Below are 56,119 nucleotides of genomic sequence, written 5' to 3'. Positions count from 1 at the left end.
CCACTTCGCTCGAAAACGCTTTAGTAGGAGGGGCGATCCGGAACCAGTCCATCCGATGCAAGGTCGCCGAAGCGGGTGACGCTGGCCTCGAAGTGCAATTCGACCGTGCCGGTCGGGCCGTGGCGCTGCTTGCCGATGATGACTTCGGCCTTGCCGAGCGCTCGCTCCATTTCAAGTTGCCAGGTCGCGTGCTCCGCGGTGCCGGGTCGCGGCTCCTTGTTGGCGAGATAATATTCCTCGCGGTACACGAACATCACGACGTCGGCGTCCTGCTCGATCGAACCGGATTCACGCAAATCCGAGAGCTGCGGCCGCTTGTCCTCGCGATTTTCGACCTGACGCGAGAGCTGCGACAGCGCGATGATCGGGACGTTCAATTCCTTGGCCAGCGCCTTCAAATTGGTGGTGATCTCGGTGATTTCCTGCACGCGGTTTTCGTTGCCGCGCTTGTTGGAGCCCTGCAACAGCTGAATGTAGTCGATCACGATCAGATCGAGGCCTTTCTGGCGCTTGAGGCGACGGGCGCGCGCGGTCAGCTGCGAGATCGAGAGACCGCCGGTTTCGTCGACATAAAAGGGCAGCGACTGCAGCTCGATCGAGCAGTCGCGGATCTTCTCGAAGTCCAGTTCGCTGATGCCGCCGCGGCGGATCGAGCTCGAGGGGATGCCGGTGCGTTCGGCCAGAATACGGGTGGCGAGCTGCTCGCCGCTCATTTCGCAGGAGAAGAAGCCGACCGAGCCGCCGTTGATCGCCTTGGTAGTGCCGTCCGCCTGCACCTCGCCCTGATAAGCCCTGGCGATGTTGTAGGCGATGTTGGTGGCGAGCGAGGTCTTGCCCATGCCGGGTCGGCCGGCGAGGATGATGAGGTCGGAGGACTGCAATCCGCCCATCTTGGTGTCGAGGTCGCGCAGGCCGGTCGAGATTCCCGACAATTTGCCGTCGCGCTGGAACGCTTTCGCCGCCATGTCGACGGCAACCGTGAGTGCCTGCGAGAAGCGCTGGAAGCCGCCGTCATAGCGGCCGGTCTCGGCAAGGCCATAGAGCTGGCGTTCGGCGTCCTCGATCTGCGCGCGCGGGGCAAAATCGACCGGGGCATCGAAGGCGACATTGACGATGTCCTCGCCGATTTTTATCAGGTCGCGGCGCAGGCTGAGGTCGTAGACGGTACGGCCGTAGTCCTGCGCGTTGATGATGGTGGTGGCTTCGGCGGCAAGGCGGGCGAGGTATTGGCTGACCGTCATGCCGCCGATGTCGGTATCCGCCGGCAGGAAGGTCTTCAGCGTCACCGGGGTTGCCACCTTGCCCATCTTGATCAGCGAGCTTGCGGTCTCGTAGATCGTCTGGTGCAGCGGCTCGAAGAAGTGTTTCCCCTCCAGGAAGTCGGAGACCCGGTAGAAGGCGTCATTGTTGACCAGTATCGCGCCCAGAAGGCTCTGTTCCGCTTCGATGTTGTGCGGCGCACTGCGAAAGGCCGGTGTTCCGGCGTCGGGTGCAAGCTTGTGGACGTTCGAATCAATCAAGGCCATGGACGAGCTTATTCTTCTGATTTCGTCGTTACTGAGATTTTCAGATTTGGATTTTCGGAGTTGGGCCGGGGATCAAGCGCCAGCCCGGCACGAAGCGAAAGGACGGATGTGCCTTATGCACGATTCACACAACGCGTTGTACGAATCGCGCAAGCCCCGATGCATTCCGCTTGACGGGGTTTGGTCCAAAACCGGCCGGACCGCGGCCAATCAGCAACGTTGATCGAAAATGTGCGACGCGCCCTGAACCTTTTCGCGCGCTGGGCCCACAGAAAGGCGAGGGGGCGGTTCGCGCCGCGTCCTCAGACCAGGATGAGGAATGCGAGTGCGATCAACGCGGCGGCAACGCCGGTTGCGATCAAGACGTAATCGGTCGCGATATCGCGCTGTGGATCCAACATCGACTGGTGCGTTTCTGGGGCCATTCCGGACCACTACGACAGACCGGACGTGGCCTCTGTGAAGCAGATCACACCGGCCGCATTTTCTTTGCGGCAGGCGCTCGGGAACTCCCGGATGACTTCTGGGTTGATCCCGCTCAGGTGAGATACGGTGACAATGGCTCGAGAGTTTCAGACATCGCAGTTTCAGGTCGCCCGGGCGGACAGCCTCGACCGGCGCTGGCTGTCGACGCTGATCGGCGCCATGGAGCAGGCCGGCCGTCCGGACCTCCGGAACGTTCCCTGCGATCCCCAGGTGATATCTGCCGTGACGGCGCATCTGGCGCAGCCGGCAACGGCCTTCGCCCATTGCGGCTCAGCTTACAGCCTCCGGAACTAGACTGCTTTCGAGCGAATCCGCCGGATCTACTCGCCGGCGAGTTGCAGTCGCGGCTGGGCAGCCTTCTGTTCCCTGACGCGCAGCCTTGCTTCCTCGTGCATGATGTAGTCACGGGTCATCGGCACAACGCCCTGGCGTTTGGTGAGTTGGAGTTGGAAGTTCATCAAGTTCTGCACCCGGAACGACATTTCCGACCCAGCCAGGTAGAATTCCCACATCCGGGCAAAGCGCTCATCATAGAGTCGGACGGCCTCCTCGCGCCGTGCCATGAACCGCTCGCGCCATGCCTTCAGCGTCTCGGCATAGTGGAGCCGCAGGATCTCCATGTCGCAGACCAGAAGGCCAGCCTGCTCGATCGCGGGCATGACTTCCGAGAGCGCCGGAATATAGCCGCCGGGGAAGATGTATTTCCGGATCCAGGGGCTGGTGACGTCGGGCCCTGTCGAGCGGCCGATCGAATGCAGCATCATGACACCGTCGTCGCTCAGGAGTTCGGCGCAGCGCTTGAAGAAGGTTTCGTAGAAGGCGACCCCGACATGCTCGAACATGCCGACCGAGACGATGCGGTCGAACGGGCCGGGGGTGTCGCGGTAGTCCTGCAGCAGGAAGCGCGCCGACTGTCCCAGATTCCGCTCGGCCGCGCGCGCGTTGGAAATCTGCAATTGCTCGGTCGACAGCGTGACGCCGGTGACGTCAGCCCCGGTCATCTCGGCGAGATAGATTCCAAGCCCGCCCCAGCCGGAGCCGATGTCGAGGATGCGGTCGCCGGGCCGAACCAGGAGTTTGGCGGCGAGGTGACGCTTCTTGGCGAGTTGGGCATCGTCCAGCGTCGCGTCGGGTCTCTCGAAATAGGCGCAGCTGTATTGCTTGTCGGCGTCGAGGAAAAGCGAGTAGAGGCGGCCGTCGAGATCGTAGTGACGGGCGACATTGTCCCTGGATTTGCCGCGCAGATTGAGCTGCTGGGCGCGCCGTCCGAGGAAGCGCAGCCAGGCTTGCAGCCGGGCAAAGTTCGGCAGCATTTTTGCCTGACCCATCAGGATCGCCAGCGCATCCGCGATGGTGCCTTGCTCCATCACGAACGTGCCGTCCATGAAGGCTTCGCCGAGATAGAGCTCGGGATCGAGCAGGATGCGCCTTTCGGCCGAATTGGTCAGGAAACGAGCAGCAACCGGAGTGCCGCTGCCGTCGCCGCAGGTGAATTTCATCCCGCTGGCGGTCGTGAACGTAACCGAACCGCGGCGGATGAATCGCCCCAGAAAATATCGCAACAATCGGTCCATCGAAGCACCAACGGAACGGCAAGCTGCTTGCGCCTGACACCCCTGGAATTGTTCCTTCCAGCGTGTCCCCGTCAGAAAGATAGTCGGCGTTTTCGATTGCACTATTGCGTTGTCGTCAAAGCCGATATTCCGAAATGTGACAATCACGTGGATGCGTCATAGATGCGCTTCCATTCGCATGATAATCGGCTAAAAGGTGGCCGCCGCCGCCCGTCCATGATGCGGGGCGGTATTTTTCCTGATTCTGGAGACCAAGGAATGTCGAGCCGAGCCCTCAGCCTGGCCACGGTGATGCTTCTGATTGGCTGCCTGTCGGCAGGATCGGCGCACGCGCAAAACCTCGAGGCCGGCAAGAGCCCCTCCCAGATTTTTTCGAACACGTGCACGGCCTGTCACAAGAGCCCGCGCGGCCTGCTGAAAACGGTGCCGGCCTCGTCGCTGCCGGGCTTCCTGCGCCAGCACTATACGACGTCGAGCGACATGGCCGGCGTGCTGTCGTCCTATCTGATCTCGAATGGTGCGAACGATCAGCGCTACCAGGCCAAGGATCAGCCCAAAGGAACGAAGGGCGCCGGGAAGGATGCCGGGCAGGACGCCAAGCAATCGGCTTCGCCAGAGCAGGCCGAGCGCCCGGGCCGTCGGCAGCATCCGGCTGCGGTGCCACAGGAGGCGGCCAAGCCTGACGCGGACGGGCTGACGCAGCAGGGCGAGGCCCACCCTGGCCACAAGGGCAAGCGCCTCGCGCGTCCGAGCGAGCCTGTGGAGGGCGCCAAGCCGGCCGATGGTCAAACGCCGGAAGCCGCAGGCGAGGGCAAGCCATCGCGCCACAAGCTCGGCCGGCGCGGCAAGCCGGTCGAAGAGAAGCCCGACGATGCGGCCAAGGATGCGGCCAAGGGCGAAACACCGAAGGACGATTCCAAGGCCCAGACTGTGAAGGGCGAGGACAAGGGCGAAGCCGAGAAGCCGACGGGCGCCAAATCTTCATCTGACAAGTCTTCATCTGACAAATCCGATAGCGCCAAGGTGGATGCGCCCAAGGAAGGCGTCGGCAGCGAGCCGGCCCCGCTGCGGTCGGATCCAGTTCCTCCCGTCACGCCGGCTCCTCCGGCCGCAACCGCGGCTCCTGCTGCGTCGTCGTCGCCGGCTCCCGCTGCCGCGCCTCAGCCGGCTGCGGCCGCGTCCCCCGTGCCGGCGCCAGCGCCGCCTCCGGTGACGGCCGCCGCGCCACCCCCATCGCCTGCCGCCACGCCGGCCGGGCCGCCGGAACCCCCGATCTCAAGGTAATCAGCCAATGCCGAGCCATCAGGGCCAACGCTTGACGTCGACTAGAGTAAAACTCTAGAGTAATGATCTAAGCGGGAGACGAGCCGAGTGATGAGCCGGGTGACCACAGCGCGCGAGGATCTGTTGGCGGCGGGGCTCGCGGTGTTCGACCAGGATGGATTCGAAGGGGCGACGGTTGCCGCGATCCGAACCCGGGCACGCGCCTCCAACGGCAGCTTCTTCCATTTCTTTGCGTCGAAGAAGGAACTCGCCGGAACCCTGTTCCTCGAAATCCTGCAGAGCTACCACGCCGCGATCGTGTCGTCGGTCGACGCGAGATGCGGCGCGCGCGAGGGTGTTGCGCGCCTGATCCACGCTCATCTCGAATGGGTCGTGACCTTCAGGCGCGAGGCGCGCTTCCTGTTCGAGATTTCGCGCAGCGAATGGAGCGATGAGGTGCGCGGCGCCCAGCGCGCCGAGAATTCGCGGCTTGCCGAAGGGATCGAGCGCTGGCGTGCACCGCTGCTGGCGCGCGGCGAGTTGCTGCCGATGAGCGCGATCCTGTTTTTCAGTCAGATCATCGGGCCGGCGCAGATATTCTGCCGCGCCTATCTGTCGGGCCGCGACCGCAGCGATCCGCGCGACCAGGTCGAGACGCTGATTGCCTGCGCGATCCGCGCGGTGGTGTCGCCGGGTGCACAGGGACAAGCAGGAGAGGTGTCATGACTGAAACAGATCCGGACTTTGCGCCGATCGCGACACGGATTCGCAACAATGTCGGTCGGCAGGGCTTCATGGGCCATGTCGGCGCGGAATTGGCGGAGTTGTCGCGCGGCGCCTGTACGCTCGCGGTCGATCGGCGGCCCGAGCTGTTGCAGCAGCACGGGCTGTTTCACGGCGGGGTGACGGCGTTTCTCGTCGACAACGCCACCACGATCGCGGCCGCGACGTCGCGCGGGCAGCCGGCGCTGACCGCCGAGTTCAAGCTGAATTTGTTGTCGCCGGCCTCAGGCGATCGCCTGATCTGCCGCGCGCGGGTGATCAAGCCGGGACGCCAGGTTGCGGTCGTCGCGGCCGACGTGTTCTGCGTGATCGACGGTAAGGAAAAGCACACCGCGACCGCATTGGCATCGATCGCGATGCTGGACGAGGAGGCGGCGGCACGAATCCAAAGCCCGGCCTGATCAGGCCGGGCTTCAGTCGGTCGAACGATGGTGACGCGCTTACTTGTCTTCTTCGGCGGCCGGGGCCGGCTCGGCGTCGTCGTGCTGGGCTTCCGGATCGAAGAATTCGCCGGCGGCGGCGAGCGCCTCGGCGGCGGCGTCCTGGTCTTCCCGGCGGGTCGAGATGTCCTCGCCGCGCTTGATGCGCTCGGCTTCGTCGGCAGAGCGGGCAACCGTCACGGAGATGCTGGTCTCGACTTCGGGGTGGACGGCGATCGTCACCTTCTGCTTGCCGATCACCTTGATCGGCGAGTCCAGCCAGACCTGCGCACGCGAAACCGTGACGCCGTCAGCGGCGAGCGCGTCGGCAATGTCGCGGACCGAGACCGAGCCGAACAGCTGGCCGGATTCGGAGGCCTGGCGGATGATGACGATTTCGCGGCCATTGATCTTCTCGGCGACCTTGCTGGCTTCACCCTTGGCCTGGATGTTGTTGGCCTCGAGCTCGGCCTTCATGCCGTCGTACTTGGCGCGGTTTGCCTCGGTGGCGCGCAGCGCCTTGCCGCGCTTCAGCAAGAAGTTGCGGGCGAACCCGTCCTTGACGCGCACGACTTCGCCCATCTGGCCAAGCTTGGCAACGCGTTCCAGCAGAATGACTTCCATTTTCGTTCTCCTTTAGATGTTAAGTATTGGATTGAGTGGTTGGATCGAAACTCAGGATGCGGGCAGCGGCGGCGGTCTGCTGCGCAAATAGCGCTGCCGCACTCCGAACAGGGCGTCGGTGATGCCCAGCGCGACCACCGCGACGATGGGCCAGGCGAACACAACGACGACGACATAGGTGCCGGCCAGCCAGAAGCTGCGGCTGGTGAGCGACAGTGTCAGCGTGTGCAGCACGGCGAAGCCGACGAGCGCATAGGCGATCACCAGCGCGGTCGTGACGATCTGGGCCAGGATGGCGATCGTGCCGCCGGCGAAACAGAGGCCGAGCGCCACCAGCAGCGCGACCAGCGTCATCGGTGGCAGCACGGTGCTGCGGAGTTCGGGCCACGGCCGATGCAGCCGCCCCGAGGTCTGCGTGACCTTACCCGCGAGCCACAGATTCAGCGTCAGCGTCACCATCGCGACGAGGGTCGCGGCGAGCGGCGCGAAGATCACCAGCCAATCGACGAGCCGTTCGATGTCGCCGCTGGGCTGCTCGTCGGCCGCGGTGGCTACAGTAAAGACCCTGAGGAGGCCGTGCCGCAGCGTGGCGGTGATCGTCTCGGCATCCGAGCCGAGTGTCAGCAGTGCGCCGGTCGTGGTGAGGATGGCAAAAGCTGCGACCCACAGCAGGACGCGGCCGACCGGATACCATTCGATGTGGGGCGGAGCCGGTTCGACGGCCTCGCCAGCCGTTGCGCCGGCGACTGGGCGCCCGAGCAGCGCGAGATGGCCGAGCCACCAGCCGGGCAGCGCGACCATCATGGCAAAGGCGATGCAATAGGGAAGTCCGAAGATCGCGCCGAGGCCGGCCGCCGCCGCGATGCCGCCGATAGTGGCGGCAAGCGGTCCCCAGCCGAGCGCCGCCACCATCAGCGGCAGCGGAGCGAGATAGAACAGCAGCAACGAGATCAGCGCGCCCGATATGAGCGAGGCGAACATCAGCGCCGACGCAGCGCCGGCCGCAATGGCTATCAGGACTATCGCGATCATCAGCTGTCCCGCTCCTTTCGAGCGGTTAGAGGTACTCTCTCGAGAACCCCAACCATCGGCGACCGGACGACCCGGAAGCCTTAAGAAGAGTGGCGGCCGGCGGCGTGTGCCGCCGGCCGTCAAGGATTAGCGAATGACGTAGGGCAAGAGGCCGAGGAAACGCGAGCGCTTGATGGCGCGGGCGAGTTCACGCTGCTTCTTGGCGGAGACGGCCGTGATGCGGCTCGGCACGATCTTGCCGCGCTCCGAGACGTAACGCATCAGGAGCTTGGAGTCCTTGTAGTCGATCTTCGGCGCATTCGCGCCGGTGAACGGGCAGGACTTGCGACGACGGAAAAATGGGCGACGGGCGCCAGCTTCAGCCATGATTCTTACTCCTCGGTCGCTGCTGGTTCTTCATCGCGCGGACGGCGCGGGCCACGATCGCCGCGGAAACCGCCGCCATCGCGATCACGATCACCACGGAAACCACCTTCGCGGTCGCCGCGGAAACCACCGCCGCGATCATCGCGCTCGCGGTCACGGTCGGCCTTGCGCATCATCGCCGACGGGCCTTCCTCGTGCTCTTCGACGCGCACGGTGAGATAGCGGATGACGTCTTCGCTGATCCGCTCCTGACGCTCGATCTCGGTGACGACAGCCGACGGTGCGTCGATGTTCATCAGCACGAAATGCGCCTTGCGGTTCTTGTTCATGCGGTAGGTGAGGGAGCGCACGCCCCAATTCTCGGTCTTGGTGACCTTGCCGCCGCCCTGTTCGACGATTCCCGTCATCTGGGCCGTCAGTTCTTCCACCTGCTGGGTGCTCGCGTCCTGACGCGCGAGGAAAACATGCTCGTAGAGAGCCATGGGTGTCCTTTCCTGTGTTGGCGCGGAGCCCAGCGACAAGCCCTTCGAGACCTTCGGAAAGGACTCGATGTTGCTCAGAAGGCGGAAGCACGGGACGACGGGCCGACTGGCCCTATCACATCAAAATCAACAGGTGATTTGCTGAGACCGTCCGTTCAGCTCCCGGCCGGGACCCCACGGATGGCGCGGTTTATACGGATTTTGAGCGGGATGGCAAGCATTCTCGGCCTGCCTCGGGACTTCAATTTGCCCGGCAGCCAGTACCGGAGGCGCTTCGTAGGCCGGAAGAGCCGCCAGTTCCAGGTTGATTTCCTTGTTTGTATGCCATACAAATAAACTCGAGGATACGATCATGGATCCTGATGTGCGCGGCCAAATGCCCGATCCGAAGCACACCGCGCGCGCCACGCGGTCGGCGGGGCGCAAGATGCGCTCGCTGCTGCTTGATGGTGCCAGCCGGCTGTTCAGAGAGCGCGGGCTCTCCGGGACGTCGATCTCGGATATCGCCGCTGCCGCGGACGCCTTTCCGAGCCAGATCACCTATTACTTCCGCACCAAGGAGGCGCTGTTCGTCGAAGCCGCCTGCCGCGACATGCTCTATGTGGCGCGCGCAGCCGAGCAGGCTGCGCTGCAGGCCACCACGCCGCGCGATTACACCCGCGCGCTGGTGGAGACCGTGACCGCGACCGATTCGGTCGCCTTCTTCGCGGAGGCGTTGACGATGACCCGGCGCCGGCAGGACCTGGCGCCGCTGGTCGAACGCACCATCGAGCGGCTGCACGGCGAGGGGTCGCGGGCCTATGCTGGCCAGATCGAGCGCCATGGCTGGCGCTCGCTGCGCGACCCCGACGCGACCTCGCGCCGGTTCTGGGCGGTGGCGATCGGCGTGATGGTCGAAGGCTACGCCATGGGCCGATCGCCGGACCAACTCGCCGGCGAGCTGCTGCGGGTGCTCGGCGAGCAGGTGGCCGCAACATCTGCAACGGCGATATCAGCAAATGACGGGCCGCGCCTGCGCCTGGTCGGCGAAAACGGCGCTGCAACCTCATCGGACGGGGAGACTGCATCATGACCGCGCTTCGCATGCGTGCCCGCGATTTCCTGACCGAGGATGAGCTGATTGCGGTCCGGCAGCGCACGACATGGAAGGGCGCAGCGCTGATCGCGCATGCATGGGCGCTGATCCTGGCTGCGATCGCGCTCGTCGCATGGTGGCCCAATCCGCTAACCTATCTGCTTGCCGTCGCGGTCATCGGCTCGCGCCAGCTTGGCCTGGCGATCCTGATGCATGATGGTGCGCATGGCTGTCTCTCGGCGGACGAGAAGACCAATTTGACGCTGAGCCAATGGTTCTGCGCCTATCCGATCTTTGCCGAAACCCGCGGCTATCGCCGCTATCACCTGCAACATCACGCCCGGACGCAGCAGGAGGATGATCCCGATCTCGTGCTGTCGGCGCCGTTCCCAATCACGCGGCCAAGCTACCGCCGCAAGTTCTTCCGCGATATCACCGGACAGACCGGCTACCAGCAGCGCAAGGCGCAACTGCTCAACGCGATCGGGCCGAACGAATGGCCGTTGTCGCGGCGCGCCGCGCATTTCTGGGAAAAGCTCGGCCCGCAATGCGTCATCAATGCGGTGCTGTTCGCAGGCCTCGCCGCGGCCGGCGTGTGGTGGGCCTATCCGCTGTTGTGGCTGGTGCCGCTACTGACCTGGATGATGGTGATCACGCGCATCCGTAACATCGCTGAACATGCTGTGGTGCCCGACAGCTCCGACCCCTTGCGCAATACCCGCACCACGCGCGCCAATGTCCTCGAGCGCCTGTTCATCGCGCCCTACTATGTGAACTATCATCTCGAGCATCATCTGCTGTTCTACGTGCCCTGTTACAACCTGCCGCGCGTCCACCGTATCCTGAGCGAGAGCCGCTATGCCGAACGGATGGAGGTGCAGCCGGGCTACGCTGCCGTGCTGCGGCTTGCGACCGGCAGGCCCGACCACGAGGATCGCCCGGGGCAATTGGTCAACAGCGCGCGCCGGGCGCAGGCCGGTGCCAAGGTTAACGCCGACCAGAATGCCGGCGGGTTCTAGCTCGACCGCGGTCGGGCATCCCCAGGGTTCCGCCGGCGCGGCTTGACATGGCGGCCGTCATCAGTGTCTTACGGCCCCGTCCAGGGCGTTATTCGGACCCGCCGAGGCTCCTTTCGCCACGCGGACACCGTAGCGACAAACGCGTAGCGTTTGCGCGAAGATCACGCTCAACAAGGTAGGGAGCGCCGATGACGGCAGCATTTACGTTTCCCGGGCAGGGCTCGCAGGCAGTCGGCATGGGCAAGGCCCTGGCCGAGGCCTTTCCGGTGGCCAGGGCGGTGTTCGACGAGGTCGATTCCGCGCTCGGCGAGAAGCTGACCGCGACCATCTGGGATGGTCCGGCCGAGACGCTGCAACTGACTGAAAATGCGCAGCCAGCCCTGATGGCGGTCTCGATCGCTACCTTGCGCGTGCTTGAAAGCGAAGCCGGTTTCTCGCTCGGCCGTGACGCGGCCTTCGTCGCCGGGCACTCGCTTGGCGAGTATTCGGCGCTGGCGGCAGCCGGCAGCCTGACCGTCAGCGACACCGCGCGGCTGTTGCGTACCCGCGGCCTGGCCATGCAGAAGGCCGTGCCGGTCGGTGCCGGTGCGATGGCCGCATTGCTCGGCCTCGATTACGAGACCGCTGTTGCGGTCGCCAGCGAGGCCGCCCAGGGGCAGGTCTGCCAGGCCGCCAACGACAATGGCGGCGGGCAGGTCGTGGTGTCCGGCGACAAGGCGGCCGTTGACCGCGCTGTGGAGATCGCCAAGACCAAGGGCGCCAAACGCGCAATGCTGTTGCCGGTATCGGCACCTTTCCACTGCAAGCTGATGCAGCCGGCGGCGGATGCGATGGCGCAGGCGCTGGCCGGCGTCGCCATCAGGGCGCCCGCGGCGCCGCTCGTCTCCAACGTGCTGGCCTCCGCCATCACGGATCCCGACGAGATTCGCCGCCGCCTGATCGAGCAGGTCACGGGCACCGTGCGCTGGCGCGAGTCGGTAGCCTATATGGCAGGCCAGGGCGTCACACGGTTCTTCGAGATCGGCGCCGGCAAGGTGCTGAGCGGGCTGGTCAAGCGCATCACGGACGGCGCGGTCGGCGTGTCCGTCAGCGGTCCCAACGATATTGCGGCGGCCAAGGACGCATTGGCAGCTTCGGCGTAAACAGCCGCGAGAGGAGATTTTGATGTTCGATTTGACCGGCAAGACCGCGCTCGTCACGGGTGCAACCGGCGGCATCGGCGGCGCGATCGCCCAGGCGCTGCACGCGCAGGGCGCAACGGTTGCGATTTCAGGGACGCGCCGCGAGGTGCTGGATGGCTTTGCCGCCAAGCTTGGCGAGCGCGTTCACGTGCTGCCCTGCAATCTCTCCAGCAAGGACGACGTCGAGGCCCTGGTACCCGCGGCGGAAAAGGCAATGGGACAGGTCGACATCCTGATCGCCAACGCCGGCATCACCCGCGACAACCTGTTCGTGCAACTGCGCGACGAGGACTGGGACGATGTCATCGCGGTCAACCTGACCGCGACCTTCCGCCTCGCGCGCGCCGCGACCAAACTGATGATGCGCAAGCGCTTCGGCCGGATCATTGCCATCACCTCGATCGTCGGCGTCACCGGCAATCCGGGGCAGGGCAATTACACCGCCTCGAAGGCCGGGCTCATCGGCCTGATCAAGACGCTGGGTGCCGAATATGCCAAGCGTGGCGTGACTGCCAACTGCATCGCGCCGGGTTTCATCAAGACGCCGATGACGGACGCGCTCAATGACAAGCAGCGCGAGACCATCCTTGCGAAAGTTCCTGCGGCGCGGCTCGGAACGCCCGAGGACATCGCTGCCGCGGCAGTCTATCTGGCTTCGAACGAGGCCGCCTACGTCACCGGACAGACGATTCACGTCAATGGTGGGATGGCTATGATTTGAGCTGCTTACTGGCTCTCGCAATGCGGCGAAAGGCCGTTTTCGGGAGCCGGTTCAGGCGTGTAGTCAAGGCTGGGGAAGTATGATAGCTGAACCCCCCACGGATGGGCAAAGAACGCCATTGCAGGATTTTGAAACCCTGTATATTGGCGTGGCGACGCCTGCCGTTCGCCGGGGCTTAGTCGGCTACGACCGGGCCGAATCAAACTATGCGCGATTGAGTAATCGAGACGACCACGATGGCTCGTATCGTCTTGGGGTCGGGTCCAATGGAACAACGAGGTTGAACGATGAGTGAGATTGGCGAGCGGGTTAAGAAGATTGTGGTCGAACATCTCGGTGTCGAACCGGAAAAGGTGGTCGATGCCGCCAGTTTCATCGATGACCTCGGCGCCGACAGTCTCGACACGGTCGAGCTCGTGATGGCCTTCGAAGAAGAATTCGGCTGCGAAATCCCGGACGATGCCGCGGAAACGATTCTGACCGTCGGCGACGCGACGAAGTTTCTTGAGAAAAACGCGAAGAGCTGACGCCTTTCGCGAGGTTGACGGAGCCGGACGGACCGTTGTCGAACGGTCCCCCGGTTTCTTACTGTTGGCCGCCCGTTTTGGGCCGGAGAGACTGAGATGAGGCGAGTTGTCGTCACGGGGCTGGGCATGGTTACACCGCTCGGCTGCGGCGTTGACGCAACTTGGGCGCGCATTCTCGCCGGACAAAGCGGTGCGACGAAGATCGATACCTTCGAGGTGTCCGATCTGCCGAGCAAGATCGCCTGTTCGGTGCCGCGCGGCGATGGGTCCGACGGCACCTTCAATCCCGATCAGTGGATGGAGCCGAAGGACCAGCGCAAGGTCGACGACTTCATCATCTTTGCAATGTGCGCGGCCAAGCAGGCGCTCGACGATGCCAACTGGCATCCCGAGACCGAAGACGACAAATGCGCGAGCGGCACGATGATCGGCTCCGGCATCGGCGGCCTCTCGGGCATCGCCGAGACTGCGATCATTCTGAAGGAGCGCGGACCGCGCAAGGTCTCGCCGTTCTTCATTCCCGGCCGCCTGATCAACCTGGCATCGGGTTATGTCTCGATTGCGCACGGCCTCAAGGGACCCAATCATTCGGTCGTCACCGCGTGCTCGACCGGTGCGCATGCCATCGGCGACGGCGCGCGGCTGATCGCGCTCGGCGATGCCGACGTGATGGTGGCTGGTGGCGCCGAGTCGCCGATCAGCCGCATCGGCATTGCCGGATTCTGCGCGGCGCGCGCACTTTCCACCGGCTTCAACGAGACGCCGGAAAAGGCATCGCGTCCGTACGACAAGGACCGCGACGGTTTTGTCATGGGCGAGGGCGCCGGCGTCGTGGTGCTGGAAGAGTATGAGCACGCGAAGAGCCGCGGCGCGAAGATCTACGCCGAAGTGACTGGCTACGGTCTTTCGGGCGACGCCTACCACATCACCTCGCCGTCTCCGGATGGCAATGGCGGCTTCCGCAGCATGAGCATGGCGTTGAAGCGCGCGGGCCTTACGGCATCCGATCTCGACTATATCAACGCCCACGGCACCTCGACGCAGGTCGGCGACGAGATCGAACTCGGCGCGGTCGAACGCCTGCTCGGCAATGCGGCCTCGAAGGTCTCGATGTCGTCGACCAAATCTGCGACCGGACATCTGCTCGGTGCGGCCGGCGCGATCGAGGCGATCTTCGCGATTCTTGCGATTCGCGATAATGTCGTGCCGCCGACCATCAACCTCGACAACCCGTCGGTCCAAACGGCGATCGATCTCGTGCCGCACGCGTCGCGCAAGCGCGAGGTCAATGTGGCATTGTCCAATTCGTTCGGTTTCGGAGGCACCAACGCCTCCGTGATCTTGCAGCGCGTAGCGAATTAATGGTTGTTTTGAACTAGTCCACCGTTTTGCCGTATTCCGCGGTGACTCCTGATAGCGGGCGTATGCTATTGGCTGGGCAGGGGTTTGTCCGGCCACGATTGAACCGGCAGGATTTGGTTTGCATCGATGAGTGAGAGGCCGCCCATTTCACCGAGGAGTCCGCGCGCCGCGTTGGAGCCTGAGCAGGTTCCGCCGCCGCCGAAGCGCTCTGAGCGCGCCCGCAATCCGTTCGTGATCGTCGGCAACGCCATCTTCACCCTCCTGATCATCCTGATGATCGGCGCCGGAACGACGTACTACTACGGCAAGCAGACCCTGGAATCGCCCGGGCCGCTGCAGGAAGACAAGGTCGTCAACATCCCCGCCCGCGCCGGCAAGCGCGACATCGCCGATGTGCTCCAGCGCGAAGGCGTCATCAACGTCAATCCCTGGATATTCATCGGCAGCGTGTATGCGCTGAAGGCAAGCTCCGACCTCAAGCCCGGCGAGTATTCGTTCCAGAAGAATGCGAGCCTGCGCGACGTCATCGCCACCATCGTCGAGGGCAAGGTGGTGCAGCACGCCATCACCGTTCCGGAAGGTCTGACCTCCGAGCAGATCCTGTCGCGGCTCTCCGACAACGACATCTTCACCGGCTCGGTGCGCGAAATTCCGCGTGAGGGAACGCTGTTGCCGGAGACCTACAAGTTCCCGCGCGGCACCACGCGGGACCAGGTGATCCAGCGTATGCAGCAGGCGCAAAAGCGCGTGCTCGCCGAAATCTGGGATCGCCGTAATGCCGACACGCCGCTGAAGTCGCCGGACCAGCTCGTGACGCTGGCCTCGATCGTCGAGAAGGAGACCGGCCGTGCCGACGAGCGCAGCCGCGTCGCCGCGGTCTTCGTCAACCGCATGCGGCAGAAGATGAAGCTGCAATCCGACCCGACGATCATCTATGGGCTGGTCGGCGGCAAGGGAACGCTGGGCCGCCCGATCAAGCGCAGTGAGATCACCCAGCCGTCGCCCTACAACACCTATGTGATCGACGGCCTGCCGCCCGGACCGATCGCCAATCCCGGCCGCGCTTCGCTGGAGGCGACCGCCAACCCCGCGCGCACGCGCGACCTGTTCTTCGTTGCTGACGGGACCGGCGGTCACGCCTTTACCGAAACCTACGACCAGCACGCCAAGAACGTCGCCAAGCTGCGCACGATGGAAAAGCAGATCCAGAACGACACCGTCGAGCCCGCGGATGATCAGCCGCCGGCCGCCGCCACGGCGCCCGCGTCAGCCGATACCAGTCCCACGGCGACCACGCCGGCGAAGCCCACCAATCAGAAAAAGCCCCCGCGTGGCGGTCGTCAGGGCGCTGCCCAGCAGACCAATGTGCCGCCCGTGGTGCAGCGCTAGAGCCCCGTTCCGATAGAATCGGAACGGAGCTCTAGATTCTTGTTCTGACGCGTTTTCCCAGCGCGAACCGGTACCCACTTCGCTCGAAAACGCTCTAACCTCTGATTTCCCGTGAGTGGAACGTAATTCCACTTTCACGGAATCCGTTTTAAGGTCGCTGGGGCGGCGAGCGAGTCCCGAAGGCTCCAGGCGGGCCATATCCTTCTGTTGGAGAGTTAACGCGATGGCGCTATCGAGCATGACAGGCTTTGCCCGGAGCCATGGCGCGAGCGGCCCCTATACGTTCGAGTGGGAGCTGAAGTCGGTCAACGCCAAAGGCTTTGACCTGCGGCTACGGCTGCCGCCAGGATGGGACGAGCTGGAGGCCTTGGCCAAGAAGCGCGCCGGCGAGGTGCTGTCGCGGGGCACGGTCTACGCCAATCTCAGCGTCAAGCGCGCCGGCGCGGCGCAAACCATCCGCATCAACGAGGACGTGCTGGCCGCCGTGGTTGACGTCGCCGGCCTGCTTGCGCAACGGATCGACGCGGTGGCGCCGAGCATCGATGGCCTGCTCGGCATCAAGGGCGTCATCGAAATGGTCGAACCCGAAGGCAGCGAGGAAGAGGACAAGGCGGCCCGCGACGCGGCCGCGACGGCCTTCGAAACGGCGCTCGGCGATCTCGTCGAGATGCGCAACCGCGAGGGCACAGCCCTCGGCCAAATCCTGATCCAGCGGATGGACGAGATCGAACGGCTCGCCAAGCGCGCCGAGGCCGCCCCCGGCCGCAAGCCCGAAGCGATCAAGGCGCGGCTTGCCGAACAGATCGCAACGCTGCTGGAAACCTCAGATCGCTTCGATGCCGACCGGCTCAGCCAGGAGGCAATCCTGATCGCCACCAAGGCGGATATTCGCGAGGAACTCGACCGCATCGCCTCGCATATCGCCCAGGCGCGCGACATGATCGGCAAGGGCGGCCCGGTTGGGCGGCGGCTCGACTTCCTCTCGCAGGAGTTCAATCGCGAGGTCAACACCTGCTGCTCGAAATCGAACGATATCGAGCTGACCAATACCGGCCTCGAGATGAAGAACGTGGTCGAGCAATTCCGCGAGCAGGTCCAGAATCTGGAGTGAGCGATGACGGCGCAGGGTTTTGACGGCGTTGAGCGGCGCGGACTGATGTTCGTCCTGTCGTCGCCCTCGGGCGCCGGCAAGACGACGCTGTCGCGCATGCTGATCGACCGCATGCCGGGGCTGAAGATGTCGGTGTCGGCGACCACGCGGCCAAAGCGGCCCGGCGAGGTCGACGGCCGCGACTATTTCTTCGTCGACAAGGCGAAGTTCGAGACGATGGCCAAGCAGGGCGAGCTGCTGGAATGGGCCACCGTGTTCGACAACCGCTACGGCACGCCGCGGCTGCCGGTCGAAACTGCGCTGTCAGCCGGCCAGGACGTGCTGTTCGATATCGACTGGCAGGGCACCCAGCAATTGCGCGAGAAGGCCCGCGCGGACGTGGTCAGCGTCTTCATCCTGCCGCCGTCCGCTTCCGATCTCGAAAAGCGGCTGCACACCCGTGCGCAGGATTCCGAGGAGGTCATCCGCGGGCGGATGGACCGCGCCACCCATGAGCTGAGCCACTGGGCCGAATATGACTACATCGTCGTCAACCATGATGTCGACGCCGCCTTTGCGGAAGTGCAGTCGATCCTGCAGGCCGAGCGGCTGAAGCGCGAGCGGCGCACCGGCCTTACCGAATTCGTGCGCGGCCTGCAGCGCCAGCTCGAGAAATAGCCGCCTCAGTTCGTCGCGGTGCGTGCGAGCCGCTTTAGCATTTCCGCGATCTGCCGATCGCTGTCCTCGGACGGCTCGGGATCACGCACCGGTTCCCGACGCCGGATTGGCGGTTCGGCACGGCGCGGTGGTACATCGGACAGCCGAATCGGACGCTCCCGGCGCTGAGAGATCGGCGGTGCGCGCTCGCTGCTGAGCGAATCCCACGGCGCACGCCACTCGTCGCGGATCTCATAGGGCGGTGAGCGTCTGCGCGTCTGCCGGAACACGAGCGCGCTGACCAGGCCCGCCAGCGCCAGCGCACCCACCATGACGATCAGCAGCATCTGAGTGGAGGAGGACTGCTTCTCTGCGGGAGCCTCCACCGCGACGGGCGCGGCCGGCGCCGCTTGGGGCCTCGCATCGGCTTGCGTGGCGGCAGGCGGCGGAGCGTTGGCCGCTAGCCTTGTGCCGTTCGACCCGCTCATGCTCGACGCATCGAACCAGCGCGCCGTCACCGGCGACGATGGCGCGGTCGCCTCGGGGGGCGTGGCGGCCGCGCTGGCATCGGGGGCGGGATTGCCTGCGTCGCTGACGTCGGTGGTTACTGCCGGCGCGACGGTGGCGGGCGGAGAGACGACTTCGGCATGTGCGTCGGCGACCGACTTGCGCATCGCAGGCTGCGGTTGCGCTTGTGGTGGGATGGCGTCCACTGCCGCTGCGTCGGGCGCAGTCTGTTGCTGCGCGGTTGCGGCTTTGGCGGCCTTGTTCCTGGCTTCACCGAGATACCAGCACTGCTTCTTGGTCGTGCGGTCGAGGTGGTAGAACCAGTGGCTTCCTGTCGGCGCGGTTCCCTTCGGGCCGGACAGGCAACTGTCCGCCGGCTTGATATCGGCCGTCTTGGTATCGGGCGTCTTGATATCCACCGTCTTGGCGGCGTTCTCCGCAACGGCCGTAAAATTGGCGCCGGCTAGGAGGCTCGCGACGAGCGCCGCGGTAAATTTTGCTGAACCATTTGACATACGCGTCCCCGGTAATTTCTTTACACAAGCGCTGGCGATCCCAATCTCGGTAAAGAGTTGGGTCGCAATGCGCCGCAAATCCGGAACGGGTAGGGCTTAATTGGGGCTCGCGGCGCGCCGCAATTGCGGCACGAAGGCGGCCAAGGGTTCCCGAGCTGCGGCGCTCGAAAACGCTCTAATTGCTTTCGATCACATCACTGAACAGCACGTAGCGCTCGCCGTTGAAGCGGACCAGCCGCATCTGCTTGATCGGCCGCAGGTCGGTCGGAGAGGTCCGCAGCCCAATACCCGGCAGCAGCAGCGGCAGCTCCATGTCGAGATGGGAGGCCTGCTTCATGACGTTCTCGCGCGTCAGGTCGTTGCCGCACTGCTTGAGGATCTGCACCACCGCGTAGCCGATATTGTAGCCGTAGGGCGCATAGTAGTCGCTCTTGTCCACGCGCGGATTGTACTTGTCCATCCAGATGTTCCAGGCCTTCATGGCCGGATCGTCGTTCCACTGCGGATCTGCGGGGTCTTTCTGGTACGCCGCCGAGATCACGCCCTTGGCCGCCTCAAACCCCGCCGGACGGATCGCGCCCGCGATCGAGGAGCCGACGCTGGAGAGGAACTCCTGTGGATGCCAGTCGATGTCATAGGCCTTGCGGATCGCCTGCGCGGCGAATTTCGGCACCGAGGCGATGAACAGCACATTGGCGCCGGAGGCTTTCAGCGACACGATCTGCGAATCCACCGTGGGATCGCTGGTGTTGTAGACCTGCTGCGACACGATCATCGTCGCAGCCTTGTCGCCGAGCCCGCGCTTGAGTCCCATCACATAGTCGCGGCCGAGATCGTCGTTCTGCGCGAGGATGCCGATCTTCGCGTCTGGCTGCGTCGACAGGATGTACCTGGCGTAGATCTCGCCTTCGGACGCGTAATGCGGCGTCCAGCTCATCGTCCACGGGTAGTGCTCGGGATCGTTGAAGATGGTGGCGCCCGATCCAACGAACAGATGCGGCACCTGTTTCTGGTTGATGTATTTGAGCACCGCCATGTTGGTCGATGTGCCGACCGGGTTGACAAGGAACAGCACCTCGTCGCTCTCGATCAGGCGGCGGATCTGCTCGACCGTCTTGGGCGGGCTGTAGGCGTCGTCGAGGCTGAAGAAGTTGATCTTGCGGCCGTTGACGCCACCCTGATCGTTGATCATCGCGAAATAGGCGGTGATCGAGATGGCGCCCGCTGCATAGGCCGACGCCGAGCCGCTATAGGGTGTTGTGGTCCCGATCTTGATTTGCGTGTCGGTGACGCCGGGCCCGTAATGCGTTTGCGCAAGGGCCGGCGTCGCGGCAAGGGCAAGCGCGAGCGCGGCCCATGCCGTGATCGTCGAACGTTTCCTCCTCATGCACGTCCTCCCCAGTTGTTTGGGTGAGGCCGGCGGGACGTCCACTAAAGCGCAATTGTGCTTTAGTTCTTCAACACAATACGTCCCACGACTTTACCGGCCCGCAACTCATCGATCCATGTCTGGACATAGGCCATCGGCTCTTCCTTCATCGGCGTCGGCTTGATCTTGCCGGCACGGGCGAGCGCCATCAACTCCTGGCCCTCGGCCAGCGTCCCCACCATGAAGCCTTCGATGGTCATGCGCTTGTAGACCCATTGCACCATCGGCAGGCTGAAATTGCCGCCCATGAGGCCGGACACCACGATCTTGCCGCCACGCGCCACCGTCGACACCGCGAACGCCATCGACTTCTCGTTGCCCGCGAAGTCGACGACGCCGTCAAAGCCGCCATCGCTTTCTTTCAGCATGCGCTTGATCACGTCCGGCTCCGCCGGATCGTAGGCGACTGCCGCGCCGTTCTTCAGCGCGGTCTCGCGCGCGGCGGGGCTGAGATCCGCCACCGCGATATTCTGCTTGAACATCGCCTGCGCGAACGACAGGCCCATCATGCCGACGCCGCCGAGGCCGATCAGCAGCAGGTTGCGCTGGCGTGGACGATCCACCAGCCGCTTCAACGCGCCGTAGGCGGTGACGCCCGAGCACATCAACGTCGCGGCCTGGTTGACCGGCAAGGAATCGTAGTCGAGCAGGTATTTTGCGTCGGGCACCAGCACGTGGGTCGCAAAGCCGCCGTCGATGGAGACACCGAGGAAGCGCTGCTTGGCGCAAAGATTCTCGTCGCCGTTGAGACAGTCGCGGCATTGACCGCAGCCGATCCAGGGAAACACGGCCTTCTTGGTTCCGATCAGATCCTTCGGCACGTCGGGGCCGACGTCGTCGACGACGCCGGCGATCTCATGGCCGAGCGTGAAGGGCAGGGCCATGCCGCGGGTGGTGTCGAGTTTCTTGCCGCCGCCGAGATCGGCGTAACCGTCCTGGATGTGGAGATCGGAATGACAGAGACCGCAGCGCTCGATGCGGACCAGGACTTCGCGTCCCTGCGGCTTCGGCGTGTCGATGATGGTTTCGCACAATGGCGCATCGAACTTGACGAGGGATTGGCGAACCATGCGCGCCATTACGTTTTCTCCTGATGGTCTATTTTATGGATCGTATATCGGCCAATTCCCGTGCCATGGCAACAAAGCCTGCAACTGGAACGGTTTCAGCGCGCCGCGTGGCGTCGACATGGGCGGCGGCCGCGAGCCGCTCGGGATCGACGGACAGCGATTTCAGGCTCTGGCGCAGCATCTTGCGGCGCTGCCCGAAGGCGGCGGCCGCCACCTGCTCGAGCATGCGACGGTTGCACGGCTCGGGCGCTGCGCGCGGTATCAATCGTACCACCGAGGACGTGACCTTCGGCTGCGGCACGAACGCCGCCGGCGAGATGTCGAACAGGATCTTGGTCTCGGCGCGCCAGTTGGCGAGCACCGCAAGCCGGCCATAGGCCTCGTCGTCCTCATGGGCGACGATGCGCTCGGCGACCTCGCGTTGAAACATCAGCACCATCGTGTCGTACCAGGGTGGCCAGGGTTCGATCGACAGCCAGTCGACCAGCAGGTGGGTCGCGATGTTGTAGGGCAGGTTGGCGACGATCTTGGCCTTGCCGCCATCAAGGTAGGGACGCGGATCAAAGCGCTGCGCGTCGCCATGCACGATCTCGATGCGGCCGGGATAGCGCTTGACGACATAGTCGAGCGCGGCAGTCGCGCGTTCATCGCGCTCGATTGCGATGACACGCTTGGCGCCGAGCGCGAGCAGCGCGCGGGTCAATCCGCCCGGGCCGGGCCCGATCTCGATCACCGTGGAGTCCTCGAGCGGGCCGGCGGCGCGCGCGATCCGTGCGGTGAGATTGAGATCGAGCAGAAAATTCTGGCCGAGCGACTTGCGCGCCGACAGTGAATGATCGCGAATGATGTCGCGCAGCGGCGGCAGGTCGTCGATCGCGCTCATCTAATGCATGATCCGGAAAAGTGGATACCGGTTTTCGTTCGCGACAAACGCGGAACGCGTTTGCGCGGAGATCATGCTCAAACAAAAGGATGAAGTCATGATGCGATTCCTTCTAATCGCATCATGGTTGTGCCGCGGCCATCCGGGCGGCGAGCCGCAGCGCGGCGATCAGGCTCGACGGATTGGCCTTGCCGGTGCCGGCGATGTCGAACGCAGTGCCGTGATCGGGCGAGGTCCGAATGAACGGCAGTCCCAGCGTGACATTGACCGCGTCCTCGAATGCGACGGTCTTGATCGGGATCAGCGCCTGATCGTGATACATGCAGATCGCGCAGTCATAGGTCTTGCGCGCGGCTTCGTGGAACATGGTGTCGGCCGGCAGCGGGCCTCTGGCGGCAATCCCTTCACTGCGCAGGATCTCGACTGCCGGTGCGACGATCTCGACGTCTTCCAATCCAAGCGTGCCGTCTTCGCCGGCATGCGGGTTGAGGCCCGATACGGCAAGGCGCGGCGCCGCGAGGCCGAACCGCGCTTTCATGTCCGAGACCACGATGCGCGCCGTCGACACGATCAGGTCGGTCGACAGTTGCGCCAGCGCCTCGCGGATCGAAAGGTGTATCGTCACCGGGACGACGGCGAGCTTCGGCGACCACAACATCATGACCGGCTGCGGCACGCGTGCGCCGTTGGCGGCGAGTTCGGCCAGGAATTCGGTGTGGCCGGGATGGCGGAAGCCGGCGCGATAGAGCACGCTCTTGGCGATCGGATTGGTGACGACGGCGCTGGCCTTGCCCGACCTGACATCGGCGACCGCCTGACGGATCGAGGCCATCGCTGCAATGGCACTCGTCTCGTCGGGGACGCCCGGTCGCGCCGTTGCCGGCTGGCCGGTCGCAACGACCGGCAGGGCGCGTGCAAATGTTGTAGTCGCCTCCTCGGCGCTGACGTCGGCAAGCTCGATGGCGATCCCGAGCGCCTTGGCGCGTTCGGCAAGGGATGCGCGATCGCCGAGCAGATAGAACGGCGGGAGATCGAGTTCGCGGCGCCGCAGCCATGTGGCGAGAGTGATGTCGGGTCCGATGCCCGCGGGCTCGCCGGATGTCAGCGCGAGGGGTTTTGCCATGCGTCAATGATAGTCGATTATTTTGCGCCCGGGTATTCGATCATCGCGGCCCTGCGGATTTCCTGCAGGTAGGACTTCGCCTTCGCCTCGTACTTCTCCGCGTACATCTTCTCCCTGATCTCGCGCTTCTTCGGCGTGTCCACGGTGGTTTCCTTCCTTCCGCAGAGTGCGACCATTTCGATTCCCTGCTTGGTGACTTCGGGAGTGGTCAGATGACCGATCGGGGTCTTGTCCAGCATGTCGCGGAGCGGTGGGGGCAGGTCGGCCGAGGTCTTCACGACGATTTCGCGGATCGCCGCGTTGCGCATCGACTTGAAGTAGGAGTTGGCTTCTTCACAGCTCGTGACGCGTTCGCGCAGGGTGTCCGCTTCCTTGCGCCGTGTTTCAAAGTCGGATTGCGGCGCGCCGCGCGGCACGATCAGGACGATCGGCTGCATCCGGTATTCGAAGGCGTTGGTTTCGGTCGTCTCGCCGGTCTGCTGCGCCGCGGCAGCAACGTCCTTTTCGCCGACCTGCAGGCTCTCCTTGAAGCGCCCGCGCACCAGCGCGGTCCAGACCATATCGGCCTTGATACGTTGCTTCAAAGTGTCCGGCCGGATGCCCTTGCCTTCCAGCACCTTGGTGAGCTGATCGCCGTTGAGCCGCATCCGCTGCGCCATCCCGCCATAGGACTGCTCGATGTCGCTGGCCCCGGGATCGACACCGTATTTCTTGGCTTCCTTGATCTTCACCTTCTCGTCGATCAGGTCGTTGAGAATGGCTTGTCGATCCGGGTTCTTGGCGCCCGTCAGGGTGTTCAGCTTGATGCGCTGCTCGATGTCGAGATTGGTGATCGGCTCGCCGTTGACCATGACGGCAATGCTCTGGGCGTGCAGTCGTGCGCCACCGCCCAACAGGAGAGCCAGGGCCAGCAGGGATCTCAGGAGGAGCGAATAGCGGCGAGTTGGCAGGCTAGCGATCGTCATTGTCATATCAGCCGTTTAAACCCATTCAAGCTAGAGCCGCGACGCGCGGCGCTCCAAGGCTGGTTCCACATTACTGGATGCCGGCCGAGCTGCTCGTAGTCGAGGATTGCGCGATGGTCCGCAGGCCGATCTGGAACATGAAGGCGTGGCTGAGGACGGGTGGCGTGGTGCCCGCCTGGTATGTATAGGACGTGACATAGTTGGCGGCCAGCACGAAACAATCGTCCACGTAACCTGCGCCAACGACATACTGGTTGATCTTGTTCGCTTCAAGGTCCCAGCGCGCCGCACCCTGGAGCACCCAGTTCGTCGCCACCTTGACCGATCCGCTGGCAAGAATGCCTTCGCGGCGCGTCAGATATCCAAGTTCAGGCTGCGGCGCATAGTTGCCGTACATCAGGCTGACCGACCAGCGGTCGAAGTTGGCGGTCCCCTGGGCCTCGAACCGGTTGATGTTCCACGTCGCCTCGTCCATGCGCGAGCGCACGCTGAACGTATAGGTCCTGTTGGGCGAATAGGCGACGCTTGCGACATAGTCCGATCGCGCATTCTGCAAGCCGGAGTCGACGCCGGTGTTGGTGACGTCGGTGACCGCGAACGAGTTCAGCCCGAACAGCTGGTAGGACTGTCCGAACATCGTCTTGACGCTGCCGCCGCGATCGAACTGGGTGGTGGCCTGCACGCCGACATTGGCGCGGCTGCCGCCCTCGACGCGGTCGTAGCCGGAGAACTTGTCGATCGAGAACAGGTTGCTGGTATCGAACACCAGGCTTTGCGCGTCCTCGTTCGGAAGCTTGCCGGCGTTGGGCTCGTTGGGCCGGATGATGACCTGCGCGATCGGCTCGATGGTGGTCGTACCCCAAGGCTGCACGTTGATGAAGGGGTAGCGATATTCGAAGCCGACGGTCGGCATCAGGCGAACCGTCTGGGTGTCGCCGACCGGGAGGAAGTTGGACACGCCCGGCTGGTTCGAGATGTCGGCGTTGATCGCGTCGCCGCGAATGCTGACGAACGGCGTCCAGATCTCGCCGAACGGGTCGGTGTACGACTTGCGCCACTGCGCCTCGGCCGTCAGGCGGGTGTAGGTGCCCGGCATCCCGCGCAACAGACACTGCGACGGCAGCCGCGCCATCGGATCGGCGGACGCGGACGTGCACAGGCTGTTGGTGTTGGCGACCGTCGTGATCGGATCGAACACCGCGGTGTCGCGGGTCAGGCTGGTGAAGTTCATCTTGTAGCTGAACTCGCCACCCAGGATCGGGCTGTTGATCACGTTGTTGTAGTCGATGACCGGAGCGATGACCGGAACCTGGCTCTGGTTGCCAGAGAAGCTGAGGTAATAGATCGCACGAGCGTCGAAGAAGCTGCGGTTGCCGACGCCGGTCAGATAGAGCTGCGAGATCGCTTCCGTCGGCAGCGTTATGAACGATCCGAACGGATCCTTGTACGCGGCCAGCCGGTAGTCGGACATGAAGTAGTAATCGGACAGCGCGACACCGTCCCAGCCCCAGACCCACTTGTCGTTCAGCGCGAACTGACCCTTGGTCTCGACGCCGCCGCGGAACTGGCGATCGCCGGGCTGGCCGGCGAAGGCGCCGGGGTCGGTCTGGTCGATGCCGTAGAGGCGGACCTGATAGGAGCCGTTAGACAGGCGCTGGCGGAATTCACCCTGCAGCAGGACGCCCTGCTTTGAGGTGAAGCGGGGATTGAATGTCGCGTCGAAGTCGGGCGCGAGCGCGAAGTAATAGGGGATTTCGACGCCGTAGCCATAGGCCGAGTACGAGGTGACACCCGGCATCAGGAAGCCGCTCTTGCGCTTCACGGTCGGGTCGGGCGTCGAGAAGTAGGGCAGATAGGCCATCGGAACGCCGAAGAACTCGATCTGGGCGTTCTCGAAATAGAGCATCTTCTCGGCTTGGTCATGGATGATGCGCGCGCCCTTGACCTGCCAAAGCGGGGGCTTCTTCGGATCGTCCTTACACGGCGCGCAGGCGGTATAAACGCCGTTGTCGAACACCGTGTAATTGCCGCTGGAGCGATCGGCGCGGGTCGCCGCCATGCGCGTCTGGTCTTCGGTGTCGACGCGCAGCGAATCGACGAAACCATCGCGGTAGTCGTCGCTCAGATCCATGATGTTGGCGTAGGTGATCTTGCCTTCCGCATCGGTCATGCGGATGTTGCCCTCGGCATGAAGGCGCTTGGTCTTCTGGTCGTAGATGACCTTGTCGGCCTCGACGCTGGTGCCGTTGTAGAACATCTGAACGTTGCCGACCGCCGAGATGCGCTGATTGTTGTAGTCGTAATCGACCTCGGTGGCCTGAACGAGCATCTGCCCGTCATTCTTGGCCGGTGGGTGCGACGGCTTCGGCGGACGCGGATTGTAGGTGAAGCTCTGCGCGGCAGCAGGCGTCGGCGCGGCAACACCGAGTGTACCAACGACGATGAACGCAACGAGGAGCGAGGCGCCGAGCGCGGCCACGCGGCTGCGATGACGGCGCAGCACACTGCGCCACCCGAACACAGGCGACCTCAACTGGCGGGCGGCGACGTCGGCCACTACCCGTCCTCCTGATACAGCAAGGCCAAGAATCCGGTGAGGCCGCCCACAACGACAGGCAACCACGCCGCAGCGATGGGGTGCATCAACTCAGCCTTGCTCAAATCTTCAGTTACTTTCGACAGGACGTAGAGCAGAAAGCCTGCACCCACGCCACTCAAAACCATCTTCTGCACGCCGCCCATCCGGAAGAAGCGGAGGCTCACAGAAGCCGCCAACATCACCATCGCAGCCAGCAAAAATGGCTGCGCGATGAGCTTGTGATACTGCAAACGATAGCCGGCGGTCGCGAACCCTGAACTCTCCGACGAACGGATGTAGTTCGGTAGTTGCCAAAAGGACACAGTTTCGGGGGTCGAAAAACTGTTGCGAACCTGAGCCGGGGTGAGGGTGGTGGTCAGGTAGAAAGTGTCCTGGTCAACCGGGGGCTTGTCGAGGGTGTATCGGCGTACTCCCGTGAACATCCAGCGCCCGTCTTCGAGGGTCGCCTCACGCGCCTCGATTCGCTCCTTGAACTGCAGCGCCGTGTCGAATCGGAAGATGGTCAGGCCGGTCAGCCGCACGCCCTGCTGCTCGCTGCGGGCTGCGTTGATGATCGCCTGACCTTCGTCGTTGATCTGGTTCAGCCAAAAGCCCGACGCGTCCTGGACGCCGCCGCCCGGCGCCGAGCCGAACAACTCGGCTTCCATCCGTTTGGAGAGCTCGCGCAGATTCGCGGAAATCGGATTGTAGGCGGTGGTCGCGACGACGCCGAGCGCGATCGCACTGACGAGGGCGGGCGAGATGAATTGCCAGGCCGAGACGCCGGCGGCGCGCGCCACGACGAGCTCCAGCTTGCGCGATAAACCAAGATAGCAGGTCATGGCGCCGATCAGCACGCAAAACGGCATCAGCTTCTCAAGCAGCTGCGGCACGCGGAACAGCGAGGTCTCCGCGATAGTGATCGCAGAGGCGTCGACGAGTCCCGACGTTTTGCGCACCATCTCGATGTAGTCGACCAGCACCAGCAGCACGAAGATGCCCGCGAACACACCTACCGCCGAGACCACGAAGCGGCCGGCGAAGTAGCGCCCGAGCGTATTTGTGACCATGCTCATGCGGTCACCGGTCGTCGGAAGAAGCGCGCAATGCGCTCGTTATTCCTGTTGATCTGCTCCATCAGCGCGGCCGGCGGCTCGACGACCACGCCGCCGACAATCATCCAGATACCGATGCCAATGCCGCTGAACAGCATCAGATACTGGATCAGCGCGGCCAATGGCGACTTCACGGTGATGACCGAGCAGGCGAAGCCCACCATGCGCAGGCCGAACACGGCGAATACCGAGCCGCCGATCGAGAAATTGCGGCTCTGGCGGGTGGTCCGGGGTGCGCCCAGGAACGCGAAGGTGAGGGCTGCGAACGCGAATGGATAGATCGGCGCCATGAAGCGGTCATGCAGCTCGGCGCGGAACTGACCGGATAATTGCTGATAGATCGGATCGTCTTCGCTGGGCCACAGCAATTCCCACATATAGCGCTCGCGGATGCCGAGTGTGACGTCGCGGCCCTGAGAGAATTTCGACATGTCGAAGGCGTAGCGCTGGAACACCACCAGCGCAGGATCGCGCTTGCCGACCTCGAATCGCTCGAGATTGCCGTCCTCGAGCACGAGATACGAGCCGTTCTCGTTCTTCAGCACGGTGCCGTGGTCGGCAACGATGGTGACACGCTCCTGCGGATCGCGGCGATCGTCGACGAAGATGCCGCCGAGCACGCCACCCGGCAGACGCTCGCGGATCCGAATCGTGAGATTCTGATCGAGCTGGGCGAAGCGGCCGGGTTGCAGGATGTTGGTCAGCACGTCGGCGGTGATCTCGGCGTCCCACTGCTTGATTCGCCGCATGCCGTCGGGCGCGAGGTAGGCGCCGATGAAGGCGACCATCGCCGCCACCACGCAGGTGGCGAAGAGGAACGGCCGGAACAGCCGGAACGGCGAGAACCCCGCCGCGTTCATCACGATGATTTCGGAATCGGTCGCGAGCTTGTTCAGCGTGTGCGAGATCGCGATCATCAGCGCGATCGGCGCGATGATCAGGACCAGTGCCGGAATCACGAGGCTGGTGATCCCCAGGAAGGTGAGAATGGTCTGACCCTGGCTCGTCATCAGGTCGATGCCGCGCAACGCCTGCGTAATCCAGATCACGCCGGTGAGGCTGACCAGAACAAGCGCAAACGACGCCAGCGTCGTCTTGAAGATGTACTTGTCGATCGACCCCATTACACCCGCACGACCCCCTCGCGCCCCCAAACGCACGGATTTCGACCAACCCCGACAGACGGGTTCCCCTATGGTCGAGCCGCAGATCAGTCCGGCTTCACTTTCACACTACCATCCCTTTGATCCGTCAACAAAATGGCCGAGCCAAGGCATCCTTTACGTATGGTTAATTATTCCTCCTTGTGGCCTTCCCGCCACGCTGGCGCTTGGCAGCGGCGCGGCAGGCGGGCCATAGTGCGGCCGAGCCCGGTCCGGATCGCTTTCTGACCGCCATTCGCAACACGCATCCCGAGTGCCGCCGGACCGTCCGAGGTCCGGGCAACACCCTGAATTCTGGAGGATTTGCCCATGTCCGACACCGTCAAGGTCGGCTTTGTCCCACTGTCCGCGCCCGTTCGCGGCATTCTGGTCGTGTTTTGCGACGAGCAATTGAAGCTCGGGACGGCGACCCGGAAGGCACTGGGGACTGCCTCCGAGACGATCAAGCGGGCCGCGGCCGCCAATCAGTTCAAGGGCAAAAGCGGCGCCGCGCTGGACATCCTGGCGCCGGACGGAATCAAGGCCGACCGCCTCATCGTGATCGGCGCCGGCAAGCCGTCCGATCTCAAGGAGAAGGATTTTCTCAAATTCGGCGGCGTGACATCAGGCAAGCTCAACGCCGGCAGCCATGCCATGACCATCATCGCCGAATTGCCCGATGCGCCGATGACAGCGGACCAGGCGGCCGCGATCGCGGCCGGTGTCCGGCTGCGCGCCTACAAGTTCGACCGTTACAAGACCAGGAAAAAGGACGGCGAGAACGGCGTCGTACGGGCCGATGTCTCGGTCGCCGTGGCTGATGCCGCGGCTGCGAAAAAGGCCTTTGCGCCCGATGCGCATATCGTCGATGGCGTCAATCTGGCGCGTGAACTCGTCAACGAGCCGCCGAACGTGCTCTATCCCGAGGAGTTCGCACGTCGCGCCAGCCAGCTCCGCAAGCTCGGCGTCAATGTCGAGGTGCTCGACGTCAAGGCGATGACCAAGCTCGGCATGGGCGCGCTGCTCGGCGTCGCGCAAGGATCGGTCCGACCCGGCCGCACCGTGATCATGCGCTGGAACGGCGGCAAGAAGGGCGAGACGCCGGTCGCATTCGTCGGCAAGGGCGTCTGCTTCGACACCGGCGGCATCTCCATCAAGTCGGCGGGCGGCATGGAGGATATGAAGGGTGACATGGGCGGCGCGGCCTGCGTGGTCGGGCTGATGCATGCGCTCGCGGCGCGCAAGGCGCGCGTCAACGTCGTCGGCGCCATCGGCCTCGTCGAGAACATGCCCGACGGCAACGCGCAGCGTCCCGGCGACATCGTCACCTCGATGTCCGGCCAGACCATCGAGATCATCAACACCGACGCCGAAGGACGCCTGGTGCTCGCCGACGTGCTCTGGTACGTCGCCAAGAAGTTCAAGCCGAAATTTATGGTCGATCTCGCAACCCTGACCGGCGCAATCATGGTTGCACTCGGCACCGATCACGCCGGGCTGTTCTCCAACAATGACGAGCTCTCCGAGCGCCTCGCCAAGGTGGGACTGGAGACCGGTGAGAAAGTCTGGCGCATGCCGCTCGGTCCCGAATACGACAAGCAGATCGACTCGCAATTCGCCGACATGAAGAACACCGGCACGCGCAACGGCGGCTCGATCACTGCGGCTCAGTTCCTGCAGCGCTTCGTTGACGGCACGCCGTGGGCCCATCTCGACATCGCGGGCACCGCGATGGGGGCGCCGAAAACCGAGATCAACCAGAGCTGGGGTTCCGGTTATGGCGTCCGCCTGCTCGAACGCCTCGTCTCGGAGTATTATGAATCGAAGAAGTGAGGCGGCTGACCCCGCATGACCGAGGTTCTGTTCTACCATCTGCAGAACATGACGCTGGAAAGCGTGCTGCCGCCGCTGCTCGAGAAGTCGCTCGAGCGCGGCTGGCGCGTGGTCGTGCAATCGACATCGCAGGAGCGCGCCGAGACGCTCGATGCGCATTTATGGACCTACAGCGACGATTCGTTCCTGCCGCACGCGATCTGGCGCGTCGGCGACGCGCAGGACCAGCCGATCATCCTGTCGATCGAGGAGGGGAATCCGAACCGGGCCAATGTCCGGTTCCTGATTGAAAATGCGGCGTTGCCGGCCGACTGCGACAGCTATGAGCGGGTGGTTCTCGTGTTCAATGGCGACGATCCGGATGCGGTCGCCGCGGCGCGGGAGAACTGGGCCGCTTGCAAAGCGCGGGGCTTCGAGGTCACCTACTGGCAGGCCGACGAGCGGGGGCGATGGCAGCGGCGCCAATAGCGATATCAGGCAATTAATGATAATTCGAGGTTTCTTGCGGCGGGCCACGGTCATGCCGCAAAGTGATGTTCGGACAACCCCTTACGCATAAGGGTAGGAGCCTTGTCGATCGTGCGGGACGGAACATTCAGTCGAAAGTCGCTGCTGGCGCTGCTCGTGCTTGCGCCCGGCCTGGCCGGCTGCTCGGGCGCGTCCGACATTTTCTCGCGCGATGCGGATTGGTTTTCGCGTCCGAGCCGGGTGTTCATTCGCAACATCTCGATCGAATCCCCGCCGCTGACACCCGATAAGCCGGTGACCAACGACGACCTCGTCAGTGCCGACGGGGGCTGTCCGGGCATGGCACCACCCCCCGGTGCCACCGATGCGAACGCACTTGCAGATGGCGCCGCGGGTGCGCCAGCGCCCCAGCCGATGGGCGGGACCGTCGCGCTCGGTCATACCGAGTGCGATGTCGTACGCGGCATCGGTGCACCTGACAGCGTGAACATGTCCAGCGGCCCACGTGGCGACCGCGTCGCGGTCGTGACCTGGTCGCGCGGGCCGCGCGCCGGCATTTACACCTTCACCGGCGGTCGGCTGACGTCGGTCGAGCGTGGTCCGGATGCTGCGCCGGAGCCAAAGGTCGCAAAGCCGAGGAAGAAAAAGCCGGCAGCGGCCAAGCCTGCGGCAACCTCAAACGGTTGAGGCGAGAACAGGGCGACGTCACGATTCGCCGCTTCCTCGCCGCTTCCTAATTCGGTGCCTCATCAAATTCGGCGCTGGCCTCCAGCCACTCTTGCTCGGCGCGCTGCAACGCGCTTTCAGCGCCGGCGCGTGCCTTGGTGAGTTGTGCCGCCTGCTTGGGATCGCGCGTGAAGATATCGGGTAGCGCAAGCGCGGTGTCGATCTTGGTGATGATGCCGTTGATGCGCTCGATCTCGGCCTCCGCCTGCGTGATCCGCTGTTTGGGCGAAGCGCGCCTTTCGCTCTTGCTGCGCTCGGGCTTTGCAGCCTCCTTGATACGTTCGCGGGAGGCCGGCCGGCTGCCACTGGCCGACAGGACCATCTTCCGGTAGTCGTCAAGATCGCCGTCATATGCCGTCACGGCCTGGTTGGCGACGATCCAAAGCTGATCGGCGCAGGCCTCGATCAGATAGCGGTCGTGCGAGACCATGATGATGGCGCCGGGAAAATCATTGATGGCCTCCGCCAGCGCGGCGCGGCTGTCGATGTCGAGATGGTTGGTCGGTTCGTCCAGGATGATCATGTTCGGGCCAAAGAAAGTCGCAAGCCCGAGCAGCAGCCGTGCCTTCTCGCCGCCTGAGAGGCTCTGCACCTTGGTGTCTCCGGCTTTTCCGGAAAAGCCGATCGCACCGACCCGGCCGCGGACCTTGCTCTCGGGCGCTTCCGGCATCAGCTTGCGGATATGGTCATAAGGCGAGCCATCGAGATTGAGCTCATCGACCTGATGCTGGGCGAAATAGCCGACCGACAATTTGTCGGCGCGCGTGACCCTGCCCGAGAACGGCGCCAGCTTGCCCGCCAGCAGCTTGACCAGCGTCGACTTGCCGTTGCCGTTGGCACCGAGCAGCGCGATGCGATCGTCGGAATCGATGCGCAGCGTCACGCGATTGAGCACGGGCTTGCTTGCCTCGTAGCCGACCGAGACGTCATCCACCGCGATGATCGGAGGCGACAGCAGTTTCTCGGGCGTCGGGAACGAAATCTCGCGGACGTCCTGCGTCACGAGAGCAGTGACCGGCTTCATCCGCTCCAGCATTTTCACGCGTGACTGGGCCTGCCGCGCCTTTGAGGCCTTGGCCTTGAACCGGTCGACAAAGGCCTGCAGCCGCTTGCGCTCATCGGCCTGCCGCTTGGCATGCTTGGCATCGAGCATGTCGCGTGATGCGCGCTGCTCCTCGAACGAGGAATAGGTGCCCTTGTAGAGCGTCAGTTTGCCGCGATCGAGGTGCAGGATCTGATCGACCGAGGTATCCAGCAGGTCGCGGTCGTGGCTGATGACGATCACCGTGCGCGGATAGTTGGCGAGGTGATTCTCCAGCCACAGCGTGCCTTCGAGATCGAGATAGTTGGTGGGCTCGTCCAACAGCAGCAGATCGGGCGCCGAGAACAGCGTCGCCGCGAGCGCGACGCGCATGCGCCAGCCGCCGGAAAATTCGGCGCAGGGACGCGCCTGGTCGGTCGTCGAGAACCCGAGGCCTGAGAGGATCGCGGCGGCGCGGGCCGGAGCCGAGTGGGCGTCGATGTCGATCAGCCGGGTTTGGATTTCGGCGATCCGGTGCGGATCCTGCGCGCTCTCGGCCTCGCGCAACAAAGCGTCGCGCTCGAGATCGGCCCTCAGCACGACGTTGATCAGGCTCTCGGGACCATCGGGCGCTTCCTGTGCGAGGCTGCCGATCCGCCAGCGCGGCGGGATCGCGATGCTGCCGTTTTCGGTCGGGAGGTCGCCACGGATGGCATGAAACAGCGTCGACTTGCCGACCCCGTTGCGGCCGACAAATCCGACGCGCGCGCCGGGTACGATCTGCACGGAACTGTGATCGATCAGCAGCCTTCCGGCGATCCGGACCGAGATGTCGGTGATGGTGAGCATGCAGCGTTGTCACCGGACCCGCCGCCAAACGCAACCCGTCTAAGTGTAAAATCTGCTCCGAAAGCCTGTCCCGGCGCGCCTCGGGAAATGCATCTTGGGCCCGGTATCGGCCCCAAGGGATCTAACAGCGGAATCTAACGGCGATCCTGCTCGCGTCGGCGCATTTCGTCCACGAGCTGCTGTAGACGTGGTGAAAGCGAAGCCTCCGCGCGCATGTTTTGTTGCAGCCGTTCACCAACGGCATCGCAGATCTGGCGACTCGTCTTGTGATCGATCTGGTCGAAATCGCTGTTGGCCTGGGTGATCGTCATGGCATTTCTCTCGGGCAGGTTTTTGAGCATTTCTCGTGGCGAGTTCCACCTCGCGGCATTTAGTCAATCTGTGACATATCAAGTCGCGAGCCCGAGTTTGGTTTCCGGTTGCGGAGCTATCATGCATCGCCCTGAAGCAGCGGTCGCCGCGTGTAGCGACAGGTTCCGGAGCAAAAAAAAGCCCCGGCGCGATGGCCGGGGCTGTTGAAGTCAGGGGAGGGTCGTCAAATCAGTAGCAGCGGTTGATCAGCCGCCAGCGGGGGCCCCAGGGGGTCGGGACCACGCGCCGCACGTAGCAGCCGCCAGAGCCATATCCGTAGCCGCCGTAATAGGCGGGACCTCCGGCGAAGAAGCGCGGGCCGCCCCAACCGCCGTGCCAGCCACCGTGCCAGCCACCACCACCATGCCAGCCACCCCAGGCAGAGGCGGAGGTCGGGGCAAGCGCTGCTGCACCCAGTGAAATGGCGGCAATCGCAGCAAGCGAGAGTTTGCGTAACATGATCGTCTCCTCGAGGTTTGGGCGCGCATCGAGGCGCCCGCGGTGACATCGTTTCCCGAGACGTCCTGTGCGGCTTGCGGAAGGGGCAGCAAGGCGTCCGATCGATGCAGAGCCAAAGCGGCTGCAGCTGAACGCCAGCGGCACGGCGTTGACAGAATGGGTTCACCTTCGTGAAATCGTCGTAATTTGGCCGGGGCGGGAGCCCGGCCGCTGCCGCTGCCACGCCGGATTCGTCACGAGAACGCGTCAAAACTAATGGCTAACGCGTCACAGGGTCGCTTGCCGTTACTCCATCGCGCCGATATAAGCCCCGGCAACTCCCAACCACCCTTTGCAAGGACGAAATCATGGCGATTGAACGCACCTTTTCGATCATCAAGCCCGATGCCACCGAGCGCAACCTGACCGGTGCGGTCAACGCTGTTATCGAGAAGGCGGGACTGCGGATCGTGGCGCAGAAGCGCATCCGCATGACCCGCGAACAGGCCGAGACCTTCTATGCGGTCCACAAGGCGCGCCCGTTCTTTGGCGAACTGGTCGACTTCATGACCTCGGGCCCGGTCGTGGTCCAGGTGCTCGAAGGTGAGGGCGCCGTCCTCAAGTATCGCGACGCGATGGGTGCGACCGATCCGTCGAAGGCGGCCGAGGGCACGATCCGCAAGCTCTATGCAAAATCGATCGGCGAGAACTCGGCGCATGGTTCGGACGCGGCAGAGACTGCGGCGATCGAGATCGCGCAGTTCTTCTCCGGCAACGAAATCGTCGGCTAACGCACGATCCGGAAGGCGGGCACTGGTCTTCCGAAGGGACCGTGCCCAGATAGACCAGGGGAGCGGCGCGCGATCGCCGCCAGGGGGCGGCCGCTAGGCCGAATAGGATTCGCTGTGGACTGGTTGTGGCAGATCTTCGATCCCGCGCACCTCGGCGTGTTCTTTAGCCAGTTCAAGGACGAGATGGCGACGCCGACCTTCTGGGTCGCCGTCGGCAAGATCATCTGGATCAATGTCCTGCTGTCGGGCGACAACGCGCTCGTGATCGCGCTTGCCTGCCGCGGTCTGGCGCCGCGCCAGCGCCTGTGGGGCATGACCTTCGGCGCGGCCGCAGCGGTGCTGCTGCGCGTCATCTTCACCGGCATCGTCGCCAGCCTGATGGAGCTGCCTTATCTGAAGCTCGTCGGCGGACTGGCGCTGATCGTGATCGCCGCCAAGCTGCTGGTGCCGGAGCAGGAGGACGAAGACAGCGTCGATGCGGCCTCGCATTTGTGGGCGGCGGTGCAGATCGTCGTCGTCGCCGACATCGTGATGAGCCTCGACAACGTGATCGCGGTGGCGGCCGCCGCCAATGGCAGCGTGCCGCTCCTGGTGCTCGGACTTGCGATCAGCGTTCCGCTGATCGTCGCCGGCGCCGCGCTGATCATGGCGCTGCTCAACAAATTGCCGCTTCTGGTCTGGGCCGGTGCCGCGCTGCTCGGTTGGATCGCGGGCGACGTCATCGCGACCGATCCGGCCGTGCATCCGAAGCTCGACGCGCTGTTCGCTGGCCCGCTCGGTGCCAGGCTCGATTCCTGGCTGGCGTCTGCAGGCGTGACACCGCAGTTCGCCCATGGCGGCAGCGGCGGCGAAATGCTGTTCGGCGTGCTCGGCGTCATCGTGGTGCTGATCGCAGGGTCGATCTGGCGCCGCCACGCGCTACGCAAGGCCAAGCACGCTGCGAACGCGGCGTGACCGCGGCCGGTTAGCGCCGCACGATCGAGCCGGCGCGCCCAACCAGCCGCGCTAATTGCTTGAAGCGGCTGCCGACGCGGTCGGCGACGAGATCGACCATCCGGTGCTCGAACACCAGCATCAGCTTGCGGCCCTGGGTCCGGAAATGGGTTGCCGGCAGCACGCCGGTACGGGCCGCCGAGATCAGGTGGGCGACGCGGAACGCGGCGCCGAGCACGCGGGCGCGCTCGTTCATCGCCGGCGTCACCAGCGCGCGGATCTGCAGCGGCGGCTCGTTTCCCTCGCTCAGTCCCGCGTAGCGATAGAACACCGAGAGCGCGACGAAGGCGCGGCCCTGGTGCGTGATCGAACCGAAATTTCCGTTCATGATCAGGCTGAGGGTTTCCTCGCCGCGGTGATCGGGATGCACCCGCCAGCCGATGTCGGACAGGAGGCAAGCGACGTGGCGCAGCCGGCGATCGTCCGCGGTCTCGCGCAGCTTCACGACGCGGACCAACCGGTCGGTCCACGCGCTCAGCTCCTGGGCGTGACGGCCCGAGCGCGACAGCAATTCGTTGAGGTTCTGCGCGGCACAGACCAGGCCGTCCTTGGCACGCTCGGTCTGCGGCAGCATTTCGTACAGCAGACCTTCGCGCACACCGAAGGTCGAGAACACGATGGTCTTCGGCTGCGCGACGCGGATGATGTATTCGAGCACCAGCGCGGCATAGGTCAGCAGCGGCCGCCGGGCGTCGGCGACCGCCTCGATGTTGGCCAGCATATTGGTGGCCGCGAGCCGCCGCAGCCGCTGCGCGAAGTCGAGCACCTCGGCGGCCGGAAGCGAATAGCCGTGCATCACCTTGAGCGGATAGCCGCTCTGGATGATGTGGATGCGCGCCAGCGCGCGCCAGGTGCCGCCGACCGCATAGAAGGTGCGGCCACGGCCGGCCTTGAGCTGGGCGACGCCGAGCAACTCGTTCTTGACGATACGTTCCGCCCGCTTGAGCGATTTGTGCGAGAGGTCCTGCAGCGCAAGGCTGCCGAGCGGCAACGTCACGCCGCTGCGCACGCGATTGCCTCTTACGTCGATCAGTTCGAGCGAGCCGCCGCCGAGATCGCCGACGATGCCGTTCGGGTTGTGCACGCCGGAGACGACGCCGAGCGCCGACAGCTTTGCTTCACGCGGCCCCGAGAGAATCTCGATTTTCGCGCCGCAGATGCGTTCGGCCTGGGCGATGAAATCCGCGCCGTTCTTGGCATCGCGGCAGGCCGCGGTCGCGATCGCATAGACGCGGCCGACTTGCTGGATCTTGCACAGTGCCCGAAAGCGACGAAGCGCGGTGAGCGCCTTGTTGACGGCATCGGTCGCGAGCAGGCCGGTGCTCTGGACCTCGCGGCCAAGCCCGCACAGCGCCTTCTCGTTGAAGATGGTGACGAGATTGCGTGCCATCGCCTCGTACACGACGAGACGGACCGAGTTCGAGCCGATATCGATGACAGCGACGCTCGCAGCGCGCTTCCGCGGTCGCTTCACCGTGTAGTTCCCTTATGACGATGACGGCTGCTGGCGTTCGTTGCGACGCGTAAGCCGGCGGGGCGAGGATTCCTTGAGAGACTTGCCACGGCCGGACAGACTCGGATTTGTCATGAAGTAGTTGTGCAGGTTGAAAGGCTCTTCACCTTTCGCGGCCTTCATACGCGTTGACGATCCATCCGGCAACAATTGCCAGCTCTGCTCGGTGTCCTTCAGGTTGGCGACCATGATCTGTTCGAGAACCTGCTGATGCACCGTGGGATTTTGCAGCGGACAGAGCACCTCGACGCGGCGGTCGAGGTTTCGCGGCATCATGTCGGCGGACGAGATATACACAGCAGCTTTCGTGCTCGGCAGGCCTTGCCCCATGCCGAAACAGTAGATTCGGCCATGTTCCAGGAAGCGGCCGATGATCGATTTGACGCGGATGTTCTCGGATAGTCCGGGCAGGCCGGGCCGCAGGCAACAGATGCCGCGCACCACGAGCTCGATCGAGACGCCGGCCTGCGAGGCTTCATACAGCGCGTCGATGATATCGGGATCGACCAGCGCGTTCATCTTCATCCAGATCATGCCGGGCCGGCCATGGCGGACATGGGCGATCTCGCCGTGGATGTGTTCGATGATCCGCTTGCGCAACGTCAGCGGCGACACCGCCATCTTTTCGATGTCGCTCGGCTCGGCATAGCCGGTGATGTAATTGAACACCCGCGCAGCATCGCGGCCGATGATCTGGTCCGAGGTGAAATAGGAGACGTCGGTGTAGATGCGCGCGGTCACCGGGTGGTAGTTGCCGGTGCCGGTGTGCACATAGGTCGTGAGGCTGCCGCCCTCGCGGCGCACCACCATCGACAGCTTGGCGTGGGTCTTCAGCTCGATGAAGCCGTAAACCACCTGCACGCCGGCGCGTTCGAGGTCGCGGGCCCAGCGGATATTGGCCTCCTCGTCGAAGCGCGCCTTCAGTTCGATCAGCGCGGTGACCGACTTGCCGGCTTCGGCGGCATCCGCCAGCGCGCGCACGATCGGCGAGTTGTTCGAGGTACGATACAGCGTCTGCTTGATCGCGACGACGTCGGGGTCGCGCGCCGCCTGCTGCAAGAACTGGACGACGACGTCGAACGATTCATAGGGGTGATGGACCACGAGGTCCTTCTGCCGGATGGCAGCGAAGATGTCGCCGCCATGGTCGCGCACGCGCTCGGGGTGGCGCGGCACATAGGACGGGAATTCAAGGTCGGGGCGGTCGAGACGGGTGAGCTGCGACAGCTCGTTCATCGCGAGCACGCCGTCGACCAGGAATATTTCGTCGTCCGCCGCCGACAGCGCACGCTGCACGAAGCTGCGCAGCTCTTCCGGCATCTTGGCCTCGATTTCGAGACGGATCACCGATCCGCGCCGGCGGCGTTTGAGCGCGGTCTCGAACAGGCGGACGAGGTCTTCGGCCTCTTCCTCGATTTCGAGCTCGGAGTCTCTGATGATCCGGAACGCACCCTGGCCTTTGACCGTGTAGCCGGGGAACAGCCGGCCGATGAACAGGCCGGTCGCCTGTTCCAGCGTGATCAGCCGCACAGCGCCGCCGTCCTTTGCGACAGGGATACGGATGAAGCGGTCGATCTTGCCGGGCATGCGGATCAGTGCGTTCATCGGCTTGCCATCGGAGACCCGCGCCAGATGCAGCGCCACGGTGAAGCCGAGGTTCGGGATGAAAGGGAACGGGTGGGCCGGATCGATCGCCAGCGGCGTCAGCAGCGGGAAGATGTTGTGGAGGAAGTGATCCTCGATCCAGGTGCGCTCGGACTTGGTGACGTCGCGCCCGTCGACCAGCTGGATGCCGGCCCCGGACAGGATCGTGCGGAGGTCGCTCCAGATCGCCTGCTGGTCTGAGGCGAGCTGCGAGACCGACTTGTGGATCATTACGAGCTGTTCCGCCGGCAGTAGGCCGTCCGGGCTGCGCTCGGCAATCCCTTCGCGGACCTGCGCCTTGATGCCGGCGACGCGGACCATGAAGAACTCGTCAAGGTTATTCGCTGAAATCGACAGAAACCGGACGCGCTCCAGCGCGGGATGGCCGGGATTGACTGATTCCTCGAGCACCCGGCGATTGAAATGCAGCCAGGAAAGCTCGCGATTGATGAATCGCTCGGGGCTGGTCGCGATCGCAGGGACGGTCGGAGTGTCCGTCTCTTTGTCTTTGATTTCAATAGCTTGCGACGAGTCCATCAAGTGTCGATCCAATTCGGGGCGTGGGGCCGGGGCAGTCTAGCCGAAGGCCGCGCAAACCATGTGATATTGCGATGACGTTTCAATGACATTGATGTTCCGCCAGCTTCCGTCGTCAAGTCTGGCGGGACCGCTTCAGGCATCGCGCAACAGTTCGGCCGCCAGCGCCCGCGTGACCGGCCGGCCCAGCCGCAGCGCTTCGGTATCGAGCAATTCGACCGCCTGCCGGACGGCGGCATAGGAGCGCTCGATCCGGGTGGTCAGGTAGGTCACGACCGACTCGTCCACGGTCATTTGGCGGTCGGCGCAGAATTTCAGGATCAGGCTGCGAAACACCAAATCGTCGGGCGGCAACAGGGTCACCACCGGCACCGCGCGCAGCCGCGAGCGAAGGTCACGCAGTTCAATCTCGATGGCGGCGGGCGGGATGCGTGCGGTGACCAGGACGAAGGCGTCGTCCTGGCGCGCGAGATTCATCAGATGGAACATCGCGCGCTCGTCGAAATCCAACGGCCGCAGATCTTCGACCACGAGCGCTCCGGTTGCGAGCGCCGCAGGCACGCCATCCGGGGTCAGCGCATGCGCCGAGGTCGCGCGCGCACCTGATAGCTCGGCCCAGATCGCGGCGAGATGGCTCTTGCCGGAGCCTTCCGGTCCGACCAGCAGCATGATGCGGTTCGGCCAGTCGGGCCAGCGATCGATCAGCGCCAGCGCCGCTTCATTGGCCGGACCCTCGAGGAAGTCGTCGCGGGTCAGTCGCTCCTCGTGCGGCAATGCCAAGGCCAATTGACGAGGTTGAACGCTACCTGCCACACAAATCTCCAGACCAGCTATCGCGCGTCGATCGTGCTCATGTGTCGCACCCACTCGACGAGATAGAGGGACACGGAAACCAAAGTAAAGATCGTGACGAATCCCATCAGGATCAGGTCATAGGGGTGTGGCCGGAAGCCAAACCCGAGCGAGGCCAACACCAGCGCCGCGAACGCGACCTGCGCCACCGTATTCAGCTTCGACACCATCAGCGGCTTCATCTCAACCGGCTTGTCGAACAACCATGACACAATCACGGCGGAAACGATCATGATATCGCGCGACACCACGAGGATCACGATCCAGCGCGGCACCGCGCCCCAGATCCCGAGTGCGACATAGATCGAAACCAGCAGCGCCTTGTCGGCGAGGGGATCGAGCAGGGCGCCGAGCTCGCTCGTCATGTTGAAGCGCTTGGCCAGGAAGCCGTCGACTGCGTCCGAGACACCGGCGATCACGAAGATCGCGAATGCGATCTCCATCTGGCTGGAGACGATGGCCCAGACGATCACCGGCACCAGGATGATGCGGCCGAGGGTAATGATGTTCGGAATACTCAACTTGGTCGCTTCCCGGCTACAAGCCTGATTTTACTCGATATCCGGCTCTTGGCTGCAGTGGCCGGATGTTATCTACATAGTTACGCGACGCGTGGGCCGCGAGCCATTGCGCGGCGGCGGAATTCCTCGTAACCAGCCGCTGATCATCTGGAATTGGGCATGACCGAGCGCAAAAACGGGCTCACTTACGCGGATTCGGGCGTCGATATCGATGCCGGCAATCGTCTGGTCGATCTGATCAAACCGATGGTGCGGGCCACGGCGCGCCCCGGGGCGGATGCCGAGATCGGCGGCTTCGGCGGGCTGTTCGACCTCAAGGCCGCGGGCTTCAAGGATCCGGTCCTGGTGGCTGCGACCGACGGCGTCGGCACCAAGCTGAAGATCGCGATCGAAACCGGCATTCATGGCGGCATCGGCATCGACCTGGTGGCGATGTCGGTCAACGATCTCGTCGTGCAGGGTGCGGAGCCGCTGTTCTTCCTCGACTATTTCGCCTGCGGCAAGCTCGACCCCGAAGCCACGGCGGCGATCGTGATGGGAATCGCCGAAGGCTGCCGCGAATCCGGCTGCGCGCTGATCGGCGGTGAGACCGCCGAGATGCCGGGCCTCTACAAGGATGGCGACTACGACCTCGGCGGCTTCGCCGTCGGCGCCGCCGAGCGCGGGACGCTGCTGCCGAGCGGCGATATCGCCGCGGGCGATGCGGTGATCGGTCTGGCATCCTCGGGCGTGCACTCCAACGGCTATTCGCTGGTGCGCAAGATCGTCGAGATGTCCGGTGTTGCCTATGACGCGGCGGCGCCGTTCGCGCCTGTCATGACGCTCGGCGCGGCGCTGCTGACGCCGACGCGGCTCTATGTGAAATCCTGCCTGCGCGCGATCCGCGAGACCGGCGCGGTCAAGGGGCTCGCGCATATCACCGGCGGCGGCTTCACCGACAACATCCCGCGCGTGCTGCCCAAGCATCTCGGCGTCGGCATTGATCTCGCGCGCTTGCCGGTGCTGCCGGTGTTCAAATGGCTGGCCGCACAGGGCGGTATTGCCGAGCTCGAATTGCTGCGCACCTTCAACTGCGGCATCGGGATGATTGCAATCGTCAAGGCTGATGCGGTCGACCAGGTCGCGGAGGTGTTCACCGCCAACGGCGAGACCGTGGCGGTGCTGGGCGAGGTGATCGCGACGAGCGGCGAGCACCGCGTGGTCTATAACGGTCATCTCGATCTCTCGCGATGAAGCGCCGCGTCGCCATCCTGATATCGGGCCGCGGCTCCAACATGGCCGCGCTGATCGAGGCCGCCAAGGCGCCGGATTTTCCAGCCGAGATCGCGGTCGTGGTCTCCAACCGTGCCGGCGCCGCGGGGCTGGAGCGGGCGGCCGCCAGCGGCGTTCCGACCGTCGTCATCGAGAGCAAGCCGTTCGGCAAGGATCGCGCCGGCTTCGAGGCCGTACTGCAGCAGGTGCTCGACGAGAAGCGGGTCGAGTTGATCTGCCTCGGCGGCTTCATGCGGCTGTTCACCCCGGAGTTCGCGCAGGCGTGGTACGGGCGGATGCTCAACATCCATCCATCGCTGCTGCCGTGCTTTCCCGGCCTCGATCCGCACGGCCAGGCGCTGCGCGCGGGCGTGAAGCTCTCCGGCGCGACGGTGCATTTCGTGATCCCGGAGACCGATGCGGGGCCGATCGTGATGCAGGGCGCGGTCACCGTGGCCGATGACGACACGCCCGAGACGCTCGCCGCACGCGTCATCACAATTGAGCATCGTATTTACCCCGAGGCGCTGCGGCTCCTGGCAAGCGGCCGCCTCAGGCTGGACGGCGATCTCTGCCGGACGCTGGGAAGCGCTGCATCCGACAGCACGCTGATCGCGCCGGCGGCGAGCTAGCGCGCCGGCACGCGAAGGAAATCCCCCGGAGGTGATTCGGCCGGGGGCGGTGGCGCGACGTCCTGCGCTGATGGCGCCGGCGTTCAGACCTTGAGATTCTCCGCGGAAGCTTTGCCGCGGTTCTCGACCAGATCGTATTCGACGGTCTGATTTTCGTTGAGCGTCGAGAGCCCGGCACGCTCGACCGCCGAGATGTGGACGAACACGTCCTTGTCTCCAACGGCCGGCTTGATGAACCCGTAACCCTTCGTCGGGTTGAACCACTTGACGGTACCCTTCGGCATCGCCTCTCTCCCAGTTTAGATACAAAAAAGACGCGGCCACGTTTTGCACGTGCCACGCCACAAACGGGCTTTCCGGTGTCTGTTCAATTCCCGAGTCTTCAAGGTCGAAGTCTTCAACGTCGCGAAACGCACAGTCGAACGGCCGCAATCCGAGTGTGAAGGGATTGCAACACGAAAATCGCGGCTTAGCAAGCCTCTGGCATGCCTCGGCGAATCTTCGCGATGCAACCGCAACCTGTGGCCGCCCGACAACAACGCGTTGCGTTCGGCCAGTGGCCGATCGCCCAAGGCGTTGACGCCTCGCGCAAACTGGAGGCAAATCGGCCGGGGCAGGGCCGGATTTCCGTACCTCTCGCGGCTTGCGCAGCTCCTGGGGAATTGAACGTATGTGCCGCTCATCGCGTGGTTGGCGAGCTGGACTGGCCGGAACTGCCGGCGGCCTCGCGCGGGCGGCCGTGGTCGCGGTGCTGGTCGGCGTCGCGATGGCCACCTCGGCCCATGCACAGACCCCGACGCCGACACCAACGCCTACGCCCACGGTAACCCCCACGCCGACCCCCACACCTTCGCCGACACCCAGCCCGACCCCGACCCCGACCCCGACCAGCCCGATCCCGACGATGATCAATGCCAATGTCTCGGCCGGGTCGACCGTCACCAATCTCGGCAGCAACTTCCTGGAGCGGCTCAACAACCAGACGACCAACGGCTTCAACCGGATGTCGCGCAACAATCCCGGCGGCGGCGGTGCATCCGAGAGCACGGACGGGCCGGTCTACCGCAGCTGGGTCGAGGGCTACGGCCTCTCGATGACCAACGGCGCGGCGGGCGGCTATGTCGGCGACACCAGGAAGACCTGGGGCGGCGTTGCCGGGATCGGGGCGCGCGTGGCGCCCGGCGTCAACATCGGCTTCTCGATCGACCAGAGCCACACCGACATCGACGTGCCGCTGGCGCTGCAATCGGCAACGCTCGATCTCACCCAGTTCGGCTTCAGCGCCTCGCTGGACAAGGGGCCGTGGACCTGGGCGGTCGCGATCGTGCACGGCTTCGGCAAGATCAACTCGAGCCGCGACACCGGCTTCGGGCTTGCGATCGCGGGCTACAACGCGCGGCTCGACGGCGCGATCAGCGAGCTCAGCTATTACATCGACAAGGACCAGAGCCGGCTGGTGCCCAAGGGCGCGCTGGAATACGTGCACGCGCGGACCGGATCGTATCAGGAGATCGGCGGCCTCGATCCGGTGTCGGCCACCGCAGCCAGCGTCGACCGGATGCGCCTGCTGCTCGGCGCCGAGGTCGGGCATTACTGGATCGTCGACCAGAAGATTCTCGATCTCTCCGCCTACGGCAAGTTTGTCGACAATCTGGTGCAGAACTTCAGCGATACGACTGTCACACTTGGCGCCCAGAGCCTCACGCTGCAGGGCATCGGGGAGAGCCAGTATGGCGCCGACGCCGGCGCCGCAGCGTCGCTCAGCCTGACATCAACGGCGCGCATCTATGTCAACTACGACGCCAAATTCCGTGCCGCGATGCAGTCGCATCAGGGAACCATCGGCTTCGAAGTGAAGTGGTGAACTACTCCCGATCCACCCGCACCACGCGGCCCTTGTCGATCGCGAGTGCGAGTTCGCCGCGCTTCAGCTTGAGGGCTGCCTCGCCGAACAGTTCGCGCCGCCAGCCATGCAGGGCGCCGACATCGGCATTGTCGTCGGCGGCGATCTGCTCGAGATCGTCGACGGTCGCGATCACCTTGCTCGCCACCGCGTGGCGCTCGGAGGTCATGCGCAACAGCACCTTCAACAGCTCGACGGTCGCGGCACCATTGGAATTGTTGCGCGGCTTTTCGAGCTTCGGCAGCGTGGCCTGATCGCGCGCCAGCCCGCGCTGCACGGCGGCGATGATGTCGCTGCCCCATTTGGAGCGGTCAAAACCCTTCGGCAGCGAACGCAGACCGGCGAGCTTCTCCAGCGAGGTCGGCGCATGGGTTGCGATATCGCCGACCGCGTCGTCCTTCAGCACCCGCGAGCGCGGCACGTCGCGGCTCTGGGCTTCCTGTTCGCGCCAGGCCGCGACCTCGATCAGCACCGCGAGCTCGCGCGGCTTGCGGACGCGGGTCTTGAGCCGCTCCCAGGCGCGTTCGGGGTGGAAGTCGTAGGTCTTCGGCGACGTCAGGACCTCCATCTCCTCGCTGACCCACTCGCTGCGGTCGCGCTTCTTCAGGTCGGCGTCGAGGGCTGCGAAGACGTCGCGCAGATGGGTGACGTCGGAGACCGCGTAGTGAAGCTGGTCGTCGGTCAGCGGACGCCGCGACCAGTCGGTGAAGCGGTGGGTCTTGTCCGGCCGGTGGCCGGTGACGCGCTCGACCAGCTGGTCATAGGCGATGCTGTCGCCATAGCCGAGCACCATGGCAGCGACCTGGGTGTCGAAGATCGGGTGCGGAATGGTTCCGGAGAGGTGCCAGACGATCTCGATGTCCTGCCGCGCCGCGTGGAACACCTTCAGCACCGCTTCGTTCGACATCAGTTCGAAAAGCGGCTTGAGGTCGATCCCCGGTGCCAGCGCGTCGACCACGACGGCCTCGTCCGCGCTTGCCATCTGCACGACGCAGAGCAGCGGATAGTAGGTCGTCTCCCGCAGGAACTCGGTGTCGACGGTGATGACCTTGTGTTGGGCGAGGCGGTCGCAGACGGCCGCAAGGTCGGAGGTGGTGGTAATCAGGTCCATGAACTGTCCATAACGCTTAACAAGGCGTTCGGACGAAAGGGCTATTATGTCAAGGGTCTTGCTGGGATTTTGGCTCTGCATAGGGCGAAGTACAGGGGATTTTTTGCGTGGTGGGGAGCGATTCAGGTGCGTTTTCGATGTGGACGTGCCGCAACTCCATCCGTCGTCCTTGCGAAAGCCAAGGGACCCATAAACACCGAACTTGGTTGGCGGAGGGATTCTGGCCAGAGCGTCGTGCAACGACGGCCATTTGGGGTAATGGGTCCTGGCCCCCCGTGCGCAATCGCGCACTAGGCCAGGACGACGGCGAGTTTGTTGCGCGCTTCAATCTCGACTCACAGAATCTCATTCTCGCGACATGATTTGCCCGAGCTTTGCATTTCGTTTCGCCCTCTCATCGAATAGAGGGCGCAGGGAAAGCCGGGTGCACGCTGCACCCGCGGTCTCGCGTGCAAGGGTAGAAAGAAAACCGCACACGAGCATACAGGTTCAGCGGAGGCACTCCGGCTTTCCCTGCGCGATGGGTTACGGCTTATACGTGCTCTCCCCGGCGAAGACCGGGCTTGTTTGTCACCGTCGTCCGCAAGATGCCTAAGCGCCTCGCGAACTTTTGCCTGCCACTGGGGCGTCCGGACCACACGATTTCACCGTCCGTCTCTGCCACGCTCGTCAGTCGTGACCTCGGCGTCCACCGCATCCCACCGCGCGTTCGTGACGTGCGCTCGCCCCTCAATCGGGTGGGACGGGTGCATTAAACGGCTGAGTTGGGGTTGGTGTCAAGAAAAACTTCCGAAAAAACGAAATGACTTCTGCCGCGAGGGCTTGCCATGTCGGGCAACTCAGTGATTGGCGTCCTCCGGCGCGGACTCTGCAATCGTCTCTCGAAGTTGGAAGTTGACGCAGGGAACTTCCGGAACCCCAAATCGTTATTCCCGATGGATTATGAAACCCAAGAGAAGCGGCAACCCACTGCCGAGGAACGCGCGGCAAAGAAGGAAAAGAGCCTTTGGGACGCCCAAAAGGCGCTGGCCGAGCGGAAGAAGGCGGATGACGCCTTTCGTGCAAACTTCGAACGATTGAAGGCCGAGCGCCTCGCGCGCGAACAGAAGTGATAGCGCATCACGAGGGCGGGTACCCCTCGGTGAATTGGGGCCCTCGGTTCTCCCGGGGCCTTTTTGTTTGAACAGGCGTCGACTTCGCGTGTTAGCCATTCCAGAGAGGACGAAAAAAATGGACGTCAAAGAGCATATGGAAGTGATCGGCGCCGACGGCGTGCACATTGGGACCGTGGACAAGGTCGAAGGTGGTCGCATCAAGCTGACGAAAAAGGACAGCGGTGAGGGGTCTCATAAGGGCCATCATCATTTCATCGATAAGGGCCTCATCGCCGAAGTTGAAGGCAACAAGGTCCGGCTCTCCGCGAACGCGGATGTCGCGGTGACAATGGAGCAGGAAAAATAACGAACGTCATCTGGCAGAGGGGAGCGGAAAATGCCGCCCCCCGCTGCTTGGGAACAGAAAGCCAGAGAACGATAGGAGGCTAGAGGAACAATGCTTCTTCGGTCAGGTTGTCGGAAACGCTGAACCACGCGGAAGCATGCCGGATGCCACTTCGTTGCGATCGATTGCCAGCTTTTTGGACCTTCCCGCTCCTGATTGTTTTGAGCGGATGCAACGCCAAGCCCGAGTGCGATTCCATTGAAACCCGCGGTGCCGTACTCGAAATTGTCTCGGACGACCACCGCAATCCGCTGCTCAACTTCGCCGAAAAAAATTCAACCGCGAAGCCGAATTTAGAGAACACAAAACCGCTCTATCTTCTCGGCGAGAGAATAGTTACGACGTCAACGAGTCCAGATAAGCGAACGCTGCAATGTAGCGGCGCAATTTCGGTGAGCGTCGGCGACATCAAGGCCTCGAAAGAGCTGGATTTCACGGTGCAACAATCGCCGGACGGCAAAATATCCGTATCAGTTATTCCGTTCCAGTTTTGAGTATGGCTCAACCGATCCAGCCGACGGAGTCGCGTCCGTCACGGCGATTCAATCAGCGATCGCCAAGTGATAAACTCGAATGGGTGACGCATCTGCCGGCAAGGGGCTTGCACCGGCTGGGCCTAGACCGGACTGATCAGTTCCTTGCCGGCGCGTTGGATGCGCGACGGCCATCCGAGCCGCGATGCGAGTGCCGTCAAACTGTCCTTGGTCAAGCGGTGCACGGGGCGTTCGAGCACGCGCCAGACAAACCACGCCAGCAGGACCATGCCGGTCACGACGATCACGGACCACAGAGCGTGGTTCCGATCGGACGCCGCGGAGAGAAAGATCACGTAGCCGAGCTGCATATGCAGAAGGTAGAGCGGATAGGTGATGCCGCCTGCGGCGACGACGAGGACCCTCGGCAACGGAATGGACTTGATGCGGGTCGCCAGGAACACGATGCCCAGCGAGACGACGCAGATGGCCGCAACGATGCGGGGATCGAAGCTGCCACCGGTATGGACGTCGAGCCGCTCCAGCTTGTGGACGGCCTGAAACACTGCCGTTCCCAGCGCCAGCGCCAGCAGGCCATAGAGCTTGGCGTCGCGCCGCCCGCGGTAATGCTCGTAGATCAGCAGACCCACGGCGAAGAAGCCGCTGTCGTCGGCCATGAACAGCTTCTCGAACAGCGGAGCGTCAATGGTGAGTTCGTTGACGAAAGTGATTGCGAGCCACGCGAGGATGATGACGTCGATCCGCCGCGGGAACAGGCCCAACGCCAGCAACGCCGTGACCCAGGCGTAGAACACGACCTCGATCACCAGTGACCAGTAGGCCGCATCGACGTAGGGCTGGCCGAACATGGGGGCTGCAATGAACAGGTTCGCCAGCCATTGCCCTGATGTCACCTGGAAATGCCCGCGGCCCAGCACCAGCGTCGCGAGGAACGTCAGCGTCATGCAAATCACGAAGGTCGGGTAGATTCGGCTGAAGCGGGCGATCGCGAACCCGACCGGCGTCCTGCCTTCCGCCGAGTAGGCGATGACAAAGCCGCTGATCGCGAAGAACACGGGCACGCCGAGGAACCCGTATTGCGCGATCGGGGTCAGCCACGGCAGCGCGACTTGCGTGACGCCGTCGTTCGACGCGGGGCCCCAGAAACCGTAATGGTACAGGATCACGGCGCCTACGGCGGCGACGCGCATCAGGTCCAGCGCGGGGACTCTCGTTGTGTCCGGCTGTCCATTGACGGTTGGCATCTGCCTTGCTCCAGAGGCAAACATTCTCCGGCCAAACCGGTGAAAGTGCTGTTAACCAGACGCCTGAAAGGGCGGTCCTGACTGTTCAGGACTGGAACAGCGCCGTGGCGACGCCGCATGCGGCGCAGAGCGCGACCACCAGCAGCGGCGGCGCGCGCCATGCGGTGAGCAGGACGAAGCCGGCGAGTGCGATCGCGACATCGAGCGGGCGATGAACCGTGGTGCTCCAGACCGGATCGTAGAGGGCCGCGCCGAGGATGCCGACGACCGCGGCGTTAACGCCGCGCATCATCGCCTGCGCGTTGGCCCGCTTGCGGAAACTGTTCCAGAACGGCAGGGCGGCGAGCAGGACGAGGATCCCGGGCACGAAGATGCCGATCAGTCCAACGATCGCGCCCGGCACGCCGCCGATCACAGCGCCGAGATAGGCGGCGAAGGTGAACAGAGGACCCGGCACCGCCTGTGCCGCGCCATAGCCGGTCAGGAAGGCGTCGTCGCTGATCCAGCCCGGCGCTACGGCCGCTTCGCGCAACAGCGGCAGGACGACGTGCCCGCCGCCGAACACCAGCGCCCCCGAGCGATAGAACGCGTCGAACATGCCGAGGCCGGGCCACATCCGGGCAAGCAATGGTAGCCCGACCAGCAGCGCGACGAACACCGCGAAGGCGCCGAGGCCAACGCGGCGCGATACCGGCATCGCGATGTGGGCGGCGTCACTGGCCTGTTGCTGCGCCTGGCAGAGCCGGAGTCCAGCGACGGCGCCCAGGACGATCGCTCCGATCTGCGCGATCGACGAGGAACTGATGAGGATGACAATCGCCGCCACCGTTGCAATCGACGCACGCTCGCGGTCGGGACACAGCGAGCGCGCCATGCCCCAGACCGCCTGGGCCACGATCGCAACCGCAACCAGCTTGAGGCCGTGGACCAGCCCGGTGCCTACCGGGCCGCTCAGCCCGCTCGCGCCGAAGGCGAACAGCACGAGTGCGATCGCCGAGGGTAGCGTGAAGCCGGTCCAGGCCGCCAGCGCGCCCAAATACCCGGCGCGCATCAAGCCGAGCGAAAAGCCGACCTGGCTGCTCGCCGGACCCGGCAGGAACTGGCAAAGCGCGACGAGGTCCGCGTAGGACTGCTCGTCAAGCCAGCGCCTGCGGACGACGAACTCGTCGCGGAAATAACCGATATGGGCGATCGGGCCGCCGAAGCAGCTCACGCCGAGCTTGAGGAAAATCAGTAGTACCTCAAGGGGCGAATGCGTCTGGCTCGCCGCCGAAGGCCGCGCGTCTGGGTGATCGATGTGTCCGGTGTCGCTCAAGTGTTGCCGATTCCCTGAGTTGCGTAAGCCCATGTGTCGGGCCACGATATCGCCATTCGATGACGGGTTAAGCGAGATTATTTCAACGACGACTGGCTTCAACCGATCCAGCCGAGCAGGCGAAACCAGAGCAGATACAGCGGCCCGAGCAGCACGAACGAGATCAGCCCGACCAGCAGGCACATCTTGAGCGCGGCGCTGGCTGGGACCCAGGCCATGCCGGCGGCGACGACGATCGGCGCGGCTTGATAGGGCAGCAGCGGCGTTGCATAGGCGAAGACCTGCGACATCAGGACGGTCGGCAGGCTCAGGCCGGTGTGCTCGGCAAGTGCCGAGGCAAGCGGCGTGAACACGGCGGGCACGCCGTTGGCGGTGACGACGAAATTCAACAGGCTGGCGAGCCCGATCATCGAGGCGAAATCGGCCGCCGGGTGGGCCGGATCGAGCGGCAGATGCGGAATCAGCGCATCGCCGATCGCGTTGCCGAGCCCGGACCAGGCAACGACGGCGGCAAGCCCGAGGATACCGGCGAGGTAGACGCAGGTGCGGACATTGACGCCGGCGGCGAACTCCTCGCCGTTGAGGAATCCGATCCGCGGCAGCAGGCAGAGGCACGCCGACACCAGGCCCACCCAGGCCGGGCGGATACCGTGCACATTGTCCGTCATCCAGAGCGCGAGCGTGACCAGCAGAATGAGCGACAGCCGCCATTCGGCGGCGCTCATCGGTGTTGTTACCGCGCGGCCTTCGATCCGCTGCGGCGAGGCCGGAAACATCCACATCAGGCAGCCGACGAGGACGACGCCCTTGAGGATGCCGATCACAGGCGCATGCAGCACGAGATACGACATGTAGTCGAAATGAACGCCATAGGCGCGCTCGGCCGCGCCCGTCATGATCAGGTTCGGCACATTGGCCGGCAGGATCGACGCAGACAGTTGATAGGTGCCGAAGCCGACGGCGAGCGCCAACGCCGTGCGGCCGGGCGATCCCTCAGCCAAGCCGGCGCGATCGGCCAGCGCCATGATGATCGGCATCAACAGCGCGATGCGACCCATGTTCGACGGCATCACGAAAGCCAGCGCGTAGGTCAGCGCAATGACGCCGGCCACCATCGCGAACCAGGATCCGGTGAGCCGGCCGGCGAGGTGCCCGGCAATCCGGTCGGCCAGTCCGACTTTGCGGATCGCAGCGCCGATCACGAAGCCGCCGAGCACCAGCCAGAACGCATCCGACTGAAAACCGGAGAACAGCACCTCCGGCGGCGCCGCGCGGAACACGGCGACCGCGGCAAAGAACAGCAGGGCGGTGAGATATTCGGGCAGCACGCTGGTGGCCCAGAGCAGGATCGCGATCGCTGCAAACCAGCCGGGATGAATCAGCGACGTGGCGGTCGAGGTCATGGTGTAATTGCTGGTAGAGGGCGGGATCGGTGAAGTCGCAGTGTCGCGACTCGCTGGAACATGCGCAAACATAGCATTGGAGAGCAGGGCTGTGTGCGAGCCCAGCGGGCAGCTGTGCTGCGGTCGCGATAGACAGTACCCGCGTCGAGGCCGCGCGTTCGGCGGCAAGCCTGATCTTAGCGCGGGCGCGCCATGTCAGCGAGAGCCGTCCACTCCCGTGCGATCGTGCCCCGGATGATGCCGGGCGGAAGCGCGCCAATTCTTGCAAGATCAGGCATCGGAATATTGCACACTTCGACGAAGTAATTCACCGCGTCGCCAATCGTCTGAATTCCGATGGCCTGAGCTGCGGGGGCATGTGTTCGGACGCAGGCCTTGAGATTGGAAATGACGTGCCGCAGTTGCTCATCTTGAGCAGTCTGCGCTGACACCGCCGATGCTGACCAAGGCACCGCAGCAAGCATCAGTGTGATCGCGGTCCTCGACAGCACAATTCACCCATCAAAATGCTATCGGGTTGGATCAGACTATTGGGGCTCAAATGCGGTCGGGACCGGCTCAAACTAATGCCACTGAACGTCGCAAAGGCGATCGGATCGCGCACTCACTCGTAGCCCATCTTCTTCGACGGCCGGCGCGCCGCCGGCATCGCCAGCACCACGAGGCACAGCGCAATCATCGCCATTCCCATAAACTCAAATGCAAACGCGTCCACGGGTCATTCTCCCCCATTGCGAAACCGTTAGACTTGTTCGGGGTGCATTGACGCGCTGTTAAGTCTTATGGTTACCGCAGGCGGGCTCCGCGCATGGTGGAAGGTGAGTTAACGCTCACGAGGCGGCGTTACGCCGCGACGCTCAACGGACCGGTGCGAAGCTTCAGATCGACCGGCGTCGGGTTGCGGAGAATATCCAGCACGGGACAATGCCGGTCGACCGTCTCCTTCAGCCGCGCGATGTCGGCGGCGGATGCGGGACTATCGATGACGACGTGCGCTTCGATGTGCTGGAAGCCGGGCCGGACGCCTTGATCGACGTTGAAGAAGCCGCGCAGATCGATCGTACCGGACAACTGGACCGACACGCCGTTGAGGGGAATCCCCAACGCGTCCGCATAGAGGCGATAGGTGATTTCCTGGCATGAGCCGAGCGCTGCAAGAATGTACTCGACGGGATTGGGCGCGGTGTCCTGACCGCCGAGCGCCGGCGGCTCGTCTACGCCGACATTGAACTGCCGGACCGCGACGCTGCTGTTCACGCCGTCACCGAGACGCGAACTCGCCTGAAACACGGCCTGCGCCTGTGCGGGATCGGCGCCGAGCGCCTGTTGAGTGTCCGAGAAAACCTGTTTGAACTTGAAGGTCATTGTTCGTCTTCCTCTGGGATCAGCGACCAGAGGCTGATCGAACAACGTAAGTCAGGCAATAGCGGCACAACAAAAACGACAGCCGCGGTGCGAAGCGCGAAATTTGCAGCAGCATTTTTCTCGTGCGTGCAGGAGTGCAGACGAAATCGATCGAGAGGTTGGAAGCGGGGTGGACTGCGGCGACGCCGATCGTTTCCGATAAGGCGAGTTGATGCTCACCAGTGGTGGATGGAGGCTACCTACCGCGTTGGTCACGCAAATGTCCGAGCGGAAGCGGCGCTCCTGCCTTGATGGTCTGGAGCGCAATGTTGCTCCTCACTTCCTTCACGATCGACAAGTTCAAGAGCTTGCCGACCAGGAATTGCTGGTAATGTTCGAGGTCGGGCACCACTACTTCCAGGAAGTAGTCAGACTCGCCTGAGACGAGATGGCATGCGACCACCTCGGGGAGTGCCGCGATGGTCTTCTCGAAGCCGAGTGCGACGTCGTTGGCGTGGCCGTCGATCTTGACGCCGACGAAGACCGAGAAGCCGAGACCGACGCGCTCGCGGCGCAGGGCTGCGCGATAGCCTTCGATATAGCCTTCGCGCTCCAGGCGCTTGACGCGGCGCAGGCAAGGCGAGGGCGACAGCCCGATACGGTCAGCGAGTTCGACATTTGTCAGCCGCGCATCCGCCTGCAACTCGACGATGATCCGACGGTCAATCGCGTCCATATCGGATTTTGGCATGATAGCGAAGCTTTCGCGAGGCCAAGGGCGAGATATTGCGCACAGCTTAGGTTAGACGGCGCAGTTTGCAAGGACCTGCCTTGCCCCGAGATGCGATCGTTCGGCTGCAATTCTCAACCCGGAGCCGACGCAAATGACGAACGCCGCCACCCATGCCGCCTTGCTCGCCGCGGTCGATCGGTACCTCGAGCTGATGTACGATTCCGACATCGGGCGGTTTGACAGCGTATTCGCGCCATCGGCCCATTTGCACGGCCTTCGCGATGGTGGTTTGCGCATCCTGCCCGCGGCCGAGTACCGCAAGCTGCTTGCGTCAAACCCATCCCCAAAGGCCAAGAATGCGCCGCGGCAGCAGGAGATATTGTTGGTCGATTTTGCCTCGCCGGATCAGGCGCTCGTCAAGGTGAGGGTGCGGATCGACACGATCATCTATGTCGACTACCTCTCGTTCCATCTGGTCAATGGCTGCTGGTTGGTGACCGCCAAGTCGTTCCACGCCGAGAAGCGATTTGAGACTTAAGCAGCGGAGGCGTGGTCTCTGGCGCTGCCAGCCACGCATCAACGCGCTCGATGAAAGCTGTGCTCTCTCCGCGTCATTGCGAGAAGCGAAGCGACGAAGCAATCCATGCTTCCGCACAAGCGGAGCGATGGATTGCTTCGCTTCGCTCGCAATTGTGCAAGTTCACTAATTCGCTGATTGAATGGGTTCAGTTTTGGTCGCAGCGAAGTCCTTTGGTGTCTGGCCGCCAAGGGCCTGATGAGGCCTGTGGTTGTTGTAGTAGATCAGGTACTCGAAGAGTTCATTGGCGAAGTGATCGAGGTTATCGAAGGTTGCCCCATCGATGACGTCGTCGTCGAGGGTACGCCAGAACCGTTCGATCTTGCCGTTGGTCTGCGGCCGATAGGGTCTGGTGTAGCGATGCTTGATGCCGAGTTCGAGGAGCATGGCTTCGAAGGGATGCTCTTCACGGTTGTTTCGGGATGCGAACTCGGCGCCGTTGTCGGACATGATTTCGGCGAAGACCAGCCCATAGGTGACGTTGAGGGTGTTGATCATCTTCAGCGTCCTGAACATGACCGGCAAGGCTTTCTTGGAGGTGATGACCTCGGCCCAGGCCAGGCGCGAGCAGCTGTCGATCAGGCTGACGATATAGGCCGTGGCCGGGGGTGGCGCCAGGAACACGTCGCGTGGCAGCTGATGCAGATCGACATGGCCAAGTTCGCCGAGCTTGTCCTTGATAATGCGGCGTTTCTCCTCGCGCATCGCCGGCGTGCGCCGGTTCAGATGATAGCGTTTCAGGACCCGGTAGATCGTCGACGGCGAGGGTAGCGTATCGCGCCGCTCGCGCAAGACAGCATGGATCTCGTAGCGGTTCATCCCCCTCTGGCGGCAAGCAACGATCTCGGCCTCGATGCCTTCCGGTTCGCGCCGTTCCTTCCACTTCGGTCCGCGCCGCCGCGGCAAGAGGTCGGCCTCCTCGCCGCTTTGCAAATAGCGGTTGTAACACTTCCGGAAGGTTTGCGAGCAGGTGCCGTGATGCCGATAAAAATCTCCGACCCGGCGGAACGTTGCCGACCGCCCGGCTTTCACCGCCTCGTATTCCGGGATCAGGAACCGCCACTTCTGCAGGTAGTTCCGCTCAATCGTCCGGTCGTAGCTGTTGTCGCGCATCGAATCCTCCCGCAAGAGAATTCAATCAGCGAATTAGTGAACTTGCACAGCAATGACGG

At 63.9% G+C, this 56,119-nt stretch carries 55 protein-coding genes and 3 pseudogenes; 25 read left to right on the top strand and 33 right to left on the bottom strand.

Annotation, left to right across the window (positions count from 1 at the left end):
• Positions 1-20: 20 nt before the first annotated feature.
• Positions 21-1,526 carry a replicative DNA helicase gene (locus UP09_RS02580; RefSeq protein ID WP_044536463.1) on the bottom strand — a complete coding sequence of 502 codons (1,506 nt, stop codon included), beginning with the start codon at positions 1,524-1,526 and terminating at the stop codon, positions 21-23.
• 558 nt (positions 1,527-2,084) lie between these two features.
• Between UP09_RS02580 and UP09_RS02575 the strand changes: the two genes are divergently transcribed.
• Positions 2,085-2,306: a hypothetical protein gene (locus UP09_RS02575; protein ID WP_044536462.1), complete on the top strand. Its 222-nt coding sequence runs from the start codon at positions 2,085-2,087 to the stop codon at positions 2,304-2,306.
• Between the two features lie 26 nt (positions 2,307-2,332).
• Here the strand turns inward: UP09_RS02575 and UP09_RS02570 are convergent, their stop codons facing one another.
• On the bottom strand, positions 2,333-3,586 hold the full coding sequence (locus tag UP09_RS02570; protein WP_044536461.1) for a cyclopropane fatty acid synthase: 1,254 nt from the start codon (positions 3,584-3,586) through the stop codon (positions 2,333-2,335).
• Between the two features lie 258 nt (positions 3,587-3,844).
• Here UP09_RS02570 and UP09_RS02565 point away from each other — a divergent pair, with 258 nt between their 5' ends.
• The 3 genes from UP09_RS02565 to UP09_RS02555 all read left to right on the top strand — a co-directional run bounded on the left by UP09_RS02565 (position 3,845) and on the right by UP09_RS02555 (position 6,033).
• Positions 3,845-4,870 carry a hypothetical protein gene (locus UP09_RS02565; RefSeq protein WP_044536460.1) on the top strand — a complete coding sequence of 342 codons (1,026 nt, stop codon included), beginning with the start codon at positions 3,845-3,847 and terminating at the stop codon, positions 4,868-4,870.
• Positions 4,871-4,960: 90 nt separating this feature from the next.
• Positions 4,961-5,575, top strand: coding sequence for a TetR/AcrR family transcriptional regulator (locus UP09_RS02560; RefSeq protein WP_044536459.1), 615 nt, complete (start codon positions 4,961-4,963; stop codon positions 5,573-5,575).
• Entirely contained in the window at positions 5,572-6,033 is a 462-nt protein-coding gene (locus UP09_RS02555; protein WP_044536458.1) for a PaaI family thioesterase, read from the top strand. Before UP09_RS02560 ends, UP09_RS02555 begins: the two co-directional genes overlap by 4 nt.
• A 39-nt stretch (positions 6,034-6,072) precedes the next feature.
• On the opposite strand, the gene rplI is transcribed toward UP09_RS02555, so the two are convergent.
• The 4 genes from rplI to rpsF all read right to left on the bottom strand — a co-directional run bounded on the left by rplI (position 6,073) and on the right by rpsF (position 8,555).
• On the bottom strand, positions 6,073-6,675 hold the full coding sequence (gene rplI / locus UP09_RS02550; protein WP_044536457.1) for a 50S ribosomal protein L9: 603 nt from the start codon (positions 6,673-6,675) through the stop codon (positions 6,073-6,075).
• A 51-nt stretch (positions 6,676-6,726) separates the two neighbouring features.
• Complete coding sequence (locus UP09_RS02545; RefSeq protein WP_044536456.1) at positions 6,727-7,707, bottom strand: DUF2232 domain-containing protein; 981 nt, start codon at positions 7,705-7,707, stop codon at positions 6,727-6,729.
• A gap of 126 nt (positions 7,708-7,833) precedes the next feature.
• Positions 7,834-8,073, bottom strand: a complete 240-nt coding sequence (gene rpsR, locus UP09_RS02540) for a 30S ribosomal protein S18 (RefSeq protein WP_044536455.1) — start codon at positions 8,071-8,073, stop codon at positions 7,834-7,836.
• A 5-nt stretch (positions 8,074-8,078) separates the two neighbouring features.
• On the bottom strand, positions 8,079-8,555 hold the full coding sequence (rpsF, locus tag UP09_RS02535; protein ID WP_044536454.1) for a 30S ribosomal protein S6: 477 nt from the start codon (positions 8,553-8,555) through the stop codon (positions 8,079-8,081).
• A 352-nt stretch (positions 8,556-8,907) separates the two neighbouring features.
• On the opposite strand from rpsF, the gene UP09_RS02530 reads away from it, so the two are divergent.
• The 9 genes from UP09_RS02530 to gmk all read left to right on the top strand — a co-directional run bounded on the left by UP09_RS02530 (position 8,908) and on the right by gmk (position 17,597).
• Positions 8,908-9,627, top strand: coding sequence for a TetR/AcrR family transcriptional regulator C-terminal domain-containing protein (locus UP09_RS02530; protein ID WP_044536453.1), 720 nt, complete (start codon positions 8,908-8,910; stop codon positions 9,625-9,627).
• On the top strand, positions 9,624-10,649 hold the full coding sequence (locus UP09_RS02525) for a fatty acid desaturase family protein (protein WP_044536452.1): 1,026 nt from the start codon (positions 9,624-9,626) through the stop codon (positions 10,647-10,649). The genes UP09_RS02530 and UP09_RS02525 overlap by 4 nt, the downstream gene beginning before the upstream one ends.
• Positions 10,650-10,837: 188 nt before the next feature.
• The gene (gene fabD / locus UP09_RS02520; protein WP_044536451.1) at positions 10,838-11,791 is read left to right on the top strand and encodes an ACP S-malonyltransferase; all 954 of its coding nucleotides are present in this window, start codon (positions 10,838-10,840) and stop codon (positions 11,789-11,791) included.
• Positions 11,792-11,813: 22 nt separating this feature from the next.
• Complete coding sequence (gene fabG / locus UP09_RS02515) at positions 11,814-12,551, top strand: 3-oxoacyl-[acyl-carrier-protein] reductase (protein WP_044536450.1); 738 nt, start codon at positions 11,814-11,816, stop codon at positions 12,549-12,551.
• A gap of 287 nt (positions 12,552-12,838) precedes the next feature.
• On the top strand, positions 12,839-13,078 hold the full coding sequence (locus tag UP09_RS02510) for an acyl carrier protein (RefSeq protein ID WP_006020277.1): 240 nt from the start codon (positions 12,839-12,841) through the stop codon (positions 13,076-13,078).
• A 96-nt stretch (positions 13,079-13,174) separates the two neighbouring features.
• Positions 13,175-14,440: a beta-ketoacyl-ACP synthase II gene (fabF, locus tag UP09_RS02505; RefSeq protein ID WP_044536449.1), complete on the top strand. Its 1,266-nt coding sequence runs from the start codon at positions 13,175-13,177 to the stop codon at positions 14,438-14,440.
• Positions 14,441-14,566: 126 nt separating this feature from the next.
• Positions 14,567-15,829, top strand: a complete 1,263-nt coding sequence (gene mltG, locus UP09_RS02500) for an endolytic transglycosylase MltG (protein ID WP_044536448.1) — start codon at positions 14,567-14,569, stop codon at positions 15,827-15,829.
• A 223-nt stretch (positions 15,830-16,052) separates the two neighbouring features.
• Positions 16,053-16,940, top strand: a complete 888-nt coding sequence (locus tag UP09_RS02495) for a YicC/YloC family endoribonuclease (RefSeq protein WP_044536447.1) — start codon at positions 16,053-16,055, stop codon at positions 16,938-16,940.
• 3 nt (positions 16,941-16,943) lie between these two features.
• Positions 16,944-17,597 (top strand): guanylate kinase, encoded by a 654-nt coding sequence (gmk, locus tag UP09_RS02490; RefSeq protein WP_044536446.1) that lies wholly within the window; start codon positions 16,944-16,946, stop codon positions 17,595-17,597.
• Between the two features lie 5 nt (positions 17,598-17,602).
• Here the strand turns inward: gmk and UP09_RS02485 are convergent, their stop codons facing one another.
• The 9 genes from UP09_RS02485 to lptF all read right to left on the bottom strand — a co-directional run bounded on the left by UP09_RS02485 (position 17,603) and on the right by lptF (position 28,885).
• Positions 17,603-18,676 (bottom strand): hypothetical protein, encoded by a 1,074-nt coding sequence (locus UP09_RS02485; RefSeq protein WP_156164406.1) that lies wholly within the window; start codon positions 18,674-18,676, stop codon positions 17,603-17,605.
• Between the two features lie 97 nt (positions 18,677-18,773).
• Positions 18,774-19,985: an ABC transporter substrate-binding protein gene (locus tag UP09_RS02480; protein ID WP_044536445.1), complete on the bottom strand. Its 1,212-nt coding sequence runs from the start codon at positions 19,983-19,985 to the stop codon at positions 18,774-18,776.
• A gap of 62 nt (positions 19,986-20,047) precedes the next feature.
• The gene (locus UP09_RS02475; RefSeq protein ID WP_044536444.1) at positions 20,048-21,106 is read right to left on the bottom strand and encodes an alcohol dehydrogenase; all 1,059 of its coding nucleotides are present in this window, start codon (positions 21,104-21,106) and stop codon (positions 20,048-20,050) included.
• Between the two features lie 19 nt (positions 21,107-21,125).
• Positions 21,126-21,980: a 16S rRNA (adenine(1518)-N(6)/adenine(1519)-N(6))-dimethyltransferase RsmA gene (gene rsmA / locus UP09_RS02470; protein ID WP_044536443.1), complete on the bottom strand. Its 855-nt coding sequence runs from the start codon at positions 21,978-21,980 to the stop codon at positions 21,126-21,128.
• Between the two features lie 121 nt (positions 21,981-22,101).
• Positions 22,102-23,103 (bottom strand): 4-hydroxythreonine-4-phosphate dehydrogenase PdxA, encoded by a 1,002-nt coding sequence (gene pdxA / locus UP09_RS02465; RefSeq protein WP_044536442.1) that lies wholly within the window; start codon positions 23,101-23,103, stop codon positions 22,102-22,104.
• Positions 23,104-23,120: 17 nt separating this feature from the next.
• On the bottom strand, positions 23,121-24,068 hold the full coding sequence (locus tag UP09_RS02460; RefSeq protein ID WP_044536817.1) for a peptidylprolyl isomerase family protein: 948 nt from the start codon (positions 24,066-24,068) through the stop codon (positions 23,121-23,123).
• A gap of 70 nt (positions 24,069-24,138) precedes the next feature.
• Positions 24,139-26,625, bottom strand: coding sequence for an LPS-assembly protein LptD (locus UP09_RS02455; protein WP_502689025.1), 2,487 nt, complete (start codon positions 26,623-26,625; stop codon positions 24,139-24,141).
• A complete protein-coding gene (gene lptG, locus UP09_RS02450; RefSeq protein ID WP_044536441.1) occupies positions 26,625-27,722 on the bottom strand; it encodes an LPS export ABC transporter permease LptG in 1,098 nt (365 codons plus the stop codon). Before lptG ends, UP09_RS02455 begins: the two co-directional genes overlap by 1 nt.
• Entirely contained in the window at positions 27,719-28,885 is a 1,167-nt protein-coding gene (gene lptF / locus UP09_RS02445; protein WP_044536440.1) for an LPS export ABC transporter permease LptF, read from the bottom strand. The genes lptG and lptF overlap by 4 nt, the downstream gene beginning before the upstream one ends.
• 348 nt (positions 28,886-29,233) lie before the next feature.
• Here lptF and UP09_RS02440 point away from each other — a divergent pair, with 348 nt between their 5' ends.
• The 3 genes from UP09_RS02440 to UP09_RS02430 all read left to right on the top strand — a co-directional run bounded on the left by UP09_RS02440 (position 29,234) and on the right by UP09_RS02430 (position 31,891).
• Entirely contained in the window at positions 29,234-30,736 is a 1,503-nt protein-coding gene (locus tag UP09_RS02440) for a leucyl aminopeptidase (RefSeq protein ID WP_044536439.1), read from the top strand.
• Positions 30,737-30,751: 15 nt separating this feature from the next.
• Positions 30,752-31,204, top strand: coding sequence for a DNA polymerase III subunit chi (locus UP09_RS02435; protein ID WP_044536438.1), 453 nt, complete (start codon positions 30,752-30,754; stop codon positions 31,202-31,204).
• A 102-nt stretch (positions 31,205-31,306) separates the two neighbouring features.
• Positions 31,307-31,891, top strand: coding sequence for a hypothetical protein (locus UP09_RS02430; RefSeq protein ID WP_082069941.1), 585 nt, complete (start codon positions 31,307-31,309; stop codon positions 31,889-31,891).
• Positions 31,892-31,937: 46 nt separating this feature from the next.
• On the opposite strand, the gene UP09_RS02425 is transcribed toward UP09_RS02430, so the two are convergent.
• The 3 genes from UP09_RS02425 to UP09_RS36710 all read right to left on the bottom strand — a co-directional run bounded on the left by UP09_RS02425 (position 31,938) and on the right by UP09_RS36710 (position 34,610).
• Positions 31,938-33,800 (bottom strand): ABC-F family ATP-binding cassette domain-containing protein, encoded by a 1,863-nt coding sequence (locus UP09_RS02425; protein ID WP_044536437.1) that lies wholly within the window; start codon positions 33,798-33,800, stop codon positions 31,938-31,940.
• A gap of 134 nt (positions 33,801-33,934) precedes the next feature.
• Positions 33,935-34,111, bottom strand: a complete 177-nt coding sequence (locus tag UP09_RS38015; RefSeq protein WP_197082586.1) for a hypothetical protein — start codon at positions 34,109-34,111, stop codon at positions 33,935-33,937.
• Between the two features lie 229 nt (positions 34,112-34,340).
• Positions 34,341-34,610 (bottom strand): sulfur globule protein precursor, encoded by a 270-nt coding sequence (locus tag UP09_RS36710; protein WP_082069940.1) that lies wholly within the window; start codon positions 34,608-34,610, stop codon positions 34,341-34,343.
• Between the two features lie 347 nt (positions 34,611-34,957).
• Between UP09_RS36710 and ndk the strand changes: the two genes are divergently transcribed.
• On the top strand, positions 34,958-35,380 hold the full coding sequence (gene ndk, locus UP09_RS02415) for a nucleoside-diphosphate kinase (RefSeq protein ID WP_044536435.1): 423 nt from the start codon (positions 34,958-34,960) through the stop codon (positions 35,378-35,380).
• Positions 35,381-35,494: 114 nt separating this feature from the next.
• Positions 35,495-36,334: a TerC family protein gene (locus UP09_RS02410; protein ID WP_044536434.1), complete on the top strand. Its 840-nt coding sequence runs from the start codon at positions 35,495-35,497 to the stop codon at positions 36,332-36,334.
• Between the two features lie 10 nt (positions 36,335-36,344).
• On the opposite strand, the gene ppx is transcribed toward UP09_RS02410, so the two are convergent.
• The 4 genes from ppx to UP09_RS02390 form a co-directional block, all read right to left on the bottom strand.
• The gene (gene ppx, locus UP09_RS02405) at positions 36,345-37,847 is read right to left on the bottom strand and encodes an exopolyphosphatase (protein ID WP_044536433.1); all 1,503 of its coding nucleotides are present in this window, start codon (positions 37,845-37,847) and stop codon (positions 36,345-36,347) included.
• Between the two features lie 12 nt (positions 37,848-37,859).
• Positions 37,860-40,067, bottom strand: a complete 2,208-nt coding sequence (locus UP09_RS02400; protein WP_044536432.1) for an RNA degradosome polyphosphate kinase — start codon at positions 40,065-40,067, stop codon at positions 37,860-37,862.
• Positions 40,068-40,202: 135 nt separating this feature from the next.
• The gene (locus UP09_RS02395) at positions 40,203-40,880 is read right to left on the bottom strand and encodes a P-loop NTPase family protein (protein WP_044536431.1); all 678 of its coding nucleotides are present in this window, start codon (positions 40,878-40,880) and stop codon (positions 40,203-40,205) included.
• 17 nt (positions 40,881-40,897) lie between these two features.
• On the bottom strand, positions 40,898-41,440 hold the full coding sequence (locus tag UP09_RS02390) for a CDP-alcohol phosphatidyltransferase family protein (RefSeq protein WP_044536430.1): 543 nt from the start codon (positions 41,438-41,440) through the stop codon (positions 40,898-40,900).
• 159 nt (positions 41,441-41,599) lie between these two features.
• On the opposite strand from UP09_RS02390, the gene purM reads away from it, so the two are divergent.
• Both purM and purN read left to right on the top strand, forming a co-directional pair.
• Positions 41,600-42,673: a phosphoribosylformylglycinamidine cyclo-ligase gene (gene purM / locus UP09_RS02385; protein ID WP_044536429.1), complete on the top strand. Its 1,074-nt coding sequence runs from the start codon at positions 41,600-41,602 to the stop codon at positions 42,671-42,673.
• Positions 42,670-43,323, top strand: coding sequence for a phosphoribosylglycinamide formyltransferase (gene purN, locus UP09_RS02380; protein ID WP_044536428.1), 654 nt, complete (start codon positions 42,670-42,672; stop codon positions 43,321-43,323). The genes purM and purN overlap by 4 nt, the downstream gene beginning before the upstream one ends.
• Positions 43,324-43,406: 83 nt before the next feature.
• On the opposite strand, the gene UP09_RS02375 is transcribed toward purN, so the two are convergent.
• Positions 43,407-43,607, bottom strand: a complete 201-nt coding sequence (locus tag UP09_RS02375) for a cold-shock protein (RefSeq protein WP_044536427.1) — start codon at positions 43,605-43,607, stop codon at positions 43,407-43,409.
• A gap of 386 nt (positions 43,608-43,993) precedes the next feature.
• On the opposite strand from UP09_RS02375, the gene UP09_RS02370 reads away from it, so the two are divergent.
• Entirely contained in the window at positions 43,994-45,187 is a 1,194-nt protein-coding gene (locus tag UP09_RS02370) for an autotransporter outer membrane beta-barrel domain-containing protein (RefSeq protein ID WP_082069939.1), read from the top strand.
• A 1-nt stretch (position 45,188) separates the two neighbouring features.
• Here UP09_RS02370 and rnd read toward each other — a convergent pair whose 3' ends face one another.
• Positions 45,189-46,337 carry a ribonuclease D gene (gene rnd / locus UP09_RS02365; RefSeq protein WP_044536426.1) on the bottom strand — a complete coding sequence of 383 codons (1,149 nt, stop codon included), beginning with the start codon at positions 46,335-46,337 and terminating at the stop codon, positions 45,189-45,191.
• Positions 46,338-47,272: 935 nt separating this feature from the next.
• Between rnd and UP09_RS38010 the strand changes: the two genes are divergently transcribed.
• The 3 genes from UP09_RS38010 (at position 47,273) to UP09_RS02350 (ending at position 48,331) form a co-directional block, all read left to right on the top strand.
• Complete coding sequence (locus tag UP09_RS38010; RefSeq protein ID WP_197082585.1) at positions 47,273-47,449, top strand: hypothetical protein; 177 nt, start codon at positions 47,273-47,275, stop codon at positions 47,447-47,449.
• A 118-nt stretch (positions 47,450-47,567) separates the two neighbouring features.
• A complete protein-coding gene (locus UP09_RS02355) occupies positions 47,568-47,798 on the top strand; it encodes a DUF2171 domain-containing protein (RefSeq protein WP_044536424.1) in 231 nt (76 codons plus the stop codon).
• 143 nt (positions 47,799-47,941) lie between these two features.
• Positions 47,942-48,331, top strand: coding sequence for a hypothetical protein (locus UP09_RS02350; RefSeq protein WP_156164404.1), 390 nt, complete (start codon positions 47,942-47,944; stop codon positions 48,329-48,331).
• 122 nt (positions 48,332-48,453) lie between these two features.
• Here UP09_RS02350 and UP09_RS02345 read toward each other — a convergent pair whose 3' ends face one another.
• From UP09_RS02345 to UP09_RS02320, 6 genes are all read right to left on the bottom strand, one after another.
• A complete protein-coding gene (locus UP09_RS02345) occupies positions 48,454-49,575 on the bottom strand; it encodes an acyltransferase family protein (protein WP_044536422.1) in 1,122 nt (373 codons plus the stop codon).
• Positions 49,576-49,660: 85 nt separating this feature from the next.
• Positions 49,661-50,890 carry a chromate efflux transporter gene (gene chrA / locus UP09_RS02340; RefSeq protein ID WP_245301738.1) on the bottom strand — a complete coding sequence of 410 codons (1,230 nt, stop codon included), beginning with the start codon at positions 50,888-50,890 and terminating at the stop codon, positions 49,661-49,663.
• Positions 50,891-50,988: 98 nt separating this feature from the next.
• Positions 50,989-52,293, bottom strand: a complete 1,305-nt coding sequence (locus UP09_RS02335) for an SLC13 family permease (RefSeq protein ID WP_044536421.1) — start codon at positions 52,291-52,293, stop codon at positions 50,989-50,991.
• 176 nt (positions 52,294-52,469) lie between these two features.
• Positions 52,470-52,757, bottom strand: coding sequence for a hypothetical protein (locus UP09_RS02330; RefSeq protein ID WP_044536420.1), 288 nt, complete (start codon positions 52,755-52,757; stop codon positions 52,470-52,472).
• A 379-nt stretch (positions 52,758-53,136) separates the two neighbouring features.
• Positions 53,137-53,658, bottom strand: a complete 522-nt coding sequence (locus UP09_RS02325) for an OsmC family protein (RefSeq protein ID WP_044536419.1) — start codon at positions 53,656-53,658, stop codon at positions 53,137-53,139.
• Between the two features lie 235 nt (positions 53,659-53,893).
• Positions 53,894-54,388, bottom strand: coding sequence for an Lrp/AsnC family transcriptional regulator (locus UP09_RS02320; RefSeq protein ID WP_044536418.1), 495 nt, complete (start codon positions 54,386-54,388; stop codon positions 53,894-53,896).
• A gap of 133 nt (positions 54,389-54,521) precedes the next feature.
• Here UP09_RS02320 and UP09_RS02315 point away from each other — a divergent pair, with 133 nt between their 5' ends.
• On the top strand, positions 54,522-54,908 hold the full coding sequence (locus UP09_RS02315; protein ID WP_044536417.1) for a nuclear transport factor 2 family protein: 387 nt from the start codon (positions 54,522-54,524) through the stop codon (positions 54,906-54,908).
• 165 nt (positions 54,909-55,073) lie between these two features.
• Here the strand turns inward: UP09_RS02315 and UP09_RS38905 are convergent.
• The 3 pseudogenes from UP09_RS38905 to UP09_RS02310 form a co-directional block, all read right to left on the bottom strand.
• Positions 55,074-55,259: pseudogene (locus UP09_RS38905) on the bottom strand (integrase core domain-containing protein); the annotation flags it as partial.
• Positions 55,238-55,319: pseudogene (locus tag UP09_RS38900) on the bottom strand (integrase core domain-containing protein); the annotation flags it as partial. The pseudogenes UP09_RS38905 and UP09_RS38900, both read right to left, overlap by 22 nt.
• A gap of 24 nt (positions 55,320-55,343) precedes the next feature.
• Positions 55,344-56,060 (bottom strand): annotated as a pseudogene (locus tag UP09_RS02310) (helix-turn-helix domain-containing protein); the annotation flags it as partial.
• Positions 56,061-56,119 lie beyond the last annotated feature (59 nt).

Source organism: Bradyrhizobium sp. LTSP885 (genome assembly GCF_000938305.1).
Classification (GTDB): Bacteria; Pseudomonadota; Alphaproteobacteria; order Rhizobiales; family Xanthobacteraceae; genus Bradyrhizobium.
The sequence above is the reverse complement of the archived record's forward strand: the minus strand, read 5'-3'. Positions and strand labels throughout refer to the sequence as shown.

Coding starts and splice junctions, on each gene's coding strand:
- UP09_RS02460 (WP_044536817.1), bottom strand. CDS start 24,068: ATGACGATCGCTAGCCTGCCAACTCGCCGCTATTCGCTCCTCCTGAGA.
- UP09_RS02480 (WP_044536445.1), bottom strand. CDS start 19,985: ATGAGGAGGAAACGTTCGACGATCACGGCATGGGCCGCGCTCGCGCTT.
- lptG (WP_044536441.1), bottom strand. CDS start 27,722: ATGAGCATGGTCACAAATACGCTCGGGCGCTACTTCGCCGGCCGCTTC.
- UP09_RS02330 (WP_044536420.1), bottom strand. CDS start 52,757: ATGCTTGCTGCGGTGCCTTGGTCAGCATCGGCGGTGTCAGCGCAGACT.
- pdxA (WP_044536442.1), bottom strand. CDS start 23,103: ATGGCAAAACCCCTCGCGCTGACATCCGGCGAGCCCGCGGGCATCGGA.
- UP09_RS38010 (WP_197082585.1), top strand. CDS start 47,273: ATGGATTATGAAACCCAAGAGAAGCGGCAACCCACTGCCGAGGAACGC.
- rsmA (WP_044536443.1), bottom strand. CDS start 21,980: ATGAGCGCGATCGACGACCTGCCGCCGCTGCGCGACATCATTCGCGAT.
- UP09_RS02375 (WP_044536427.1), bottom strand. CDS start 43,607: ATGCCGAAGGGTACCGTCAAGTGGTTCAACCCGACGAAGGGTTACGGG.
- UP09_RS02425 (WP_044536437.1), bottom strand. CDS start 33,800: ATGCTCACCATCACCGACATCTCGGTCCGGATCGCCGGAAGGCTGCTG.
- purN (WP_044536428.1), top strand. CDS start 42,670: ATGAAGCGCCGCGTCGCCATCCTGATATCGGGCCGCGGCTCCAACATG.
- UP09_RS02370 (WP_082069939.1), top strand. CDS start 43,994: ATGTGCCGCTCATCGCGTGGTTGGCGAGCTGGACTGGCCGGAACTGCC.
- UP09_RS02525 (WP_044536452.1), top strand. CDS start 9,624: ATGACCGCGCTTCGCATGCGTGCCCGCGATTTCCTGACCGAGGATGAG.
- fabD (WP_044536451.1), top strand. CDS start 10,838: ATGACGGCAGCATTTACGTTTCCCGGGCAGGGCTCGCAGGCAGTCGGC.
- UP09_RS02325 (WP_044536419.1), bottom strand. CDS start 53,658: ATGACCTTCAAGTTCAAACAGGTTTTCTCGGACACTCAACAGGCGCTC.
- rnd (WP_044536426.1), bottom strand. CDS start 46,337: ATGGACCTGATTACCACCACCTCCGACCTTGCGGCCGTCTGCGACCGC.
- UP09_RS02580 (WP_044536463.1), bottom strand. CDS start 1,526: ATGGCCTTGATTGATTCGAACGTCCACAAGCTTGCACCCGACGCCGGA.
- ndk (WP_044536435.1), top strand. CDS start 34,958: ATGGCGATTGAACGCACCTTTTCGATCATCAAGCCCGATGCCACCGAG.
- rpsR (WP_044536455.1), bottom strand. CDS start 8,073: ATGGCTGAAGCTGGCGCCCGTCGCCCATTTTTCCGTCGTCGCAAGTCC.
- mltG (WP_044536448.1), top strand. CDS start 14,567: ATGAGTGAGAGGCCGCCCATTTCACCGAGGAGTCCGCGCGCCGCGTTG.
- UP09_RS02545 (WP_044536456.1), bottom strand. CDS start 7,707: ATGATCGCGATAGTCCTGATAGCCATTGCGGCCGGCGCTGCGTCGGCG.
- UP09_RS02435 (WP_044536438.1), top strand. CDS start 30,752: ATGACCGAGGTTCTGTTCTACCATCTGCAGAACATGACGCTGGAAAGC.
- UP09_RS02400 (WP_044536432.1), bottom strand. CDS start 40,067: ATGGACTCGTCGCAAGCTATTGAAATCAAAGACAAAGAGACGGACACT.
- UP09_RS02315 (WP_044536417.1), top strand. CDS start 54,522: ATGACGAACGCCGCCACCCATGCCGCCTTGCTCGCCGCGGTCGATCGG.
- UP09_RS02570 (WP_044536461.1), bottom strand. CDS start 3,586: ATGGACCGATTGTTGCGATATTTTCTGGGGCGATTCATCCGCCGCGGT.
- purM (WP_044536429.1), top strand. CDS start 41,600: ATGACCGAGCGCAAAAACGGGCTCACTTACGCGGATTCGGGCGTCGAT.
- fabG (WP_044536450.1), top strand. CDS start 11,814: ATGTTCGATTTGACCGGCAAGACCGCGCTCGTCACGGGTGCAACCGGC.
- UP09_RS02475 (WP_044536444.1), bottom strand. CDS start 21,106: ATGGCGCGCATGGTTCGCCAATCCCTCGTCAAGTTCGATGCGCCATTG.
- UP09_RS02495 (WP_044536447.1), top strand. CDS start 16,053: ATGGCGCTATCGAGCATGACAGGCTTTGCCCGGAGCCATGGCGCGAGC.
- UP09_RS02350 (WP_156164404.1), top strand. CDS start 47,942: ATGCCACTTCGTTGCGATCGATTGCCAGCTTTTTGGACCTTCCCGCTC.
- UP09_RS02510 (WP_006020277.1), top strand. CDS start 12,839: ATGAGTGAGATTGGCGAGCGGGTTAAGAAGATTGTGGTCGAACATCTC.
- UP09_RS38015 (WP_197082586.1), bottom strand. CDS start 34,111: ATGACGATCACCCAGGCCAACAGCGATTTCGACCAGATCGATCACAAG.
- UP09_RS02320 (WP_044536418.1), bottom strand. CDS start 54,388: ATGCCAAAATCCGATATGGACGCGATTGACCGTCGGATCATCGTCGAG.
- gmk (WP_044536446.1), top strand. CDS start 16,944: ATGACGGCGCAGGGTTTTGACGGCGTTGAGCGGCGCGGACTGATGTTC.
- rplI (WP_044536457.1), bottom strand. CDS start 6,675: ATGGAAGTCATTCTGCTGGAACGCGTTGCCAAGCTTGGCCAGATGGGC.
- UP09_RS02530 (WP_044536453.1), top strand. CDS start 8,908: ATGGATCCTGATGTGCGCGGCCAAATGCCCGATCCGAAGCACACCGCG.
- UP09_RS02345 (WP_044536422.1), bottom strand. CDS start 49,575: ATGCCAACCGTCAATGGACAGCCGGACACAACGAGAGTCCCCGCGCTG.
- UP09_RS02565 (WP_044536460.1), top strand. CDS start 3,845: ATGTCGAGCCGAGCCCTCAGCCTGGCCACGGTGATGCTTCTGATTGGC.
- UP09_RS02335 (WP_044536421.1), bottom strand. CDS start 52,293: ATGACCTCGACCGCCACGTCGCTGATTCATCCCGGCTGGTTTGCAGCG.
- UP09_RS02355 (WP_044536424.1), top strand. CDS start 47,568: ATGGACGTCAAAGAGCATATGGAAGTGATCGGCGCCGACGGCGTGCAC.
- rpsF (WP_044536454.1), bottom strand. CDS start 8,555: ATGGCTCTCTACGAGCATGTTTTCCTCGCGCGTCAGGACGCGAGCACC.
- UP09_RS02560 (WP_044536459.1), top strand. CDS start 4,961: ATGAGCCGGGTGACCACAGCGCGCGAGGATCTGTTGGCGGCGGGGCTC.
- UP09_RS02575 (WP_044536462.1), top strand. CDS start 2,085: ATGGCTCGAGAGTTTCAGACATCGCAGTTTCAGGTCGCCCGGGCGGAC.
- UP09_RS02440 (WP_044536439.1), top strand. CDS start 29,234: ATGTCCGACACCGTCAAGGTCGGCTTTGTCCCACTGTCCGCGCCCGTT.
- lptF (WP_044536440.1), bottom strand. CDS start 28,885: ATGGGGTCGATCGACAAGTACATCTTCAAGACGACGCTGGCGTCGTTT.
- UP09_RS36710 (WP_082069940.1), bottom strand. CDS start 34,610: ATGTTACGCAAACTCTCGCTTGCTGCGATTGCCGCCATTTCACTGGGT.
- fabF (WP_044536449.1), top strand. CDS start 13,175: ATGAGGCGAGTTGTCGTCACGGGGCTGGGCATGGTTACACCGCTCGGC.
- UP09_RS02555 (WP_044536458.1), top strand. CDS start 5,572: ATGACTGAAACAGATCCGGACTTTGCGCCGATCGCGACACGGATTCGC.